The sequence below is a fragment of the Paenibacillus silviterrae genome (assembly GCF_030167925.1).
Classification (GTDB): domain Bacteria; phylum Bacillota; class Bacilli; order Paenibacillales; family NBRC-103111; genus Paenibacillus_G; species Paenibacillus_G silviterrae.
In genome coordinates this window covers 4,029,896-4,087,566 of the sequence record NZ_JASKUT010000001.1, presented here as the reverse complement: position 1 = coordinate 4,087,566, position 57,671 = coordinate 4,029,896, and the positions used below count along the sequence as shown (strand labels likewise).

At 45.2% G+C, this 57,671-nt stretch carries 52 protein-coding genes (2 of these 52 running past the window's edge); all 52 read right to left on the bottom strand.

What is annotated here, in order from left to right; genetic code table 11:
• Positions 1 to 703, bottom strand: the 5' portion of a protein-coding gene (locus tag QMO62_RS18865; RefSeq protein ID WP_284643285.1) for a DegT/DnrJ/EryC1/StrS family aminotransferase. The gene continues 404 nt to the left of window position 1, outside the view; 703 of the gene's 1,107 nt are visible here — the first part of the coding sequence; its start codon is at positions 701 to 703; the stop codon falls past the left edge of the window.
• 14 nt (positions 704 to 717) lie between these two features.
• The gene (locus QMO62_RS18860) at positions 718 to 1,299 is read right to left on the bottom strand and encodes an acyltransferase (RefSeq protein WP_284643284.1); all 582 of its coding nucleotides are present in this window, start codon (positions 1,297 to 1,299) and stop codon (positions 718 to 720) included.
• A gap of 10 nt (positions 1,300 to 1,309) precedes the next feature.
• Positions 1,310 to 2,245, bottom strand: a complete 936-nt coding sequence (locus QMO62_RS18855) for a Gfo/Idh/MocA family protein (RefSeq protein WP_284643283.1) — start codon at positions 2,243 to 2,245, stop codon at positions 1,310 to 1,312.
• Positions 2,246 to 2,257: 12 nt separating this feature from the next.
• Positions 2,258 to 3,559, bottom strand: a complete 1,302-nt coding sequence (locus QMO62_RS18850) for a nucleotide sugar dehydrogenase (RefSeq protein ID WP_284643282.1) — start codon at positions 3,557 to 3,559, stop codon at positions 2,258 to 2,260.
• A gap of 39 nt (positions 3,560 to 3,598) precedes the next feature.
• Positions 3,599 to 4,363 (bottom strand): AglZ/HisF2 family acetamidino modification protein, encoded by a 765-nt coding sequence (locus QMO62_RS18845; protein WP_284643281.1) that lies wholly within the window; start codon positions 4,361 to 4,363, stop codon positions 3,599 to 3,601.
• Between the two features lie 24 nt (positions 4,364 to 4,387).
• Positions 4,388 to 4,999 (bottom strand): imidazole glycerol phosphate synthase subunit HisH, encoded by a 612-nt coding sequence (gene hisH, locus QMO62_RS18840; RefSeq protein WP_284643280.1) that lies wholly within the window; start codon positions 4,997 to 4,999, stop codon positions 4,388 to 4,390.
• Complete coding sequence (locus tag QMO62_RS18835) at positions 4,999 to 6,189, bottom strand: N-acetyl sugar amidotransferase (RefSeq protein WP_284643278.1); 1,191 nt, start codon at positions 6,187 to 6,189, stop codon at positions 4,999 to 5,001. The genes hisH and QMO62_RS18835 overlap by 1 nt, the downstream gene beginning before the upstream one ends.
• Positions 6,173 to 7,117: a methionyl-tRNA formyltransferase gene (locus tag QMO62_RS18830; protein ID WP_284643238.1), complete on the bottom strand. Its 945-nt coding sequence runs from the start codon at positions 7,115 to 7,117 to the stop codon at positions 6,173 to 6,175. Before QMO62_RS18830 ends, QMO62_RS18835 begins: the two co-directional genes overlap by 17 nt.
• A gap of 19 nt (positions 7,118 to 7,136) precedes the next feature.
• Entirely contained in the window at positions 7,137 to 8,111 is a 975-nt protein-coding gene (locus QMO62_RS18825; RefSeq protein WP_284643236.1) for a dTDP-glucose 4,6-dehydratase, read from the bottom strand.
• Between the two features lie 28 nt (positions 8,112 to 8,139).
• Positions 8,140 to 9,369: a DegT/DnrJ/EryC1/StrS family aminotransferase gene (locus QMO62_RS18820; RefSeq protein ID WP_284643233.1), complete on the bottom strand. Its 1,230-nt coding sequence runs from the start codon at positions 9,367 to 9,369 to the stop codon at positions 8,140 to 8,142.
• The gene (locus QMO62_RS18815; protein WP_284643231.1) at positions 9,369 to 10,355 is read right to left on the bottom strand and encodes a Gfo/Idh/MocA family protein; all 987 of its coding nucleotides are present in this window, start codon (positions 10,353 to 10,355) and stop codon (positions 9,369 to 9,371) included. The genes QMO62_RS18820 and QMO62_RS18815 overlap by 1 nt, the downstream gene beginning before the upstream one ends.
• Before the next feature lies 1 nt (position 10,356).
• Positions 10,357 to 10,890 (bottom strand): acyltransferase, encoded by a 534-nt coding sequence (locus QMO62_RS18810; RefSeq protein ID WP_284643229.1) that lies wholly within the window; start codon positions 10,888 to 10,890, stop codon positions 10,357 to 10,359.
• Positions 10,891 to 10,912: 22 nt separating this feature from the next.
• Positions 10,913 to 11,995 carry a DegT/DnrJ/EryC1/StrS family aminotransferase gene (locus QMO62_RS18805; protein ID WP_284643227.1) on the bottom strand — a complete coding sequence of 361 codons (1,083 nt, stop codon included), beginning with the start codon at positions 11,993 to 11,995 and terminating at the stop codon, positions 10,913 to 10,915.
• Positions 11,996 to 12,217: 222 nt separating this feature from the next.
• Positions 12,218 to 14,935 carry a glycosyltransferase gene (locus QMO62_RS18800; protein WP_284643226.1) on the bottom strand — a complete coding sequence of 906 codons (2,718 nt, stop codon included), beginning with the start codon at positions 14,933 to 14,935 and terminating at the stop codon, positions 12,218 to 12,220.
• A 28-nt stretch (positions 14,936 to 14,963) separates the two neighbouring features.
• Positions 14,964 to 16,904: a TPR domain-containing glycosyltransferase gene (locus tag QMO62_RS18795; RefSeq protein WP_284643225.1), complete on the bottom strand. Its 1,941-nt coding sequence runs from the start codon at positions 16,902 to 16,904 to the stop codon at positions 14,964 to 14,966.
• A complete protein-coding gene (locus tag QMO62_RS18790; RefSeq protein WP_284643224.1) occupies positions 16,897 to 17,226 on the bottom strand; it encodes a DUF8042 domain-containing protein in 330 nt (109 codons plus the stop codon). The genes QMO62_RS18795 and QMO62_RS18790 overlap by 8 nt, the downstream gene beginning before the upstream one ends.
• Before the next feature lie 76 nt (positions 17,227 to 17,302).
• Positions 17,303 to 18,436, bottom strand: coding sequence for a flagellin N-terminal helical domain-containing protein (locus QMO62_RS18785; protein WP_284643221.1), 1,134 nt, complete (start codon positions 18,434 to 18,436; stop codon positions 17,303 to 17,305).
• A 161-nt stretch (positions 18,437 to 18,597) separates the two neighbouring features.
• Positions 18,598 to 18,831: a carbon storage regulator CsrA gene (gene csrA / locus QMO62_RS18780; RefSeq protein ID WP_284643219.1), complete on the bottom strand. Its 234-nt coding sequence runs from the start codon at positions 18,829 to 18,831 to the stop codon at positions 18,598 to 18,600.
• Between the two features lie 7 nt (positions 18,832 to 18,838).
• Entirely contained in the window at positions 18,839 to 19,297 is a 459-nt protein-coding gene (gene fliW / locus QMO62_RS18775) for a flagellar assembly protein FliW (protein ID WP_284643217.1), read from the bottom strand.
• A gap of 83 nt (positions 19,298 to 19,380) precedes the next feature.
• Positions 19,381 to 19,953: a DUF6470 family protein gene (locus QMO62_RS18770; RefSeq protein ID WP_284643216.1), complete on the bottom strand. Its 573-nt coding sequence runs from the start codon at positions 19,951 to 19,953 to the stop codon at positions 19,381 to 19,383.
• A 17-nt stretch (positions 19,954 to 19,970) separates the two neighbouring features.
• Complete coding sequence (gene flgL, locus QMO62_RS18765; protein WP_284644981.1) at positions 19,971 to 20,879, bottom strand: flagellar hook-associated protein FlgL; 909 nt, start codon at positions 20,877 to 20,879, stop codon at positions 19,971 to 19,973.
• Positions 20,880 to 20,921: 42 nt separating this feature from the next.
• Positions 20,922 to 22,526, bottom strand: coding sequence for a flagellar hook-associated protein FlgK (gene flgK, locus QMO62_RS18760; protein ID WP_284643214.1), 1,605 nt, complete (start codon positions 22,524 to 22,526; stop codon positions 20,922 to 20,924).
• A gap of 35 nt (positions 22,527 to 22,561) precedes the next feature.
• Positions 22,562 to 23,062 carry a flagellar protein FlgN gene (locus QMO62_RS18755; protein WP_284643212.1) on the bottom strand — a complete coding sequence of 167 codons (501 nt, stop codon included), beginning with the start codon at positions 23,060 to 23,062 and terminating at the stop codon, positions 22,562 to 22,564.
• Between the two features lie 22 nt (positions 23,063 to 23,084).
• Positions 23,085 to 23,345, bottom strand: a complete 261-nt coding sequence (gene flgM / locus QMO62_RS18750; protein WP_284643210.1) for a flagellar biosynthesis anti-sigma factor FlgM — start codon at positions 23,343 to 23,345, stop codon at positions 23,085 to 23,087.
• A gap of 103 nt (positions 23,346 to 23,448) precedes the next feature.
• Positions 23,449 to 23,865 carry a TIGR03826 family flagellar region protein gene (locus QMO62_RS18745; RefSeq protein ID WP_284643209.1) on the bottom strand — a complete coding sequence of 139 codons (417 nt, stop codon included), beginning with the start codon at positions 23,863 to 23,865 and terminating at the stop codon, positions 23,449 to 23,451.
• Positions 23,866 to 23,985: 120 nt separating this feature from the next.
• Positions 23,986 to 24,477, bottom strand: coding sequence for a ComF family protein (locus QMO62_RS18740; protein ID WP_284643207.1), 492 nt, complete (start codon positions 24,475 to 24,477; stop codon positions 23,986 to 23,988).
• Positions 24,478 to 24,768: 291 nt separating this feature from the next.
• Positions 24,769 to 26,421: an ATP-dependent helicase ComFA gene (locus tag QMO62_RS18735; RefSeq protein ID WP_284643205.1), complete on the bottom strand. Its 1,653-nt coding sequence runs from the start codon at positions 26,419 to 26,421 to the stop codon at positions 24,769 to 24,771.
• A 210-nt stretch (positions 26,422 to 26,631) separates the two neighbouring features.
• A complete protein-coding gene (locus QMO62_RS18730) occupies positions 26,632 to 27,030 on the bottom strand; it encodes a glycosyltransferase family protein (protein WP_284643202.1) in 399 nt (132 codons plus the stop codon).
• Between the two features lie 91 nt (positions 27,031 to 27,121).
• On the bottom strand, positions 27,122 to 27,847 hold the full coding sequence (locus QMO62_RS18725; protein WP_284643200.1) for a response regulator: 726 nt from the start codon (positions 27,845 to 27,847) through the stop codon (positions 27,122 to 27,124).
• A gap of 5 nt (positions 27,848 to 27,852) precedes the next feature.
• Entirely contained in the window at positions 27,853 to 29,010 is a 1,158-nt protein-coding gene (locus QMO62_RS18720; protein ID WP_284643198.1) for a sensor histidine kinase, read from the bottom strand.
• An 88-nt stretch (positions 29,011 to 29,098) separates the two neighbouring features.
• Positions 29,099 to 31,720, bottom strand: coding sequence for a stalk domain-containing protein (locus QMO62_RS18715; protein ID WP_284643196.1), 2,622 nt, complete (start codon positions 31,718 to 31,720; stop codon positions 29,099 to 29,101).
• 148 nt (positions 31,721 to 31,868) lie between these two features.
• Positions 31,869 to 33,080 carry a methionine adenosyltransferase gene (metK, locus tag QMO62_RS18710; protein ID WP_284643194.1) on the bottom strand — a complete coding sequence of 404 codons (1,212 nt, stop codon included), beginning with the start codon at positions 33,078 to 33,080 and terminating at the stop codon, positions 31,869 to 31,871.
• Positions 33,081 to 33,245: 165 nt separating this feature from the next.
• A complete protein-coding gene (locus QMO62_RS18705; protein ID WP_284643193.1) occupies positions 33,246 to 33,533 on the bottom strand; it encodes an alpha/beta-type small acid-soluble spore protein in 288 nt (95 codons plus the stop codon).
• 89 nt (positions 33,534 to 33,622) lie between these two features.
• Positions 33,623 to 34,171, bottom strand: coding sequence for a hypothetical protein (locus QMO62_RS18700; RefSeq protein ID WP_372516687.1), 549 nt, complete (start codon positions 34,169 to 34,171; stop codon positions 33,623 to 33,625).
• 70 nt (positions 34,172 to 34,241) lie between these two features.
• Positions 34,242 to 37,478 (bottom strand): S-layer homology domain-containing protein, encoded by a 3,237-nt coding sequence (locus tag QMO62_RS18695; protein WP_284643190.1) that lies wholly within the window; start codon positions 37,476 to 37,478, stop codon positions 34,242 to 34,244.
• A gap of 437 nt (positions 37,479 to 37,915) precedes the next feature.
• A complete protein-coding gene (locus QMO62_RS18690) occupies positions 37,916 to 41,836 on the bottom strand; it encodes an S-layer homology domain-containing protein (protein WP_284643188.1) in 3,921 nt (1,306 codons plus the stop codon).
• A gap of 249 nt (positions 41,837 to 42,085) precedes the next feature.
• Positions 42,086 to 43,192 (bottom strand): MraY family glycosyltransferase, encoded by a 1,107-nt coding sequence (locus tag QMO62_RS18685; RefSeq protein ID WP_284643187.1) that lies wholly within the window; start codon positions 43,190 to 43,192, stop codon positions 42,086 to 42,088.
• A 127-nt stretch (positions 43,193 to 43,319) separates the two neighbouring features.
• Positions 43,320 to 44,063, bottom strand: a complete 744-nt coding sequence (locus QMO62_RS18680; RefSeq protein WP_284643185.1) for a WecB/TagA/CpsF family glycosyltransferase — start codon at positions 44,061 to 44,063, stop codon at positions 43,320 to 43,322.
• Complete coding sequence (csaB, locus tag QMO62_RS18675; RefSeq protein WP_284643183.1) at positions 44,060 to 45,184, bottom strand: polysaccharide pyruvyl transferase CsaB; 1,125 nt, start codon at positions 45,182 to 45,184, stop codon at positions 44,060 to 44,062. Before csaB ends, QMO62_RS18680 begins: the two co-directional genes overlap by 4 nt.
• On the bottom strand, positions 45,160 to 47,223 hold the full coding sequence (locus QMO62_RS18670) for a DUF5693 family protein (protein WP_284643181.1): 2,064 nt from the start codon (positions 47,221 to 47,223) through the stop codon (positions 45,160 to 45,162). Before QMO62_RS18670 ends, csaB begins: the two co-directional genes overlap by 25 nt.
• An 18-nt stretch (positions 47,224 to 47,241) precedes the next feature.
• A complete protein-coding gene (locus QMO62_RS18665) occupies positions 47,242 to 48,948 on the bottom strand; it encodes a phospho-sugar mutase (RefSeq protein WP_284643179.1) in 1,707 nt (568 codons plus the stop codon).
• Positions 48,949 to 49,002: 54 nt separating this feature from the next.
• Positions 49,003 to 49,443 carry a 3-hydroxyacyl-ACP dehydratase FabZ gene (gene fabZ, locus QMO62_RS18660; RefSeq protein ID WP_284643177.1) on the bottom strand — a complete coding sequence of 147 codons (441 nt, stop codon included), beginning with the start codon at positions 49,441 to 49,443 and terminating at the stop codon, positions 49,003 to 49,005.
• A gap of 162 nt (positions 49,444 to 49,605) precedes the next feature.
• Complete coding sequence (locus QMO62_RS18655; protein ID WP_284643175.1) at positions 49,606 to 50,127, bottom strand: CDP-alcohol phosphatidyltransferase family protein; 522 nt, start codon at positions 50,125 to 50,127, stop codon at positions 49,606 to 49,608.
• Positions 50,128 to 50,244: 117 nt separating this feature from the next.
• Positions 50,245 to 50,466: a DNA-directed RNA polymerase subunit beta gene (locus QMO62_RS18650; protein ID WP_284643173.1), complete on the bottom strand. Its 222-nt coding sequence runs from the start codon at positions 50,464 to 50,466 to the stop codon at positions 50,245 to 50,247.
• Between the two features lie 30 nt (positions 50,467 to 50,496).
• A complete protein-coding gene (locus QMO62_RS18645; protein WP_284643171.1) occupies positions 50,497 to 51,372 on the bottom strand; it encodes a flagellar hook-basal body protein in 876 nt (291 codons plus the stop codon).
• 11 nt (positions 51,373 to 51,383) lie between these two features.
• Positions 51,384 to 52,292 carry a flagellar hook-basal body protein gene (locus QMO62_RS18640; protein WP_284643169.1) on the bottom strand — a complete coding sequence of 303 codons (909 nt, stop codon included), beginning with the start codon at positions 52,290 to 52,292 and terminating at the stop codon, positions 51,384 to 51,386.
• A 17-nt stretch (positions 52,293 to 52,309) separates the two neighbouring features.
• A complete protein-coding gene (locus QMO62_RS18635) occupies positions 52,310 to 53,308 on the bottom strand; it encodes a rod shape-determining protein (protein WP_284643167.1) in 999 nt (332 codons plus the stop codon).
• Between the two features lie 217 nt (positions 53,309 to 53,525).
• Complete coding sequence (spoIIID, locus tag QMO62_RS18630) at positions 53,526 to 53,813, bottom strand: sporulation transcriptional regulator SpoIIID (RefSeq protein WP_284643165.1); 288 nt, start codon at positions 53,811 to 53,813, stop codon at positions 53,526 to 53,528.
• A 184-nt stretch (positions 53,814 to 53,997) separates the two neighbouring features.
• On the bottom strand, positions 53,998 to 54,729 hold the full coding sequence (locus QMO62_RS18625; protein ID WP_284643163.1) for a M23 family metallopeptidase: 732 nt from the start codon (positions 54,727 to 54,729) through the stop codon (positions 53,998 to 54,000).
• A gap of 67 nt (positions 54,730 to 54,796) precedes the next feature.
• Entirely contained in the window at positions 54,797 to 55,870 is a 1,074-nt protein-coding gene (gene spoIID, locus QMO62_RS18620) for a stage II sporulation protein D (RefSeq protein ID WP_284643161.1), read from the bottom strand.
• 161 nt (positions 55,871 to 56,031) lie between these two features.
• Complete coding sequence (gene murA / locus QMO62_RS18615) at positions 56,032 to 57,351, bottom strand: UDP-N-acetylglucosamine 1-carboxyvinyltransferase (protein WP_284644980.1); 1,320 nt, start codon at positions 57,349 to 57,351, stop codon at positions 56,032 to 56,034.
• A gap of 126 nt (positions 57,352 to 57,477) precedes the next feature.
• Positions 57,478 to 57,671: the 3' portion of a DUF1146 family protein gene (locus QMO62_RS18610; RefSeq protein ID WP_284643159.1), read on the bottom strand. It continues 58 nt past the right edge of the window; only the last 194 of its 252 coding nucleotides appear in the window; the start codon falls outside the window, past its right edge; it ends in the stop codon at positions 57,478 to 57,480.

The following is a 57,671-nucleotide window of genomic DNA, read 5'->3' as shown; positions in this document are numbered from 1 at the left end:
GTTCATCCAACCGCGAATTATAACCGAACATTTCATTGTGATATTTTTTCTCAGAGCCGTGTGCCCGCAGCATGCCGATAAGCCTTGCAATCTCTGCATCATTCGTTGTAACTAAACCACCATCTCCATAAGTGCCCAGGTTTTTTGTAGGGAAAAAGGAAAAGCAACCCACATCACCCATGCTTCCTAATTTCCGCCCTTTATATTCTCCTCCGAAGCCTTGGGCTACGTCCTCAATAATCTTCAAATCATGCGTTGCCGCTATGGCTTGAATCTCTTCCATGTCACAAGCATGACCGAATAAATGAACCGGAATGATCGCTTTAGTCCTAGGTGTGATAACCTTCTGCAGTTCTTTGATGTTGATATTTAATGTTATAGGGTCAATATCTACAAATATTGGATCAGCGCCCACCTGCTGTATAGCCTCCGATGTGGCGAAGAAAGTAAAGGGGGTGGTAATAACTTGATCTCCGTTGCCAATTCCAGCTGCGCGCAATCCGATGACCAGTGCATCAGTTCCAGAGTTGACGCCAAATGCATATTTTACTCCTAGATATTCTGCCGCTTCTTTTTCAAAAGCTTTTACGTTGGGACCTAAAATAAATTGGCCGGAAAATAAAACGTCTTTCACGGAAGCCAGAACTTCCTCGTGAATACTTGCCACTTCTGCGCTGGAATCAAAAATCGGAATTCTTATCATTCTCGTATACTCCTTTACACTCGGTCTTGCAGCAGCCCGTCGATGAGCTGATACTCCTGTTTACATTGGGGGCAGGATGCCTGATTTTTCAATAACTCCAACCGCTCACCACATGCACAAACCCATCCCATTTGACGAGCAGGCAATCCGGCGACTAAAGCATATGCAGGCACATCCTTGGTAACAACGGCTCCCGCAGCCACCATTGCACACTGTCCGATCGTCACTCCGCAAACAACCGTTGCGTTTGCTCCGATGGAAGCCCCTTTCTTCACCCGGGTGATGTTATAGTCATCACTTGTATTTCTAGGAAAGGCGGATCGCGGAGTTTTCACATTCGTAAACACCATACTTGGGCCGCAAAACACGTCATCTTCTAATATTACGCCCTCATACACGGACACATTGTTTTGGATTTTTACATTATTCCCAACGACAACCCCGTTGGCTATAAATACGTTCTGCCCGAAATTACAACGCTCCCCAATACGAGCACCCGGCATTACATGAGAGAAATGCCATATCTTCGTACCCTTGCCAAGCTGAGCACCTTCATCTACATATGCCGATTCATGAATAAATACGTTGTCTGACATAGAAGCCTCCTTATTTCACAGAAGCACGTTCTAGTATTTTCACTACCACCACACCGTTTCGCCCATCGGAGATCGGAATTCGTCTGGTTTCCATGCACTCAAGGAAGTGACTGCACTCGATATGGAGCGGTTGGTTCTCCCCTTCAAAAATAATCTCGCTTCCAGCATCCCTGTTAGATAGATCTGAATGGATACCTTTGTTATGAAGGGTAACCGACTGTGCCACTTCATCATAGACCAGCATGCCTTCAGTACCAATCACCGTCAGCTTTCGAACTACTTCGGGATAAAGCCATGACGTATGCAGGTGCGCCTTTACCCCATTAGCCAACGTCAAGTGTAAATAGACGTCATCCTCTATCGATGGTTGGATTACATTCTGGCCTACAGTGATCAGTTCTGTTGGCTCTTCACCTGTCAGGTAATGGAACACAGCTAGGTCATGAACACCGAAGCTCCAAAGAACATTCTCAATGGATCGTACCCTTCCCAGTTTCAAACGTTGTTGATGAAGAGTCATAACCCTTCCGATTCGTCCCGAGTCCATAACCTTTTTCATTTCCTGAATGGCTGGTTGGTATAGCAGCAGGTGTCCTACCATAATAATACGATTATGGGCTTCAGCTATACGTATGAGTTGCTCGCCGTCCTCGCTTGACAACGTCATCGGTTTTTCGATGAAAACATCCTTACCTGATAATAGACAAGCCTTAGCTAATTCATAATGAGTGAACGCTGGTGTTGCAATAACCACACCGTAAATGGTTTGATCCCCAAGAACAGCCTCAATAGCATCATAGACAGGAATAGTCGGGTATTGACGCTTTACTTCTTCACGAAGCGCTTCGCTTGCATCTACAACTGCATGTAGTGCCTCTAATTCAAAGAAAGTGCGAACCAAGTTCTTTCCCCATTGACCGGCCCCCACCACAGCTACTTTTTTCATACTTTACACCTTCTATAATCGATAAAGTTTGTTTGCTACAGGCACGTTTTTCATTGCATTTCTTGTATCGAAGATCAATCGAGCTTGCTGACCAATCATATGATAATCAAAGCTTGTATGATCCGTTGTAATGACGACAATATCAGCGGATGCCACAGCCTCTTCGGTTAATTCAATTCCTTCGTACCCTCTGCCGCGATAAGTAAATCCAGGAATATGAGGGTCACTAAACTGGACTTGGGCGCCCTTTTTCTCTAGCAGTTCCATTATGTCCAGAATCGGAGATTCCCGATAATCATCAATATCTTTTTTGTATGCTACCCCAAGTAGGAGCACCCTCGAATGCTTAATTGGCTTCGCCTCTTCATTTAAGAGGTGTCCAATACGTTCCACCACGAACTCCGGCATGCTGTTATTGATCTCACCGGCAATCTCAATCAATCTTGTATGATAGTTGTATTCCCGAGCTTTCCAAGTTAGATACCATGGATCGACTGGTATACAGTGACCACCTAAGCCAGGGCCTGGATAGAAGGCCATGAAGCCGTAAGGCTTGGTTTTCGCTGCGTCAATGACTTCCCAAACGTCGATTCCCATTCGGTCGCAAAGAATCGCCATTTCGTTGGCTAATGCAATATTAATGTTCCGGAATGTATTTTCGAGGATTTTCTCCATTTCAGCTACGGCGGGGCTCGATACCTGATGAACTTTTCCTTCGAGAACTTGTTCGTACAGCGCAGCGGCTACTGCAGTGCATTCTGGCGTAGTGCCACCGACCACTTTAGGTGTATTCTTCGTATTAAAGTGTTTATTTCCCGGGTCCACGCGCTCCGGTGAATACGCTAGGTGGAAGTCTACGCCGCATGTAAGTCCCGTACTTTCCAATATCGGCTTTACAACCTCCTCCGTTGTTCCCGGATAGGTTGTGCTTTCTAAGACTACTAACATACCCGGTCGTAAATGCTGTGCGATTGACTCCGCAGAGGATCTTACGTAGCTAATATCAGGCTGTTGGTAGTCATCGAGTGGTGTAGGCACACAAATTGTTACGACATCTACTTCATTCATCAAACTATAATCTGTAGTAGCCTGTATACGGCCATTCTTGACCAAGACCCTTAGCTCATCTTCAACCACATCACCTATATAATTAATTCCCTGGTTGACAAAGTCGACCCGCTTTTGCTGAACATCGAAACCGAAGACTTGAAAGCCCACCTTTGCCTTCTCAACAGCTAGCGGAAGGCCAACATACCCAAGACCAATAACCCCGATTCTTGCGGATTTAGACTGAATCTTTTCAGTTAAGTTCATTGGTATCAGATCGCTTTCATAAAATATTTAGTATGGTCATTAATGTAATGCTTGCTCCAGTTTCTGCTTGTCCGGAAAGTTAACAAGAACACCCGTGCCCTTATTTTGAAATACAACCATACTTCCAAGACCTACAGCCGATGCCTTCCCATTCTTTACAGCTTCGCCGATGTGCTGAATTGTTCCCGCTCCTCCATGAGCAATTACAGGAATGTTTACAGCATCTGCGACCATTTTCACGAGAGTGCAATCTAAACCGCTCCATGTGCCTTCTCTATCGATGCTTGTTACTAAGATTTCACCAGCACCTAAACCTTCAACATGAGTTACCCAATCCAGAAGGCGTATCTTCTGTCTGTGATGACCGCTGTGAGAGTAGAGTTCATAACCTTTAAAAAAGCTCTTACGAACATCAATCGAAACTACGATACTTTGCGAACCGAATACTTTAGCTATTTCTGTAACAAGCTCCGGTTTGGCATACAGCGAGCTATTGATGATGATTTTTTCGAAGCCGGTTGTAAATAATTTTTCTGCGTCTAGTAGCGAGGTAATACCACCTCCGTAAGAAAGTGGCATGAAGCACTCACTAACCAACGAAGTTAGAAGCTTGTAATTAGGCTCTCGTTTTTCTTGGCTCGCCGTAATATCAAGAATCGCCATCTCGTCAACTTCAAGCTCATTGAAGATGCGGCAAGTATTAAGAGGATCGCCCACATATTGAAACTTGTTAAACCTCTCGGTCTTAACGAGCGCAGTATCTCGCAGCAATAAACATGGGATTACACGGGTTCGCAACATCATAGATGATCCCCTTTACCTATTTGTCTACATAGCAGCGAAATTAGCTAATAGCTTCATTCCGAATTTATGGCTTTTTTCTGGATGGAATTGAACACCATATATATTGTCTCTATGAATACCTGATTCATATGTTGTACCGTATTCGGTTTTTAGCATAGAATACTCTGGGTTGTTAACCTGTACGTGATAAGAATGAACAAAATAAAAGCGGAATCCCCCAGCAAATCCATCCGTAAGTGCACATGGCTTAGCTACTTGCACCGTATTCCAGCCCATATGAGGTACTTTTAATTCCGTCTTACCGGGAAAATTGAACTTTGTCGTTTCAGCATCAATCCAACCGAACCCTTTGGAAGTCCCTTCTTCACTGCCATTTGTCAAAAGCTGCATACCCAAGCATATACCCAATAGAGGTCTCCTTTCCTCCAAGGCTTTAAAGTTTAAGATTCCCCTTAGCTTGAGTTGTTCTATATTTTCCATTGCTTTGTCGAAATGACCAACCCCGGGCAGCACCAACTTTGAAGCTTGCTCAATGATTGCGGGGTCTGATGTTGTTACTGTTTCAACACCAATCCGTTTGAACATATTAGCCACGGAACCGAGATTACCAAGACCATAGTTGACGATAGTAATCATCATGAGCTCCTCTTTTGCTGGGCAGGGTCTTTCGATGTATATTTGATGTAAAAGCTCATTGGCACTAAGCTCGCCTTCGCTAATAAGTAGAATAGCGGTCTTAGAGCTTCGAATATGGGCTTATAAGTTTCATACTCTCTATACGTTTTATTAGGAATATTCATAAGCTTTTCAAATTCAGGCTCGGATAGTCCCATCCGCTCTTTGAAATACGCTACTAAACCTTCTTCGGCATAGGGAGGCTGAAAAAAAAATGTTTCAATTGCCTCATCCCTTGGCATTAGGCCTGACCTTACTGAGGCAGCTAAGCTTAAATTGCGATTATCAATACCAAATTTTTGATAATTGTAGTATGTGTGTTGCATTGCTGTAATCCGGTTTTCTAAATGATGCCCTCCATAATACTCCCAGTCAAATTCCTTTTGAAGATACTCTCGTGCCTGTTCCTTAGAGTAATCAATATACCAGAAAGGTCTTATTTTTCTTATTCGCTTAATTAACGTCCATTTCATGAAGGAGACAAAATCCATCAAAGGATAAGTCTTCATGGGGACTTTCCCAAATTTTTCATGAATCGTTTTTATATATTTTCCATCGAAATACATGCTACCAATTGGTGCAATACCCTCTGTAACGAATGAGTGTCCCTCAATTACGTATTTTACCCCAAACTTTGAGGCAGCTCGGTACATAACCTCTGCCAATGCCAAGTCAGTGGCGGCATCCAGCTCAGGAACACCCGCTTTAATAAAAGAAAGAAAGATATCATCGGCTTCCTTGTTATCTATTACATATGTGAATAAATCAACATTTAGCTTTGTGAGAACTTTTCGAATATTCTCAGTTGCAATAGCAGTATTCCAAGTATTATCATAATGAACAGCGAGCGGTCTTAAACCCCATTCCACTACTTTAGCCAATAAGAATGAGGAGTCCGTACCACCAGAAACACCTATTACGCAATCATACTTCTTTCCTTTTCCATCCTTCTTTATTTGCTCAATGATACTTTCGAGTGTCTTTCGCCCTTCCGGCTTCCCCGTTTTATATTGCTCTGATAATTCATCCATGGTATGACAATAACTGCAAACCCCTTGTTCATCAAAGGAAATACCGTAAAGAGTCTCGTCATAAATGCATCTGCTGCAGATCTGCAGTAGCTTCCCATCTTTATTAATAGTAGACGGCATTTGCTAAATCCCCCCCAAATTTTCCTCGGACACTTTTTATCACCGTGTCAGCCGTACACCTTTCTTCATTTTCAAATTGAACATCCTTTACTAGCAATGCTCCATCACTTACTAAGACAATAACGCCTTTGTCGGGTAAAATCTTCACGATTTTTCCTGTGATAACTCCTACATACTTTGGTAACTGTATGATTTCCGCTGACCAAATAAACAACTTCTTTTGATTGTAAAATGTAAAAGCACCCGGAAAAGGATACGTAACTCCCCTTATAAGGTTATATATGGATTCTACATTTTCCCTCCAATCAATTTGGCCATCTTCTGGAGATCTGGCACATGTATACGTTGCATCATCATGATTTTGTGGAATCCTGTCCACTGTACCATTATTAAATTTCACTAGTATTTCCGCAAACATCTCGCGAAATAAGCTATAGCATTTCTCCAGCACTTCATTAATATCCTCATGAAGACCGATATAGAATTTACGTTGATTCACGATATCCCCGCTATCCATTTCTCCTTCCAAATGGAAGAAAGTAATGCCAGATTCCCTCTCACCATTGATGACTGCCCAATTAACAGGGGCAAAGCCACGATATTGAGGTAAATATGAAAAATGACAAGCTACACTAGCTTTTTGGGCAAGTTTGAGAATATTTTCGCTAATTAGTCTTCTATAACCAAAAACAAAAAAGTAATCTACTTGAATTTTTGATAATTTCGAATAATATTCCGTACTTTGATTACTATAAGAACAGGAAATATTATGCGACATACACAACTCGGTTATTAGATCATAATACTTCTCGATTTCATGACGATGTTCCTTTTCAATAAAAACATGACTAATTGTTGCGTCGCTTTCAAGCAATGTTTTAAGTGCAATGTATCCTATTTTAAATCCAACGAAGAGTACGCAGTTCACTATAATCCACCTCGCTCATCTAACCGAATGACCTCAAAACAGTGGAGTACCAATCCAAAGTTATTCTTAATCCAGTATCGAAATCAAACTCCGGTGTAAAGCCTAGAATATCCCTTGCCAACTCCGAGGAGGCACATAAATTTCTAACGTCTGATTTTCGCTCAGTTCTACGCTCAATCTCCCCAGTATATCCGAAATAATTGCAGATCCTGTCGATCAGATTATTAATAGATATATCGGTGCCGGAGCCGAGATTAATAATCTTCCCTCTTGAAGAGGGATTGTTATACGCCAGAAGGAGCGCTCTTACTGTATCCTTAACAAAAATGAAGTCTCTCGTCTGTTCCCCGTCTCCCTCAATGATCGGCGGCAATCCATTAGCGATACGCTTGGCGGTTAATGGAATGATTGCAGCCAATGCCCCTTCCGTATTTTGTCTTGGCCCGTAGTTATTAAAGGGTCTAATGATGGTACAATCAATATTTTCTGTATTGTAAAATGACTGAACCATGAGGTCAGCCGCGGCTTTCCCAGCTGCGTACGGAGTAGTTGGGTGAAGCGGATGGTTCTCATCCATAGGGGAGTATTGAGCAGTACCATAAGCCTCAGAGGACGAAACATGGATCAACGTTTGGTAGCATCCAGATTTAATCAGCTCAAGCAATACATTTGCTATTTCAACATTAACCATATAAGCATCAAATGGGTTAAAAAAAGAATAGTTTAACGCGATTGTAGCGAGATTAAATACAACATCAATTCTTTCTTTTTCTATAATGGATCGAACCACTCCAAAATGCCTTGCATCATCTCGATAAACTACAAACCTTTCATCTCGGGAAGCATCTTGAATATTCTCCGGTTTACCCAGAAAAAAATTGTCAAGCACGACTACCCTTCCCGCCCCTTGTTCCAATAGAAGGTCACATAGATGGCTTCCGATAAACCCGGATCCACCTGTGACCAAAACGTGTTTTCCATATACTTTTACCATCGCAGGTACCTCCGCATCATTCATTTTATCAAAGCAGCTCTTCTTTCATCCTTGAAATCATATCAATAACGTGATATTGATCCTCATCAGACATTTGAACGTAGAGGGGTAATGTGATAGATAACTTATCACATGCATAGGAGACAGGAAAATCTTCTGGCTTGTATTGATATGCTTCGCGGTAATAGCCTAGCAAATGGACCGCATGCGTGCCTTGCCTTGTAGAAACACCTTGCTCCTCAAGTCGAGTTAACAATGCGTTTCTAAATTCGCCAGCTGCTTCAATTGTATCCATCTCTAGTTTCTCACGATCCAACATACAAACGTAGGATTGATACGTATGATAGTAGTTCTGAGGAGCCCTCGGTGCAATGAGGAAGGAAGCACTCTTGGCTACCAATTGATTATAAAGCAAAGCTCTGCGGTTTCTTTCTTCTAACAACCAATCAAGCTTCTTTACTTGTACCAGTCCTAAAGCGGCCTGCATGTCATTCATGCGATAATTATACCCGACTTCATTGAACTCGGGTAATAGAAAGCCTTTTCCATTATGACGCTGATCGGCAGACACAGATGCACCATGACTCCTAAGAATCCTCATTCTTTCTGCAATCTCATCATTATTGGTTAAAACCATTCCACCTTCCCCCGTTGTAATAGATTTACGGGGATGAAAGCTCAAGCATGAAACGTTACCAAAGCTTCCTTGATGTGTATTACCAATTTTCGCCCCTACTGCACAAGCTGAATCTTCTAATATACTAATCCCGAATTCATTAGCAATGTTATTGAATGCCTCCATATCGGCACATAGCCCAAACTGATGGACAACAACAATTCCCCAAAGAATATTTCCATTCAATTTATTTTGTAGTTTACCGTCTATTAAAAAGTATTGATTATGAATCAATTGACGAACGTTTGCAGAATTTATATTGTACGTATCCTCACACACATCCACCAGGACAGGTTCCGCACCAGTCATTTTGATTGAGTTGACTGTTGCTACGAATGTGAAAGAGGGCGCTATCACATCCATTCCGGCCTGAACACCCAGAGCAACCATCGCAAGATGGAGGGCCGTTGTACAAGAAGTGGTTGCGATACCATGACGAACACCCTCATGAGCAGCTATTGCCTTCTCAAATTCTGTAACTTTGGGGCCCTGCGCAACCCAACCGCTTTCTATCACTGCACTTACCGCATCCTTCTCTTCCTGTGTAAAGTGCGGAATTATTACGGGGACTTTTCTCATCATTAGCACTTCCTCATGTTATTCATTGCGTTCTCAAGTAAATTCATTACCCTAAGAGAATGATCTGGTCCAGTTAACGAGGGTATTTTTTTTTGCGCACATTCTATAAAGTGCAATATACTATTTCTTAAAGAATCTTCATACTTAATATTCGGTATGAAGATATCCCCAGTCCTGGTTTCTACCTCATAATTACCGTATTCCTCGTAGCTCGTTACATCGAAGCCATGGTCATATATCGTTAGTTTTTCCGTCACTTTGACGTCATCAAAAATTACCATTTTCTTGGAACCAGCGATCATTGTACGTCGTTCCTTTAATGGTGAAACCCAACTCGATTTAATATGTGCAATAAAGTCAGGATACTTCAAAGTCAGGTACGTTATCGACTCCTGTTTGCCATACAGCGCCTGCCCTAGTGCTGATAGCTCATTTGGCTTAGTACCATCAGTTAAATAATCAATAACTGCAATATCATGAACTGCAAGGTCTAACATCGCATTGACATCTTTACGTATTGGACCTAAATTAATTCTTGAAATATCAATATACATGAGCTGACCAATTTCTGCATTATCAATCATTTTTTTGATATACCGAATAATGGGATTAAAAACCATAATATGGTCACAATGTACGATCAAACGTTTTTGCTCCGCTAATATTTTAATATTTTCGGCTCTCTCTACAGAGGAAGCGATAGGCTTTTCTATAAAGCAATGCTTTCCTGCCTGAAGTGCATCTTTGACTACTTGGTAGCTAGGTTCTGTTTGGATAGCAATAACAACAGCGTCAACTTGAGGATTCGAGATAAGCGTTTTATAATTATCCGTGTATAACGGTACCCTGTCGCCATACAAGGATTTCGCCCGTTCGAGTCGCGAGTGATTCATTTCACAAATGCCAACTAACCGGACAGCATTGATCTCCATAATATTTCTGGCAAGATTTGGTCCCCAGTAGCCATAACCGATAAGTGCAATATTCATGTCACTCGCTCCTCTCAAGCTTACATTGTGAGCAGACCCCATACTCTAACTTATGGCCACATTTGCACACATAACCCACGATTCTAGCAGGATTGCCGACAACCAAGGCATATGGAGGGACAGTTCTTGTCACGACACTTCCCGCTCCGACCATACAATATTCCCCTAACTCCACACCACATACGATGGTTGCATTCGCACCGACCGAGGCACCCTTTTTTATTACGGTGTTATGAACCTTCCACTCTTTATTAAAGGATCTCGGATAGAAGTCATTGGTAAAGGTTGCGTTGGGGCCGACAAAAACATCATCTTCAATAGTGACTCCATGATATACAGACACACCATTTTGTATTTTTACTCCATTACCTATGGTAACCTCATAATCGATATATGTGTCTTTACTGATAATGCAGTTGGAACCGATAATCGCATTTTCACGTATTTGACTATTGATCCACACCTTTGTCCCCGAACCGATGCGAGCTTGCTGGGATACATAAGCAGACTGATGAATATATATATTCTTTTCCATAAAACTCGTACCCCCTTATCCGTTATACAGTAAAGTCATTTATTACACCCGTCACTCTAGCAAGCTCTTCCTCGGAAAGGAATGGATGGACAGGTATGGAAACCACCTCATTTTTGATCCGGTCCGTAACAGTGAAATTAGATTGGAAATGGAATTTTTTATAACACTCTTGCTCAGGTATGGATAGTGGATAAAAAATTCCTGACCCAATTTGATGTCGATTCATATGGTCAATGAAACGATCCCTACTATAATTTCTAATTCTTAGGGTAAATTGATGGTATACATGTCCTTCAATTAGTCCCGGCTTAATAATTTGATCATTTGTTATGTTCTCCATGTAATATGCAGCATTCTTATAGCGATTATTATTCATCGTTGGCAGTTTTGCTAATTGACACAAACCTATTGCAGCAGCGATGTTTGTCATGCGGTAATTAAAACCAATCGATTCATGATAATATCGAACTTTCATTCCATGACTAATTAATAAACGCGCGTTCTCAGCTACGTAAGAATGATTTGTTAACACCATGCCACCTTCACCCGTCGTCATGTTCTTGGTTGGGTAAAAGCTAAAGGCTGCAGCATCTCCAAATGAACCGATTCTTTTGTTATTCCATGTAGCCCCATGAGCTTGGGCGCAATCCTCAATAAGCATAATATTATACTTCTTAACTATTGCTTGTATCCTATCCATGTCACAAGGTCGCCCAAACAGATGCACAATTAATAGTGCTTTAATCCCGCTTTGTTCATTGAGACACTTCTCTACTTGCTCAAAATCAAGTGTAAAGGTATTCTCATCTATATCAGCAAAAACTGGGGTAGCCCCCACGTATAGGATGGCATTCGTTGAAGCTATAAAGGAATAGGGTGTAGTAAGCACCTTATCCCCAGGACCAATGCCAAGTGATCTGAGAGCTACTTCAAGAGCTGTCGTTCCCGAGGTAGTCGCAATCCCGTAATCAGCCCCGATGTATTTAGAAAACTCCTCCTCAAAATGCTTTACTACATCCCCGCAAGCAATCATTCCAGAGTCCATAACTGCGTTCACTGCTGCCTTTTCTTCTTCTCCAAGCGACACTTTTGCTATATAAATCATGACGAATGGTCCTTCCTGTCGAAAAATATCATTTTGTAACTATATTTTTATATCGGTTCTTAAAGCAGCTTTTTTTATCACTATAAGAGTTAAAAGCCTAACTTCCGTTTTACGGATAATTAGGCTATCGTTGTCTCTAAAAATAATAAACATTCCCAATCTTTACAAGAATCCCAAGGAGCACTCACTATATATAACCATGCTCCTTGGTAGGATATACTATTAAATTCTTGCAAGTATATCTGCTAGAAATTTCTCAGCTTCTTCAACGAAAACGTGAGGTTCTAACAATTGAGGATTTAGTCTTCGTTTATCTTGAATTGTACTTGGATCAATAATTACCTGCTGTGTTAAAATGTACAGATTGCGGAAATCCCCAATTGCAGGAAAAATAATACTGCAATCTTTGTAGAACACTCCTGGAATCAGATATCCAATTTCCTCTGGAGACATAGGATATTCGTTTCTTTCATAGAAGGATATCAATGGAACGTTTGCATAATATGCTTCCGCGATAGTTAACCCGCCGCCTGTCGGAAATGAATTTAAAAATAAATCGCAACTTTTCAAGTATCCTGTAGCATCTGGATCAAAATCAATTAGAAATATCTTTTTATCTTTAATTAATTGTTCAGGAATCCAGTCCTTATATCTCTCATAAGTGCAGCCAAAAACGACATAAGTGACAGGGTTTTCAGTAATAACCCGTATCACAAAATCCCAAAAGGATTTGTTATTAAATAACACTTCACGACCAATGGAAATCATTATTTTATCTTGAACTCTAATATCTAGCTTTTCACGAATATTGAAATTCTTGTTGATTTTTTGAGTATCTATTGGCCACGGTGTAGTAAATATACTTTTACCGGTTACTGTTTTATCATCCGTTATATAATAGAATAAAAAGTCTAATTTTTCGTCTAAGAAAGGTTCACTTTGTTGTAGTACTACTCTACCTAGTGTTTTACTAAATTTTTTGATCATAGGATATAGTAAGATATTTATAGGAGCAAAATAGAATGTTTGAAAAAAAGAAACGTCAGGTCTAATTCCATCAAAATAAAAAGTGATTTCTTCAAGACGTTCTTCATATAATGCTTTTTCAGGAATGAAATATTCTATTTCGTGTTCATCAAAAAATTGAATGGTCTTTTCGTAATGATTAAACTCAGCTTTGGTTAGTACTGAACAGACATAATATTTAAACTGTTTACTTCTACTATTTTCTAGGAATTTTATGAAAAACTGAGTAACACTTTGTTCAAAATCTAATCCATGGAGTATAATCATAACTTTTGTAAATTCTCTATTGCTTGTATCTTCATATGAATTAATACTTTGTTTATTTTGAAACAACTCTTCGCTTATTTGTAGCATTTTCTCATATGGACGAGGAGTTAAATACTTAAACCTATTATAATTCGAAAATTTTCGGTATAAATTATTATAAAAAAATCTAAACCGCGGGGTGATTGGTAAATTGCTACTCATGAACCAGCTTTCTAGATTATTGACAAATTCTTCTTCTTCCTTGTTTCTTAACAAATGATTAAAGTAATTTTCTGTGTTTAGCAAGTTGTCCGGGTTAGTCATAAATATACGCTTTGCAATATCTAGTGTATTAATTTGCGATATATTTCGAAAAAGATCTTTTATTCTGTCCAACTGTTTTTCTAGTGAATAATTGTTCTCGATAAACTTTCTATACTTTGTTGAGTTGTACTCGTGTTTAGTAATTAAGCTAACGCAATCCCCCGGTGTATTCCAAATATATTCAGCAGTGTAAATCTTCCTGGCACCAACAAAATTATGAATCAAAGGTTGAATACCTTTAGCCATTGCTTCCATAATGCCTACGGGCATCCCCTCTAATACGCTGCTAGATAGGATATATTGTTTATCTTCTAACCAACCATTAACATCAGCCTGCCAACCATCAAAAATGACATTATGCTTTAACCCAAGTTCATCAATCATTTGCCTAAAATAAAGTACATATCTCGGATCTTGAAATTGACCTGCAATATAAAGTTTATATCTCGAATCCTGATCATATATGGCCTTAAAGGCCTGCAATAACATCATCGGTCCCTTTTTATAATTGATGTATCCGACATATGCTATATTGTATCCCTTTTTTCTGTCAGTAAATGAAAACTTTGAAATATCAATTCCGTTTGGTATTACAGCGGTTTGAAGTTTACTTAATGAGGATTCTTGCTCAAGAACGTAATCCCTAATATGCTCAGCAACAAAAATTACTTTATCAATATTAGGCCAATTAACCTTTTTTATATATTCAGTAAATGCCTCATAGCTATGCAAACGGCATAATATTTTCTTATTAAAGTCCTTTTCCTTTTTACTTGCATAAATTACTAACTCATCACACCATTCAAACCAACATATATCAGCCCAGTCCATCCCTTGATCTATTTGCTCGGTAGAATTAACCAAAATTTTCTTCACTCTATATTCACTTTCAAGCCCAGAAACAATAGCATCAATAAAATTATCTAAGCCAGGTTTGCAAAATATCGCCACCCTCTGCTTTTCTATTATATTATCAACTGTTTTTTTTAGATTTAATATAGCACTTTGGGCAGCATCTTTCTCGAGTTCGTTTAAAACATAATTAGCATCTAGGTAAAAATCATATGCTTCTTGGTAATTTTGTAATAGCTCATTAATATACGCTAAGTTAAACAAAATATTCGCATTAAATGGGTACTTAACCAAGGCATTTTGCAATAAAACCTTTGCATTCAACAAATCGCCTTTATAAACATGTATTACTGATTTCGTGGTTATTAACCATTGGTCCTCCTCAAACCTAGAACTATATTTATCTAAAATGTCTTCAGCTTCCTTTACAAAACCTTTGTTTATCAGGTTTTCAACCTTATGTTTTAATTGCTCGTTAGGATTAGCTGTCATAGTTTTCTCCTTACTAAAAGAAACAAATTTAATCATTTTTTAGCATATTCAATACATAACTTTTCAACAATGTTGAAAAATGTGGATATTCATTGGTGGCTTCTAATATATATTTGTGGAAATTTCGTGTATCTCCCTTAAGAAAACAGTTATTCGCCAGATACATTATACAAAAAAATTTATCATCATTATTCGTTAACGTTTCATACGTAATCCTAATCCGCTCTAAATTATACAAACAAGTAATATATTCAATACCTTTATTAACGTAAATTAAAAATTTATTAAATAAATCAGCATCTATAAAATCGATATTATTGTTCTTTTCAATGGAGCGAAGCAGCATTATATTTGCAATAGATATATATAATCTTAAATTTTGATAATCTGGAATGTTCAGTTCATTACTAAGTATATTAACGAATAGTTCTTCCTTATTTTCATGTTCAACTAAGTGAATTACTATATTTTTTACAGTTTGGTTGTCATATTGTTTTAATAACTTCTTAATATCCCCAAAGTTAATAAAGAATATCATTAACTCAATAACTTGCTCTCGGGGCAAATCATTTAAGCTAAATTTATTCAAAAATAACGATAACCATCGTTGTTTTTCTTTAATTTCACTAGCAGTCCGAAGTTTATTTAATAGAGCATAATTATTGTCAGCATTAGAGAACACTTCTTCAATTTTTGTTCTTTCTACCATTGTTATATCTTTTTTGAGAATTTCTAATTGGGTTATAAATAAAAGCTTTTCTTCATTGGATAAAGCCATATATGTCTCATACAAACTATTGTAATCGAGAATATAGAATGCTACCTTAATTAATAAATTGTATTTAAGGCTATTATTACTAACATGTCTTATATACTCAAAGAACTGTTTATTTATTGAACTTGAACTATCAGCCTTTTCAAGATTTTTTCTTTGATAAATAATCGTGATTACTCTATCCAAAGAAGTATTATAAGAAGGCTCGTCTAACGAGTATAGTTCGACAGAATCCTTTGACGTTTGCTTTATTTCTTTATTCCAATATTTCACTGCAATGTTTAAGTATTGAATTAAGGTTTGAATACCTTCTTGCGTTCTATTCAGTAAGAGCTGCGCGTGACCCTTAAAGAAGCATAAATCTAAACTGTTCTTTTTATAATTCATGCCTTCATCACAGATTTGAATGGTTTCATTATATCTATTAACATTAAAGCTCATACGTGCAAATTCACCAAACACATAGTAATGTTGGACAATTAGATTTTTATTTTTTTTCATTAGAGTATGATATGCATGCTTCACCTCTTTATAGGCTGATAAAAAATCTTGCGTCATAGCATACGATCTGCTTAGTTGAAAGCGATAGTATATATTATCTGGATCCTTTTGCAATTCCTTTTTTAAAATGGCCGCAGTGCGTTCAAACTTTTTGTTCATTAATTGTTTATCTTCATTTACATAACCATAATGCATTAGCCATATTTCCGTTTGTAGAATAGGTTCTCTAAATAAGGGTTGATTATGAACTGACCCTTCGTATTTGAAGGAACCGTCATTTTTAAATAACCTTTCCTGAACATGATTAATAAATTTTTGATTATTTACAGAAACTAAATTTCTCTCTTTGACTTGGACAGTATTATATTTATTTAACACATCACTTTCGAATAAATCAGATACAATCTCGGGTGTCTCTAATTCTTCGTCCGCATCTATAATGAAAATCCATTCCCCGACAGCATAAGAAATTGAAATATTTCTCATTGAGGAGAAATTTCCATTCCATTCATGGTAATAGACCCGATCTGTATAACATTTGGCAATATCAACAGTCTTATCTTTAGAACCGGTGTCAACAATTATTAGTTCAGTATATGGTTTGTCTAGTAGCAAGGAGAGACTATCTAGGCATCTGGGTAGATTCTTTTCTTCATCCTTTACTATCATACAAATACTTAATTTCTTAGTCATGTATTATACATCCATCCCAATATGTTAATAAAGGTTTAATTTCAAACTTTAAGATATCTGCTACATAAATATAATCCTGATCCTCAAACTTGTTTAATAACATTTCCACCTTCTCATTAAATAATGCAACGTCAATTTCTACTTCTTTATTTTGAGATAAAATAACCATACTCTCTGTTAATACAGATAAGTCCTCAATCCAGAAAATAAGTCTATCAACATCATCACTCTCAAGGTCATTACAAATTTCATCTATTCTTGTAATCAGATTTTGAATTAAAAATTTAAAACTAGATTTAAGTTCAGCCAACTCACTTCTCATAATCATATCCCCGTTCTTAAAAAAGGCCGACTAATTAAATTAGCCGGCCCTTTTTATTTTATTTACTAACCTTCGATTAACGAAGTAGTTGCAGTACGCCTTGTGGCTGTTGATTAGCTTGTGCAAGCATTGCCTGAGCAGCTTGAGAAAGAATTCCGTTCTTCGTGGACTCCATCATTTCCTTCGCCATGTCTACATCACGCACACGAGACTCTGCAGCTGTCAAGTTCTCGGAAGAAGCACCCAAGTTATTAATTGTGTGTTCCAAGCGATTCTGGAATGCCCCCAGCTTAGAACGTTGTGCAGAAACATCCTCAATTGCCTTGTTAATTGCAGAAATAGAAGCTTCTGCAGCACCCGCGGATGTTACCTTCACAGAACTCACTTTCAGAGCACTAGAACTCATGTTCTCAATGGATACATTCATAGTCTGAGAGGAGTTTGCCCCGATCTGATAAGTCAAGGAAGTATCAGTGTTATCTTCTACCGCCACCCGCTGTGTAAGCGTAGCTTCCTTGCCGATGTCTTCAGTTCCCAACGCACCGATTGTAACAGAAGATTGACCAACTGTTATAGCGCCTCCAGTAGCAGCAACACTCGCTGTAGTTGTTGCTCCTGTTTGATCAGTAATAGTTACTGTGTAAGTAACTGCACCAGTATTTGCACCGGTAATCTTAACGTTGTACGACGAGTCAGCAGAGATTGTTGTACCAACAGCAACTGCTGTAAATACAGTTTTATCAGAAACTTCATTAAAGGTTGTGGATTGAGCTGCGTTATTAACACCGCTCAGGTTGCCATTGAGAAGTTTCTTCGTATTGAACTCGGTTGTATTAGCGATACGATCGATCTCTTGAATCAATTGGTCAACTTCTTTTTGAAGTTCTGCACGGTCTGTATCGGTATTCGTATCATTTGCCGATTGTACTGCCAGCTCACGCATACGCTGCAGGATGGAGTGAGTCTCGTTCAATGCACCCTCAGCTGTTTGGATCAAAGAGATTCCGTCTTGAGCGTTCTTGGAAGCCATGTCCAAACCACGAATCTGGCCACGCATTTTCTCGGAAATTGCCAAACCTGCTGCATCGTCGCCGGCGCGGTTGATACGAAGGCCGGAAGACAGTTTTTCCATGGATTTGGATTGTGCTCCTGCTGCAGTGTTCAGTTGACGGTGAGTGTTAAGAGCTGCGATATTGTGGTTAATTCTCATTGTTATACTTCCTCCCTGAAGTTAGATAAAACCCACATCCATGTGGATTTGATATAGTGAGGTACTTAAGGACCTTTAGGTCGGCCGCCCTAGGTCCCGTTCCCCTATGATACATATATCGTCGAACCTTGGGAGAAAGTTTATAGCTTCTCAAAAATATTTTATGTTCCTTTTTTCTTCAATAGATGTTTCAACTGATCCGGCTTTAAGGCAGTTTTAGATGCTTCTTCATTCGACTGCTTCACCATCTCGTAGAGCTCTTTCCGATAGACCTGCATATGCTTCGGAGCTTTGATGCCAAGACGAACGACATCCTTCTCTACGCTTACAACGATTAATTCCACTTGATCACCAATCATAATGGATTCTCCTACTTTTCTTGCTAGGACCAGCATATGAGGTTCACCCCTTCGTTTCCGTGTTGGTGGAATGTATCAAATCCGAAAGCATATGACGAGTCGTGTAATTGGACTGGTGCAGCACAATTTGTTTGCCCGAGCGCTTCTTTGAATTGATAATCACTGGTGCCATTAGATTAACTGTAGCTGTGTCAAAAGAGTCACGAATGGTTAGGATACTCCATACCTCCACATCCTCGGGAGCTTCGATTTCAAGCTCCTCCTGTATCTCATGGTCGAGGTGAATATCATATAATGGATAGATGTGAAAAGGATTTACTACAATGAAATGAATCATCTCTTCATCCACAGACTGCAAGTAGGCAAACGGCAACTCAGGGTCAATAGGTAGTAGCGTAAACCGATGTAATTCAACGAACCCTGGAATTCCTTCCGGGAAATTAATGATTTGTTCTTCCGTAATCGTCATTTCACCTAAGCTTGAAGTATTTATTGTGATCATGAGTAACACTCCTTATTTACATATGGCAATTAAAAAAATCGAAGCTATAGATTTTAAGATCTATAGCTTCATGATAGCACATATTAAATTTTTATATCCATATTCGGAGGGATGATTTCCACTTTAGGGTATTGAGCCATATAGATGTCCCTTTTCCCCAGATGATATTGTATATCCGCGGGATTCATCTCGATGTTCTTTTGGACTCTTGCTTCTTCTACCTGAATGTTCACTTCCGTCGGCTCATAGCGAATATCGATATTATCAAAGGATGCAGGACCCATATACATGAACTGATAGTTATCGACATCCTTCGTACTTTCTCTTGCTAAACTTGCTATCACATTCTCACCTGTGTGAATGGCAGCCATTCTGTTGCCTTGAGCTACCCTATTCGCTATTCCTTCCAGTGCAATTTGTTTACAGGTGGAATAAATACGGCTCATTGATTCTAAATGATTCCCGACCCCTAGTGCATCATGCCAAGCACTGTTATCAATGATAAGCTGTCCAGGACCTGATTCAATTTGAAGTCTCCCTGGAATCGTCTTAAGCTCGAATGTTGCTTTAGGTTGCTTCATTTCTAGACGCCCAGGGTCAGCATCAATACTTAATCTTGCTGGTGTCTGCCGTATTTGTATCTGGGGAATAGTCATATAATGATCCCTCTAACTCATCTTAGAAAGTCAACTAAGGTTGCACTGATAATCTTAGATCCAACCGATAATGACGATTGATACACATTCTCATCCATCTTGAGGTTCGTGATTACCTCGGCTACATCTGCGTCCTCTGTTTTTGTCTGTAGTGTTTTTAAATTCACATTAACGTCACTCAAACGGGATTGCGCCAACTCCATACGGTTCATCTTAGCGCCAACGTCAGCTCTGGCCTCAAGAAATTGATCATTAGCCTTATCGATTCGAGCAAGCAACGCACTAACCTCATTAGTCAGACCTGCTCCCAAGGCAGCAGATAAGTCCTTCATCACACGAAAAATATTATCGTTCGTACCAGGTGCATTAATGTCGTCAGGTGTACCAAAAACGGATTCCCCTGTCTTATTCGCTGCAATTTGAACACCAACACCGATGTTAAACTTAAGTTCGTTTCCGTCAGGTTTATCTGTGGCAGCATTCGCTTCGGTGTAAGGAGCTTTATCAGTCATCTGTCCATTAAAGATATAACGGCCATTGAACTGACTGTTACCAATACTCACCATCTGGGAGTACAGTTGTTCCACTTCGCTCTTAATGGAGTCTAGAGCTTGTTGCGGGTTTGTACCGTTAGCACCAGCAACAGCCAATTCACGAACACGTTGAATAACACTATTAGCTTGTCCCATCATGGTATCCGTATAATCTAGTAAAGACATCGCGGCATCCAAATTACTTTCGTATTGTTCATTGGCTGATTGTTCGCTTCGGTAACGAAGGGAAAACGCCATACCCACAGGATCATCAGATGGTCTATTTATTTTTCTGCCTGTTGATAATTGTTCCTGATTGTTCTGCATACGTGTCAAATTAGTATTTATATTTCGAAGGAGCTGGCTATTCAGCATACCTTGAGTTACACGCATCGACATCAGAACACCTCCCACCTAAACTTCGTTACTTATTGATTATCTTCCTACAAGCCCCATACTATTAATAACCTTATCGAGCATTTCATCAAAAGTGGTTAACGCACGTGCCGCTGCATTGTATGCATGCTGGAATTTAATCATATTGGCCATCTCTTCATCCAATGATACTCCACTGACCGCCTGTCTTTGTGAATCAACCTGGTTCACAAGAATTTGTTGGTTCGTCGCTTGGCGGTCTGCCTCCTGCGATTGCACCCCCAATTGTCCTACGATGGAGCGGAAGAACTCATCAAACGTTCCATCCGTTAATACAGGTCTCCCGGTTGAATCCGGGTCAAAACTCACACGCTTATTCCGTACGTCAGCAAGCAGAAGTGCCATATCATTGTTCCCCTTAACAACTTTAGGGGTTGTGCCATCCATATACACGCGAGTTGAAGTGGAGATATTAGCAACATTAGCTACGATATCAGGGTTCACCGTTACGCTGGCAGCAGTGAATTCACTGGTACCTTCTTTTAGAGAGAAGAATGAAACCCCCGATTTCAATGGTTCTGAGGAGGAATATCCGAGCTGATGCAGGCCATTAAAGCCCTTAACGATAACATCGGTACTATCCCCTAACGTTCGATCCTCAATGGAACCAGCGAAATTCTTTGTTTCCGTAGTACCATCTGCTTTCACTAGCGTCATCGTAGTGCCTGCCGGAATGACCATTCCTTTCGGAAGCGTTACCTTCATGTCACCGGTTACCATCGTTTTCAGCATGTTATCTAACTGGTATTGATAATTAGCAACGTTATAGTCACGAGAGTGAATCATTCCGTAGATCTCGCCACTGTTTAATGTCCCCGCCTCCGCGGCAGACTGTACCAAATCGGATGTAAGAACCGTTGTTACCGTATTACCCGAGACTAACTGCGTGGTACCCATATTTACGGTATAGCCTCGGTCATTCTCCGTATACGTGATATTCGCGATCTTGGAGAGCTCGTCCATCAATAAATCTCGCTGATCGCGTAGATCATTCGCATCGTTACCAAGACCCTCGATACGGAATATTGCTTCGTTTAACTTGGCTATTTGAGATACCTTCTGATTCGCATCTGTTACTTTCACTTCGATGTTTTCTGTCAAGTCTCTCGACAAATCTGACAGTTGACGCGAGGTTTGATTGAATGCATCCGTCATAGCTAAAGCTCGCTCTTTAACCAAAACACGGGCCGTTGTGTTTTCAGGGGATTTACTAAGCTCTTCCCATGCGTTCCAGAACCCTTCGATCGTTTGACGAATTCCTGTATCCGAAGGCTCATTAATGATCGCTTCCAGCTTATCCAAAGTATCTTTTCGGACACTCCATTCACCTAGACTTTTATTTTCGTTGTGCATTTGGTTATCGAGAAATCTCTCACGTATCCTCGTAATCTGATCAAACTCCACACCCTGCCCCATCTGGCCAGGGACGTTACTTCGCATAAGCCCAGGGTATTCAATTGGACGAGAGGCCACCATATTGACCACTTGACGGGAGTAACCCTTGGTATTAGCATTCGCAATATTATGACCTGTCGTCGTTAATGCAGCCTGTTGAGTAAACAAGCTTCGCTTCGATATTTCAATTCCGCCGAATGTGGAACGCATGAATGTGCTCCCCTTCCTACCGTATCACTAGAATCTTATGCCCTTGTATCAAAGAGCCCCTGCCGTTTTGGAGCGTTACTTTGCAGCTGAGGATTTTGGTAAAGCACGTCGTCCTCCGGTGGACCTACAATTAAATCCAATGAATAATTAACAAAGGCGAGCGAATGCTGAATTAACTCTTGATTTAACTGATTCAAATCTCTCAACTTCCGTATCGTACCCATAAGTTGCTTCTGTGCGTCCGTCAGCTGCTTCTTCTCTTCCACGTTAAAAATGATCTTCGTCAGGTCCCCAACCGTTACCCGAGGATTCGGCTTATAGCCCTTCTCCATTAGGAATTCCCCGATCACCTCGACGCGACGCTCATCCAACTCTCCGATTTGTTTAAGCAGCTTATTCTCCTTTGTCACGATCTGGGTTAACTGTTCCACCTGATTGTTAATGAGCACATGCTTCTTCTGCTCAGCCAGTTCTAGTAGCGTGTTGTGAATTTCGTTCAAGGCCGACATGGTCTCTAACAGAGCTTGAAAAGACAAGGCTCATTCACCTCTTCGTTTGTTATTTCAAAAACGGGAACAGCTTCTCCACGAGCTTCTTCGTATCCACATGATATGTACCTTCAGCAACCGACTTCTTCAGCGACTCGATCTTCTCCGAGGAAGCCGCTCCTTGCGTCTCCAGCAGCTCCTTGGCTTCATTCGAAATATGCACTTGATCCAGCTTGCCCTTCTTGCCGTTAACATGCTGCTGCTGAGCGTCCTGCGTCTTCTTATATTGATTGACGGCTCCGATGTGATTCGGTCCATTAATCTTCATCATTCCCACCTCATCCGACACAAATAGTAAACCCACCGTAAAAGCGTTACTACTTTTATCGGTGGGCTCTATTCAAAAGTTTATATGTAATTATGATAACAATTTCTTACTTGTCATGCAAACGATCCTTGATCTGGAAGCTCGGGCCGCGATTAGCCTGGTTCGCCTGTCTTTTCTGCTGATCCTCCTGCAGGTTCGATACATCCTTCGCGAGACGAGAACGGCACGGCTCACAGATCGTTCCCTCACGAATGGACGTTCCGCACACCTCGCAACCAAAAGACATGTTCGGGTTGTGTTTAATGGAAATGCGCCCTTCGCGGATAAACTTCGTGATCTGAGTGACAGAAACCTCTGTGGCTTCGCTGAGCTCTTGTAGAGAGCACTGTTTATTCTCCCGCAAATACTTTAGACACTTTTCGTATTGCTGCTCGATGTCCTTTATACAGTTAGGGCAAACCCCGTAATGATTCTTCATAAACACCTTGCCGCAGCGATAGCAGTTGGCGACATTCAAACTCATTTCCGTAACCCCTTTCTATATTTCCTGCGCCTGGACTAGATGTATAATTCTAGTTTACTGTATCTATCGGCATTTTGCATGTGATTTTTTTGTGGTATCCTTCACAGTCTCGATTGCCAATTACCGAGCCCAGTTCAATCCATATACATCAATCGCCGGAAAATGCTCCTTCACCACCCGCGCACATTCATTTAGCGTGCTTCCCGTTGTGTAAACGTCATCCACGATATAAAGCTTTATTCTAGAATGCTGCCGCAATAATCGTTGTATCCCTTCCATGCCCGCCGGTTTAAGCCTAAAAACACCGCGCATATCCTCCACCCGCTCCGCACGTGCCTTCAGACTTTGCTTATTCGTATGACGGTTCCGTTTGAATAGCGGCAGCACCGGGATTTGGGCCCGCTTACCTAGTTCTATGGCCAGCTGCTCCGCCTGATTGAAGCCCCGTTCGTCAAATCTTTCCCTGCTCAGAGGGACAAAGGTTATATACTCCGTGGACTCCCGCTTCCCGTCGGCTCTATGAAGCTGAAGCGCATGCATCAGCATCGGACCAAGCACTCCGCTTAGCCTCTCTTGTCCCCGATACTTATACAAAGCCAGCCACGACTTCATTTGTTCGTCATACCGCACCGCGCTTCGATTCCTTGTAAAATAAGTCACCGGTCTCCGCTTGCAATCCATGCAAGCTTCGTATCTGCCACAGCATTCACACTGTACTTCATGAATCCACGGTATGGATTGCCAACAGCTTTGGCATACACGCAAGGCTCTAGTCCCTCGATACGCTCCCCCGCAACTGAGGCATGCTTTAGACGTTGCTGCCAAACCAGACTCCAGTGTGGCCAGCAGAGCAGAAGCCCACCTGCGCCACGAATGAAGTAAGCTTACCAATCAATTCCCCCCTTAGCTTTTGGGCAGTAGCAAACCTTTCTTGCGAGCCAGACGATTCATGCTTTTAATTTGCTGGATGGCCTCTGCCTGCGATCTTGTTTTTTCCTTAGAGTAAAAATAAACAAAGCCGTTCGGGTCCTGTGCCGATCTTCCGGCTCTGCCTGCCATCTGTACCATCGCGGCCGAATCAAACACAGGAGAGTCCGCGTCCAGAATAAACACATCGGATTGCGGAATCGTCACTCCCCGCTCTAGAATCGTTGTCGTAATCAGCAGTCGGATCTCCCGGGCACGAAACGCAAGAACCTTCTCCCCACGGTCGGCATCCTTTGAGGATGTCCCCTCGACCCGTATATCAGGCAGTGCCTTTCGCAGCAGCTTCAGCAAAGGCTCCACCATCGAAATGTTCGGAACGAATACGAATAACTGAGCCCCACGATCCAGGGATTTTTTTAATTTGCCAATGAGCGCGGCGGGAGCATTCCCCTGTTGGATGATGGTCCGCAAGGCGAGTGACCTCTCCACCGTAGGCTCAGGCAAGGGCTGCCGATGATACCGCGCAGCTACCTTAACGTGAGGAAGCTTTCCTCGAGCGGCAAGTTTTCTCAAAGGGGCAGGTGGCGTAGCGGACAAAAGAAGGTTTACTCCCCACGGCTTACACACCTTGGCAGCAGCATATAAGAGCATTGGATTATTATGATAAGGAAACGCATCAATTTCGTCGATGATCACCAAATCGAAGGCATGTCGAAACCGCATCAATTGATGCGTCGTAGCGATCGTAATCTCCCCCTGCTCCCAGCGCTGCTCACTCCCACCGTACAACGTAACTACCGCCGCATCAGGAAATGCCTTGCGTATACGGGGCATCAGCTCCAGCACAACATCTCTTCTCGGTGTTGCCACAGCCACCTTGCCGCCCCGCGCCAGTGCATACGAGATCATGGGAAAAATCATTTCCGTCTTCCCAGCACCGGTTACAGCCCATATCAGAAATTTGCGAGGCTCTTCCTCCTTTGCCGGTGAAAGGAATATATTTGCTTTCAAAAAACGAAGCGCTTCGCCCGCTGCTTCCTCTTGAATCGAGCTAAGTCCCCACGGGCTTGTATAGTCGGACAACTCCTGTGTATCCTCTTTGACTTCAGGGCTTCTGCTAACCCCGCTAACTACAATGGAACAGAATCTGGCTCTTCCCATAGTGAGGCATGCTTCACAATAAGCACAGTCCTGTTGGCAGTGCGGACATGCAGACCAGCGAATGGAGTTAACTCCACCATCGTTCCGTTTCTTCTTAGCGTTAGTGCCGCAACGGGAGCATTGGTATCGCTGTTCCCGAAAGAGGAATCCCTGCTTACTTACCGAAACGCCTTGGTCAATTTCCACGAATCCGGCAAGCCACGCGCGTTGAAGATCGTATAGAAGCGTCGTATCGGTTTTTGATTCCTCGCTCCCATTCTCCAGTAACGCAACCACCTCATCAATGAGGAGCTGCCGCCCTCGAAGCATCATCGCCATGTAGCGAATCCTTTTCCCATCATCTACTTCATTTGCATAGGCTTCATGCTCGGCACCCGGCTTCCACTCACGAATGACCCATTCTTGCGTACTACCGGGTCCTACTCCAAGCACACCCGGACCTAACGCCCGAATCCGCTTTGAAGTCACTACAGTGTTCCCTTCACGTGAAAAACGCTTCTGCAATTCCATAGCTTGTCCGAACGAAAGAGCCGGTTCCAGTACACGCAGCTTGAAGCACGGGCCATACAAAGACAGATAATGCTGCCGGTCTGCCCGCAAATCCAAGGATACATGCCAGGAACACGCTGACTCTCGAATTACAGCATAAAGATAGGCCTTCATGCGACTCCTTTATGGTTACATAAATTTGTAAGCGGTTTCTAAACCTTCGTTTTGGCTAAGCCGAACGACAACCACTTGCTCATTCTCATGCTCCTGGACCCAATCGTCCCAGTTCCATGCTTCTGCTGAGCAGATGTGCAATTGATGTTCTTCGCTTAACCTTGCCACAATAGAGAGCGTCTCGTCCGTCGAGCCTTCATCCACTAGAGTTACGGTAATCGCACGGCCCTTGAGCCATGAGAAAAAACCAAGCGACCGAATGTACCACTCCACCTGCAGCTGGTTGTTCCTCGTCACGAGCACATAGTGCATCATGCGTTCCAGACCGCGGCGCTGAAATCGCCAGTGGAGCCAGTGGACCAGCAGGATCCCGACGGCATAGGTACCCATAATTCCAACCAAGCCTAACATCATAGCGGCTCCCTCCCTTAAGAACAGTATATGCCGCTAGGAGTAGGTTGGTTCCATGCCCTTTGCAAAATCTTTACAGATCATTCTAGCCGATCTACAGTGTAACCCAGCCATTCTTAATCGCGATAATAACCGCTTGTGTTCGATCGTCTACTTCCATCTTCTGTAAAATGCTGCTGACGTGGTTTTTGACCGTTTTCTCACTGATATATAAGAATTCCCCGATCATCTTGTTACTCTTGCCCTCAGCCATCAAACGTAATACCTCCGCCTCACGACGCGTAAGCGGACTGTTATCGGAATGAACGTATTTCACGCCCGCTTCCTTCGAAACCGTACCTCCGCCTGCTACGCCTACCTCGTCCAAATAGGTCATTCGACGAAGCTGGTTGATCAGCTTGCCCGTCACCTTCGGGTGAATATAAGCGTGCCCTGCCACAACGGAGCGAATAGCGTTGATCAGCGACTCCGCTTCCATATCCTTCAGCAGATAGCCGGATGCGCCCTTGCGGAGCGTCTCAAAAACATAGCTCTCATCATCATGAATCGAAAGAATGATCACTTTTATATCCGGGAAAATATCCTTCAGCTTCTCCGTTGCCACAACGCCGTTCTCAATCGGCATGTTGATGTCCATGAGGACGATGTCCGGGTGCAGCGTATTGCACAGCTCAATGACTTGAATGCCGTCGCCGCATTCGCCTACTACCTCCAGGTCGTTCTCCATGTTCAGGATGCGTTTGACGCCTTCCCGAAACAATTGGTGATCATCCGCCAAAACCAGCTTAATCGAACGTTTCGCCGTACCAATAATGTCCATCGGCTTTACTCCTCCTTAGATTCGGATGTAATCGGAATAACCATAGAAACCTTTGTGCCTCCGCCGACAGTCGATTGAATTTCGAGTCGCCCTTCCAAGAGCTCCACTCGCTCACGCATACCGATTAAACCGAAATGTCCGCTGCGCTTATCCAGCTTTCGGTCTATCGTATCTGTCGAGAAGCCCACACCGTTGTCGGAAACGGTAATTTTTACCATCTGCTGTTGAAAGGCAACCTCCAAGCTCACAAAGCTAGCTTGTGCATGCTTCATTACATTAGAAAAGGCTTCCTGTACCAATCGATAAATCGCCACTTCCATACCGGAAGGTAACCGAAAATCTTTACCCACGACTTCAAACTTCGTGCGAATTTTTGCTTTTTCCTCATAATCCTGTACGAATTTGCGAAGTGTCGGCACCAAACCAAGATCATCAAGAGCCATTGGCCGCAGGTTGAAAATAATTCTTCGAACCTCTTCAATCCCGCCGCGAACCTGCCCCTTGAGGTCAACCAACTCATCCTTCACCGCGCTATATGCTTCCTTGCCGAGCATCCGTTCAGCAATCTCCGTTCGAAGCACTACATTGGCCATATTCTGGGCTAGTCCGTCATGGATTTCCCTGGCAATCCGCTTCCGTTCTTCTTCCTGCGCAAGAATGATCTTCAGCCCCAGCAGCTGGCGGTTTTTCGCCGATTCCAGCAAGCGTGTCACTTGGCCCAGATCGCCGGAGAGGTACTCAAGCACCACATTCACCTGAGAGACGAGAGTTTCCGCGCGCTCCATCTGGCGATCGAGATTCTTAAGCCGCTTCTGAAGATCGTCCCGACGAGCCTTGAGGTAAATCTCCTTCTCACGGTACGTTGCAAGCTGAGTCTGCAGCCCTGTTGCAGCCTCATAGGCAGCACGGATGTCCTCTTCATTGAACCGCTTGAAATCCCGGCTGACCTCTGTCAGCCGGACACGGGAGCGGCGATATTCCAGCTCGAATCGATCGACCATCTCGATGGTCTTTGAGGCTTCCTCAATCACCTGCTGAAGCTCTTTGTTCAAGGCTTCCCTCTCGGCGCGGACGCTTTCGCAAATCTCAAAAATCTGATACTTGCTGCTTTCCATAACATCAATAGCATTTTTGAGTACACGATCTAACGCATCCACCTGCATCCGGAACAAAGCCCCTTCTACATTTTTCTTGTAGTTCTAGCAATATAGTACCATATTTGAATTACAATGTGAGAGCATATAGTACTAATTATTGGAGAGTAATTTGCTGGGTATTCCCGTCCCAGGTTACTTTCCAGCCTAAATTTTCCGACAAAATCCTTAAAGGCACCATAGTGAGATTGTTCATGATCACTGGAGGAACCTCCGCTGTGACTCTTTGCCCATTCACGATTAGGTCTACATTATCGACCCATAGATCAATCATCTTATCGCCCCGGATGACAGTGACCTTTCTTTCCTGTTCATCCCACCGAACCGTTCCACCTAAGGCTTCACTCACAAAACGGATCGGCACCAGCGTATTGCCCTTTGTAATGAAAGGCGCTTGCTCCAGCGTCATGCCCTTGCCATTCAGGGATACGGCTGTCTTATTTACGGTGAGCTGAACGTTGTTTTTGGTTGGTTGGGGAACGGAGCCTTTATAGGTGAAGCTGATGTCATCGATCTCGATTTTCCCTTTGGCGGCTCTCTCGTCTTGTCCGATTTCCTCGTTAACCACATAAATGCTCTTCATGCGGATCGGATACTCGATCTTATACTCCGAGAGGTCGGCCGTAAGCAGCTTCCAGCCCTTCCAGTTGATGCTCCGGGCCAGGTCCACACGATGGATCTCGTTTTTATTGTCCAAAATCTCTGCACGCAGCCAATTCAAGCTTTCATCGCCATTGACCTTCAGCTTCAAGTATTGCGGACTTCCTTCAATCCATACTCTTGTATCTAATGTAGCGAACGCCCACTTGTTCCCTGTACCTTTGGTAAAATCGTAGCCAAGCTCAAGATATTTATTGCCGGAAGGTTCTTGCTTTACATTAACCGAGGCGGTTACCTCCTGCGGCTTCACATCCGACAAAGTCATGACGGCATTCTTATCTAGATCATACCACACCTTATCGACCCCTACCGGTATGGTCACCATCGTGCTGTAGCCATCATATCTGGCAATCAACTGAGCCGCTGTGCTGCCCTCCAGGCTTTTCACTGTAAGTACGCCATTCTTCACTTCCCCTTGAATTCCCGCAACCTCCCAGCTGATAAGCTCCGCAGGAACCTCTCGTGTTTTACCGGACTTAGTTGTGGCAAGGACCGGAAGCTTGTATGTTTCGCCTTGTGATAGCGCCATGTTGTCTGCTTGAATCTTCAGACTGGAGATATCATTGCGTCCTGCAACCTCAATATTAGCTGTTTGACTTCCCTGCCCGGATTTTGCCGTGATTTTCGCTGTTCCCGCCTTCTGCGGCTTAAATACATTGTCTACAAAAACCCCAGCATTATCTGCTGCCGACCACTCTGCTTTGACTTTATCCGTTTGTACCGGGTTGTAGTAAATATCGTAGGCTTTAAAACTAAGCGGTGCTTGTTCATTGATAAAAAGCACGTTCGGAGCCTGAATGTACAATCCCTTGACCTCTCCCTGCGGTGCCAGCGAGTACACACCTACACCGTTAACCACCTTACGCTGCAGACCGGTTTCGGTTTTGTTCGTTAACACTGGGGTAACCTCTCCCAGAGGACGGGTCACCATCTGAGTTGATCCGCCCCCATCCAGGTTGATTCCTTTCCACACGCCAACCTTAATCATGAATTGCTGAAGCTCCGTCATGCTCAGCCCTTTACTATCTCCTGCATTATCTACCGTGATAAGATAGGCCGTTTTGAGATCCTTCGAATACCCGATTGCTGTTCGCGAACGATAACAGCACAAGCTCGCTACTTCTCTTGAGAATTCGGCCGGCATGCCCTCATCCACCATTATCGTATGGCCGCCGATCATCATCCGGAAGCTTTTCGCATCATACGTCTTGGACGGGTCTTGAGGAAGAACCTTATAATCCGCGATGAGCGGGTCCCCGATCTTCATATTCGCTTTCACAAATTCGGCGGCTTTTCCCGCGGCTCTTAGAATATAGCCATCCTTGGGTGCCACCATTTGGAGAATCGTACCCTCGGCAATCTGAGTAATGATGTTATTCTGTACGAGTACTTCTGTAGGAGTGGTGACACCATCATTTGAACGGTCGATCTGTCCCCAAGCATTCGTATACATGAACATCGCATCAATATGGCTGTGCTCACCGCCCGGCTCGAACCAATAATACGTTTTATTGATCCCTCCTAACGGATAACTGGAGCCATTCTTGGTCTTAATCGAACCTTCAAACGTAAATAAGTCCACAATCGGTTTATTATCCTTATCCAGCGCAAAGCTATAGAAGCCAGGAAGATAGGGCGGTGTCGCCATGAGCTGACTATTGCTCACTTGAGGGCCTATGGGTACCCCCTCGGCTTGCGTATTATAGAAGTCCCCGTTAATACCGGCAACTGCTTTTGTTTCCGTGGCCATACCGAGTACGGTCTGTTTGCGGGTAAACTGATTCTCCGTCCCCGTCATGACATCCAGCTTTACATTTGGGTTCGTCAGATCCACCTCGACGACATTCCCATTTACTTTGATATCCTTGCTGCTTCGTTTCCCCTGCCATACATATTTCTTCAAAACCGCGCCAGAGGTCAGTATCTCCTGGCTCGTCATAGTTACGGTCGGTTCGGGCTCTGCGGCCTCGACTCTATTTGTATACCAACCTTGCGTCATTAGAATGGTAGCTGATAGAACCATTGCAGACATTTTTCGCCATGCTTTTTGCTTTACCACGATGTTAGCACTCCTCTCCTTGTTCCACTCTCCTTTGTATTAGACTCCTAGATTAATAGAAAAGTTACTGTCTAAATGTGACAAAAAAAATGGAGCAAAGACCCATTGGGTCTTCACTCCATTTGTTCTTCAAATGGTTTCCCTGGTATTAAACTGTAACCTGAGCGTCCTTCTTAAGAAGCTCAGCCTTATCTGTGCGCTCCCAAGGAACATCCAGATCCGTACGGCCAAAGTGACCGTAAGCAGCTGTTTGCTTGTAAATCGGACGACGCAAATCAAGCTGCTTGATGATACCGGCTGGACGAAGATCAAAGTGCTTGCGAACGAGCTCGACAAGCTTTTCTTCTTCTACTTTACCTGTACCGAACGTGTCAACAGCGATCGACACCGGCTTCGCTACACCGATAGCGTAAGCAAGCTGAACCTCGCATTTATCTGCAAGGCCGGCAGCAACAATGTTCTTAGCCACGTAACGTGCTGCATAGGCACCGGAACGGTCAACCTTCGTCGGATCCTTACCGGAGAACGCACCGCCGCCGTGACGAGCGTAACCGCCGTACGTATCAACGATAATTTTACGGCCTGTTAAGCCGGCATCCCCTTGAGGTCCGCCAATAACGAAACGGCCTGTTGGGTTGATGAAATAGTTGGTGTTCTCATCCAAAAATTTGGCAGGAACGATTGGCTTAATGACATGCTCTTTAATGTCCGCTTGGATTTGTTCCAAAGTGATCGCTTCATCGTGTTGAGTCGAAACCACGATAGCATCGATACGAACAGGTGTATCTCCATCGTACTCAACGGTTACTTGCGTCTTGCCGTCCGGACGGAGGTAAGCGAGCGTACCGTTCTTACGAACTTCAGTCAAACGACGAGCCAACTGATGAGCGATCGAGATCGGCAACGGCATCAGTTCAGGTGTTTCGTTGGTAGCAAAACCAAACATCAAGCCCTGATCACCGGCGCCGATTGCTTCGATTTCCGAATCCGTCATTTGCCCTTCGCGAGCTTCCAGTGCCTTGTTAACGCCCTGAGCGATGTCAGGAGACTGTTCGTTCAAGGAAACGAGTACTGCGCAAGTTTGGGAGTCAAAGCCAAACTTAGCACGAGTATAGCCGATCTCTTTAATGGTTTGACGAGCAATGGATTGGATATCAACAAACTCGGATTGGCTTGTGATTTCACCGATAACAAGTACAAGACCTGTAGCAACGGAAACCTCACAAGCTACACGAGCGTTAGGATCATTCTTAAGGAATGCATCCAGGACAGCATCCGAGATTTGGTCACAAATCTTATCCGGATGTCCCTCTGTCACGGATTCCGACGTAAACAAACGACGGCCTTTAAGGTTAGACATAGTGAATTACCTCCTACAACTAGTATTGATAAACGAATATGTACCCATACAAAAAATCAACCTTTTCCATAGTGGAAAAGGTTTCTTTTGTCGATTACCTTCTTTTGTTTATGTTACTGGAAATGTCGATGACTGTCAATAAATTCGCATAAGTTCAAAGAAATTTTATAGTCCCGACAGGTTAAACATCATCTCTTCGGCCTTACCGATAAGCCGCTTGGTAATGTGCCCACCAACTGCACCGGCATCTCTTGCTGCAATATGACCCCAGTAATCCTCTTTAATTGAAGCTGAAGGAATAGAACCTAACTCCGTTGCAAATTCAACGTTCATGTTAGCCAGCTGTTTTCCAACAGGTAAGCCTAATTCAGCTGCAATTTCGTACTTCATGATATCAAGAGCTTGTTTACTCTCGGGTACGACCTTGTTGTTGCTGCCACCGTTTTTAGCCATTATGGATATCCTCCTTGTTGGAATGTACCCTTAGTATGGTGGTTATGTAGAATGCCGAAACGTATAAACTATTGGTTCCATGGGTAAAATTATGGAGAAACCTTCGAACCATCAGCATTTGTCAAAAGGTAGCTGCCGCGTACCATCACGTAGATCTCTTGGTTGTTCTTAGGATCAGGCTTAATGCCTCGCCCTTCACGCGGAACGATGAGCATATGGTTGAGCTCGACGGCTTGTCCAGCAATGATATCTTTGCCGATGGTAACGTCGGCTATGCCGCTTTCGTCATTGCTGAAGACGATGGTTTTCCCGGTACGGACGATGAACTCCGTGCCTGAGCCACCGTAAAGGGATTGGCCGTGCTCGAGTTTGATGATAGATAATCTACTTGATTCAGCCAGATTTTCAACTTCTGATTGGTTAACAGGAATATTTGGCACGTTTTGCTTTGCTACTTCATCAGAAATTAGTTTTTTTACATTTAGTTCAAAGTAACTTTTTGTTATTATGGGGTCATTTACTGTACCAGGTTCTATTGGGCTTGTTGCCTCTGCACCTAGACCTGTTGAGTAGTTGCTTACCAATAAAATTATCGAAATAAGGCATGTTATAAGAAATAATCTTTTCAACAATATCACCTCTCATATTACGTAATTTGTTAATTATAAAAAAAGAAGGCCACAAGGGCCTTCCTTTTATTAAATACAATTAGTTCTTGACAGAACGCCCAGCATTAGCAGAGTTAGCATAGATAGTAACTACAGCAGACTTACCAGTTGCAGATGTTGCTGTCAGGTCAAATGTTACAGGCTGAGTAGATGTAACTCTTACGTTACCGTACGCGTCTACAACAACTTTAGCTGCTGTATCAGCGCTCTTAACGTTAGATACAGAGAAGTTTACACCAAGGATGTAGTTATACTTCTGAGCATCACCGTTTTCGTAGTTAACACCGTAGTTATCATATACATTAATCTTGTCGAAAGCAAGGAAGCTGAAGTCTTCATTGTACTCTCTGTCGTCAAAAGTAATTCTATCAACTTTGAGTGCATCAGCTTTAACTGTAACTTGCTGTTCTACAGTTTTGTAAGAACCGTCAGCTGCTCTGAAGCTTACGCTAACAGTAGCTGTACCAGCCTTGTTACCGATAACCCATGCTTTTCCTGCCCCATCAACATAAGTGTTAGCAACGTTTGTATCGGAAGAGAACGCGCTTGTAATTGTCTTAGGAATACCCACAGTTTCGCCTGCAGCATTCTTCGCACTAACTACAAGTTCACGACCAAACTTGCTGTTTGCTTGCAATTGAGCTTCATTAGTCAGGGAATAGGTGTTTTCAACGACTGTTTGATTACCGTCGCTTCCCCACTCGCGAACTGTATAATCATATTTACGAGTAAGTTCACTGTCTTTAGCATTCCAAAGTGTAGCTACCGAGTTCAAGGAGTAAGTCAATTCCTTTTGACCAACTTCTTTACCTGCTTGAATTACAGTAACAGTTTTGGTCAACTTAGAAGTTTCCTGGAACCCTTTAGTATCTCTGTTATCTTTCTCAATGAGAATTGTCAGATCTAACTTAGTTCCAGGAGCTGCGCTGTTAGAAGCTCCTACACGGAAAGTTGTATTGTTCAGCCAGTCTTTCAGTGCATTCTTACCGTCAGCAGCTGTTTTAGCTTCACCATCAGTGTCAAACTTAGCAACTAGAGCGTCTGCAGCATCCTTATCTTCGGTAGCCAAGAGTCCTGCAGTACCAAGAGTTGTAGTGCCTGTAACAACTGATTGACCATAAGTGTTAGCAGTTACTGTTACGCGGTAAGCTGCGCCACCTGCGTTAACATTACCTTGGGAGTCAACATTCTTCAACGTTTGAAGAGGCTTGCCGTACTGATCAATAACTTGATACTTAAACTTAGTGGAACCACCTGGTACTACCTCTTGTGCAATTGCAGTTACTTCTTTAACACGATCAGGCGTACGAGCAGCAGACACATTGAAGTTCTTTGTAGCATTGCTCGTTACGTTTGCTTCAGCAATGAATGCTGTCACAGAAATTACGCCAGTTTTTTCGTTAGGAATTCTATCCAGACGAATTTTACCTTTGTTCTCTCCGTATTGGTACAGTTGAGCTGTGGAGCTGCTAAATCCGTTGCCAGACAGCTTAATACGAGCAAGGTTTTCAGAACTTACGAGGTCCTCAGCGGACAACAAATTGCCTTGTGCATCATATGCAATTACAGGTACGAATGCTTCTTCGTCACCAGCTGCAATTACATCATCCAGTGCACCGATTTGAATCTTTGTAGCAACTTTGCTGGACTTAACAGTAATTTTGCCAGTAGCTGAAGCAGCAGAGTTAATTACTGTAAAGTTATAGTCGCCGGACTTATCAAGGTTCTTAGAAAGGGAAAGCTTCAGAACAGGGTTTCCGTTATCATCTTCTACAGCATCAACGATTGTACCTGTTTGTACGAAGTCATTCCAAATTACAGTTGTCTTGTTAGTCCCGGAAATTGCATCTGTGTAATCCATCATGCTTCCGTATTGGTCGAAGAAGTTAAGTGCAAACTTCACGTTTTCACCCTGGCCGGAAAGGCTAGTTCCTACGGAATACTTAGGAGTACCCAGTTCCAACTTCGAGAGAATTGGAGGAGTACCTACTTTATAGGTCTTAGTTGCAGTAACAGGATTGTTGTTTTCGTTGCTGATGATTGTGATAGTCACCATACCAACGCCCATAGGGATGTTGTCGTCTTTAGTATCAACTTCAACAATCAGGTAGCCGTCAGCGTCTTTAGTGATTTTGTTAACTTGAGAAGAACCTGGAGTACTGTAGCTGCCTGCAGAGAAGGAAGCAAATTCGCCGTATTGGTTTGTTGCTTTAACTCTGACTTTAACCTTATCTGCTTGTGCAATTGTATCGCCGGCAGTTACAAAATCGATTTTAGCGATTTTCTCGTCTTCAGCAGTAAACTCTTTCTCGATAGCTTTGTCAGACAAGCCACTTACTGTAACTTTATAAGTTCCAGCAGTAATTTTACCCTCTGTAGTCAGGTTAACGGATTTCTTGTCGTCAGCAAACTTTGCAGTGTGAGCAACTTTAACTCCATCTTTAGTCAGCTCGATAACAGCTTTGGCAGTATCGATTTCTTTGCTGAAATTGATAGTCACGCGGTTAGCGTTAGTTGCTTTAGCCTCAACGGAAAGACCTTGTTGAGCGTTGTATGCTTCTTGACCGCCGTAAGCACCAACAACCAGGTCAGCACGAGTAGCTGTCTTAGCGCCGTCTACGCCTTCAGGAAGAACCTTCAGTTCAACAGCTTGCTTGATAGCATCGGAGTACCAAGGAGTACCTGTTGTGCTAACAGTTTTGCCAAGACCTTTAACCAATGCAGTAGCGAATTGGCCAAGTGTCACGTTTTCGCCAGGAGCGAAAGTGCTGTCAGTCATACCATCGATCAGGCCTTTTTTCTTAGCAGCTTCGATGAAAGGAATCGCCCATGCGTTAGCATTGTCGTCAGCTTTAACATCGGAGAAGCTGGAAGCCTTCACGTTCATATCAACTTCTACACCGTAGATCAGTGTAAGAACTTTTGCGAATTGAGCGCGAGTCATGTTCTCTTTGATACCGAAGGAATCTTCGGAAGTACCTTCGAACACGCCTTTAGCCAGCAAAGCTTCGATCTTAGCTTTCAGACCAGCGTCGATGTCAGCGAGATCTTTGAAATCTGCAACAGTTTTCTTAGCAGCTGTAGCTGTAGCTGTTGTAGTAGTGCTTGTAGTTGTAGTTGCTTCTGCACCAAATGCTACGGACGAAAACATGGAGAACGCCATAGCCAGGGACACGATTGCGGATAAACTTTTCTTCATAACCTTTTTTTCTCCTCCTCGAATATCTTTCGGTTGTTGAGAGTTTTGTTTAGATAAATTTGAGCTCGATTCCCTCATTAGCCGATTCACCCCCTTCCCAGAGTTAGAGCGGATTTATTAGTTAGGTCTGCAACGTATAAGATTGCAGAAACTAGTAAACAATAATAATGGGTAGTAGAGACTCGCATGCCATTTAACATTATACAACGGCATTCTAGTCAGGTAAAGAGTAAATTGTGAAAAATATTCCAAAACCTAACTCTTCTCTACTGTTCCTTTTGAGTTACACCTATTTAAACGCTGTGTTTCTCAAAAAGTTGCGCTCTTAGAAAAAAACTTTTAAATGTTTTTTTCGAGGAGTCTTGGTCTTGGGGGCGTGTATCAACTCGTCTATCAACTTGTTGTATCGCTCGCTTACGAAACTTAGTATATAACGATCTATCAACTTCGTCATCACTAAGTATTTTCCATTTGGTCTACATAAAAAGGGCCGCCATAATGGCGGCATTTTTCATTTATTTCGGTACTTTCTTCAGTTGTTGAAGCACACGCATAGCTACTGCTGATGCCTCGGCTCGAGTAAAGTTGTCAGTCGGGTCAAAACGGATTGTTTGCTGTTTTTGTCCCGGCAGCATTTCATTTGGTTTCCCTTGAATGAATCCAGCCTTATTGACCGCTTCAACTGCTCCACGAGCATAGTAATCGATTGTACTGCCATCAGTGAATGTTTTATTTAAGGAATCAAGCAGCTTCTTATCATCTGTTCCTATCTTCAAATCAGCCGCTCGCGCAATCATAACAGCAGCATCTTGACGAGTAATGACATTACCAGGCAAGAATAAGCCTTGAGATGTTCCTCTTACAATACCGGCACGTGCAGCAGCCTCGATATGCATGAAATCATACAATCCATTACTATTCGGGATTGTATAACCTCTCTGCACGTCCGCGAATGTACCACGGTAATTAGGATCATTCGGATTATTCACGCGGGAGATCGTATCGGAATTCTTCAATGGAATATCGAAAATTTTCACCAACATGGTGACAAACTCACCGCGGCTGATCGCGTCATTTGGTAAGAATCGTCCACCCGGGTCTTTATTTTTCATCATCCCTTTTGAGTACAAAGTATCGAGCTCATTACGAGCCCAAGGATGATTGGTTACATCTTCAAAGCTGTCGTTCATATACATTACCTGGAAGTAACCAAATGATTCGACTTCTACCGTAATCGTATTTTTCTTAGTATCTACAATACCTCCAATATTTCTCCAACCTTGTTCCGGGAAGCCGCCTCCGGTCATATCCTCGAATCGGTTGAACTGGAACACCGTAACATACTTCCAAGCATCATCTCTTATATACGGGTCATACTTAAGTGTAAGAGTTACTCGCTTTGTTGGAACTACCAGATTGCTTAAATCACGCGAATAGAACGCAGGCTGCATATCTTCAGGTAAAGTAACACCTGCATTTGTAGGCACAGGAATTGTCCCGCTTCCTTCTAATGCATCCTTAAGCTTCTCCTGGTATCTATTTGCTGGAATGGTTGAAAGATCACGGATGGTTCCCGCATCAATCCAATAAAGCTTACTTGCAGCTTTAAATCGATTTCTCTCGACCGAGCCATTGAGATGGAATTGCCCACTTGGGCTTTCGCCATTGAGCTTATCTACTTGCCCTGTATCAATGTCCGCTATACCAAAAAGTAACTTCCGATTCGTACTGACATACTGCTTCGTAGCATTGCGATCATTACGCATTAGTTTTGTATCTTTAGGGAACTTAAGCTCAATATCACCGTCAAAAATTTTCATATTGCTCGACAAAACACTCTTATACATCGCACCTTCTAGAGGTGTATTCACATGGAACAGAATGATGCTGCCACTTGTTTTAGCAGTACCACGATTTACGGTAAATTTAATCTCATTTTTACCTGGTTTCAGGTCCTTAGCTTCATAAGTAAAGATACTGCCGTTTTTAACGGCTTCCTCTTTGCCAAAAATCACACTATCCGCCTTGATTGCCTCAATCACAATCGTTTGGAAGTTTGCATTAATGTTGGCCTGATCTTTACCTTCTGCATTTTTGATCAGTTGAGGAGTTTTAATAACATAAGGCTGAACTTCTTTCGTTATTTTAATAGTTCTCGTTGAAATAACACCGCTGCTATTGGAAACAGTAAGTTCAAAATAATAATCCCCGTCTTTTTCCAGAGCAATCCCAGAGCCAGCGGTCATATTCGGTACTACAGCTTTAAAAGATTCATTAAAGTTCGGCGTTGAGCTTAGATCACCGGGATCAATGACCTTGACCACATTCGAAATGGGCACTGTGCGTTTCGTTGTTTCACCCGGCACTGTGTATTTAATGGAGTATTGTGGCCCAGAGCTATGCGTTTGACTAGAATTCCTTACCTGTCCGTCAAATGTTACATTAGAGGCCAAAGTTACATAAGTATCGTCAGCTGTTTTCTTAAATTGCTGAGCACCAATAGTGTCCTCCAAAGGCTCAAATTTTAGAACGGTTGGAATGTGATCACTAAGTATAAAGATATCATAGCTTGTTTCGGTTACAGGTTTCCCATTCAGCTCAATGGAGAATTTGAGAGTCTTCTTGCCATTCTTGTCCATTTCCGCTGCAGCTACACCAGAACCAATAAAATTGGTGCTAGGAATTACAAAGGTACCATCAGCATTAATTGTCGGAGTAAGAGCAATACCGTTTAATTGTATCAGTACATTAGAATACTCACTAGCCGGTAAGTTTACAAAACGTCCCGAAAAACATGGTGCTGGATAGTTACCCTTCGGTGTAGCCGAAGAATTCGGATCTATTCCACAGCCGATATTCTCTTTCTTCGCGAAAACTTGTCCGGAGTAGATTTGATTCACGATGACGTATGGCGCAGCAGATACGCTAATCGTATAGTTTTTAATCCCTTCATTGGACGGGACTGTAAAATCAGCATTCTTATACGGGATGACACGCATCGATTTGATGCCATCGCTTATCCCTTGTAGTGTAATGGTTGCTTTATTACCTGTGACTACCCCGTCAGCGGCCGGATCACTGGCTAGCGGGAAGACTTTCCCATCAATCTCTATTTCCACCGATTTTGCCTGATCGTTTGTATTGACCACAAAGGTTGCTGGGAAGCTGTTGATTTGGGTTGTCCCAGCTTCGTTTAACTTAAGATTAGACGAATTGTTAAGAACATAATCCACCGAGTTAACATATGCGGTATTGGGGTCTACCGTATAAAATGCAAAGTTGCTAGAATCAACAAGGTTACCTGTTCGGTAGAACTCGACACGGAATTCTTGTGCTTTAGATCCTCCGTTAATGGCAAAGTTGTGGCTAAAGGAATAGACCGTTTGTTTGCCAGATATGGAGTTTGTACCGTCAGGAGTAATGTTTCCTATCTCCGTCTCGGTTGAGTTGCCTACATCTACAGTATAATTTTTCCCTTGGTTGAAATCATATTTAATTTTATTTGCCCCGCTATTCACATAAAGAAGGGCATAATCGTAATAAACAGCGTTCCCTACCGTCGCAGGCATTTTTAATAAGCCGGTGACATTCACTTGGCTTATACCAGCTTCTGAAATCGTTGGTGTAGAGATCAGCTTCAGAGGGGCTACCAAATCCGGCGTTACGTTATCAATGAACAAATTGTAAGGGAACGCCCGTCCGTTGTCGTAAACAAAAGATCGATCTAACACATAACTGTTCGTGTTGTTCTGGGCAATCATCTTAATTTCATTATCGCCCGGTGCAAAGGTAAGATCAGTAGTTCTGTTGGTGTTTGTAAGGTATGTAAATTCCCCGCGGTTAAATACGGTTGGTCCGTACAACTTTCCGTTATAATACGTCTGGATTTGATTTGAGTTATTCGCAACACCGGTAACGCTTAATCCTGTATAAGGAGGAGCCTTGGGGTACATGCCACCGTCCTCAAAATCCTCTCCGTTGAATTTCAGACTCGTAATATTTGTGACCGGAGTAAAGTATGCCCATCCTGCTCTTGAGGACACGACACTAGTATCTCCGTATTTAATTACAATTTTATTTAAGCCTTCAGGCAAAGTTACGTTATTAAATGAAATTTCATTTGCATTTAATGCTATTGCCTTGTTTGTCTTATTGACTGAAGTGATGTTTGTGTTCACATTCGTGATCTCATAATAGATGGAATTGACATTTTCACTTGCGATCCCATCAATGGTTACAGCCACACTAATCGGATTCGCCGTTACCCGAATAACACTGGCATCGTCATCAGGAGCAGCATCGCTAGTGCTCGAGTTCACTGTTAAATTCGTAATGTTTAATTGCACAGCAGCAAAAGCCGTCATCGGTGGCAATAAGCTCACGAGCAAGGCCATAACAAGCCAAGCGCTTGTCCATGTGCGCAAGATTCGTTTCAAGTGGATTTCCTCCTTATGTACTATAAATGTATGGTGACAAATAGCGTACTTCCCTAGCTTCGAGCCGATTCGTGCAAATCCTACCTCCCTTGATATGGTTAATTACAAAATTAGACAACCAAAATAAGCAAAAAGTTGCGTGTACCTTTTTATCGGTTATCAAAGATGAAAAATTTAGGTATTTGGGCAGAAAAGTACAATAGCAAAAAAACCCACACCAATGCGGTATGGGTTTTATCCTATACACTCTTATTTCGTCATACGGGAACCAAGGGTCTTGAGCCTGATTTTATTCAAAAATTGCAGTACCGGCTTCTTCGTCTTGCTGATGATCCCGATCGCCTCCGCGCCAAGAACGAGAACACATAAGAGTACAGCGATTAGTACAATGGCCCCCCAAAGCGCTTGCTGCTCCGACATGTAAGACAGCAGCACAGCCGACGTTCCAAAAAGCGAAGCAATACCGTAAATGATTAACACGGTTGTACGATGACTAAAGCCTAACTGGAGCAAGCAGTGGTGCAAATGGCTCTTGTCCGCTACGGAAATCGGAAGGTTGTTCACCCAGCGGCGCATGATGGCGAAGAAGGTATCCGACAACGGTACGCCCAGGATCATAATCGGCACGAGCAGGGATACGACCGTAGCTTGCTTGAAGCCGAGTACGGACAAGGTGGCCAGGCAAAAGCCTAGGAACAACGCCCCGGAATCACCCATGAAAATCTTGGCCGGGTGGAAGTTGTAAAACAAGAAACCCCCGATGCTGCCCAGCAAAATTACACAAAGCAGTACAACGGTTACGTTGCCCATCATCAGGGCAAGCACTAATATTGTTAACGTGGCAATCGCGGAGACGCCAGCAGATAGTCCGTCCAAACCGTCAATCAAGTTAATCGCGTTCGTCACACCGACAATCCAGAAGATGGTCAACGGTACAGCGAGCCATGACAACGAAATCGTCGTATCGCCAAAAGGCGTATTCACAAGATCAATCACAACGCCGTTGTATACAACGACACTTGCTGCGAGGATTTGCCCAAGCAGCTTCACCTTTGGGGACAAATCGAATCGGTCGTCCAGAGCACCGATGATAACCACAATCGTACCGCCGATCAGCAATCCCTTGATCACATCGGCTTGAAGTGTATCGATAGCGGGCGAGACAATAAAATAAGCTCCGATAAAAGCAAGGAATATAGCTAATCCGCCAAGCCTTGGCATGATGCGGCTATGTACTTTGCGCTGGTTAGGCGCATCCACAGCCCCTACCCAGAAGGCAAAGCGCTTGACTAGCGGCGTTAACAGCAATGCAATAAATAATGCAGCTACAAAGCCGATTCCGAATAACAAGTTCATCTGTTTACTCACAGCCCCTTTTTCTATGAAAACCCCAAACACTTCAAATTATACTCCGAAGGTTTCGGAAACACCATCGTTATTTTTGAGTAATTTGGGGGTTTTCAGGTTGTTTTCACAGTTCTAGTTAAGGTTTCTGTACGTTTTCTTTCTCACGGATGACTTTCAATGCGAATTTCGGAAGATCAAGCATTCTTTTGTATCTCCATGGCTCCTGCAGCAGACGATAAAACCATTCCAACCGCAGCCTAATGAACAGCTCCGGTGCCCTTTTTAGCTTGCCCGACAATACGTCAAAGCTTCCTCCAACGCCCATCATAATAGGTATGCCCAACTGCCGCTTATACTTACAGATCCATGGCTCTTGTGTTGCAGCCGAGCGGCCGACCAGCAAGATGTCAGGATTTGCAGCTCGGATGGTCTCAATGACGGAGTCGTCTTCTTTTTCACCAAAATAACCGTCTCTGAAACCGACTAACGAAAGCTTAGGGTAGAGCTCCTTCAATCGATCGGCTGCCGCCTGAATGTTCTCAGGAGAAGAGCCCACCAGAAAAACTCTCCAGCCGCGTTCCTGCCCTCGCTTCATCAGCTCATGCATCAGGTCAAAGCCCGCTACCCGCTCCGCCACGGGGTTCCCAACGTAGCCTGCTGCCCACACCACCCCGGCTCCATCCGGAACGATAAGCTCCGCTTCCTTCATCAACCTCATGTAGGAGGGATCATTCAGCGCGGCCGTAACCATAATCGGATTGGCCGTTATGACCTGATGGGGCTCCCGCGACGCGATCGCTTCCGTTATATAGTCCACCGTTTGCTGCATATTCATCTTGGAAATGGGAACGCCGAATATGTTCACCCGTGGATAACTCATTGCACATCACGTCCTTCGGTATAAAATGAAGCGATGAGCTCGGCCGGACGAGCCGCCTCATTCTTCAGACGTTCGATCACGGACTGCTTCTCTTCTCTCCATTGCTCGGCTCCTTGCAGCATTCGCAGTACCTCTGCCGCCAATGCCTCGGCATCAGGGCGTTTCGTACTGCAAGCCGACTGCATATCCAGTCGATTCAGGAACTGATCGATCTTCGGGTCGTAGGAGATCCCGACCATCGGTACCTGCTGCCCCGCCGCATAGATCAGAGAGTGCAACCGCATTCCGATGAGGAGATCACAGTCCTGTACCTCTGCCAGCATATCCTGCGGATGGGTTACATTCTCAGCGGTTGTGATTCGGTGAGAGTAGGTTTCCCCTAGCTTTTCCCTTACATACAAGGAAGCTGCTGCATCCGATGGAAGATGGAAGGGAAGGAAGCGGATGCCTGCATCGGTTTGCTCCAACACGTTCCGCAAAGCCTCAGCCACTGCATTCAGTTCGGACCGGTCCTCATTCCAGAAGCGAACGGATACACCAATCATACGGTTCGCAGACGGACGGTTTGTTTCTGTCCGTTCCTTGCGAAGAGGCATACCCATAACCGGGTCGGGTACGACATGCACCCGATTCGCCTCTATTCCCATACGCTGCAACAGAGCACGGGATTCCTCGTCCCGAACGGAAACCACTGCGCACTTGCGGAATACGGAGTGAATCCAGCCGTAGAACATGGGCCGGTGAACCGGTCCGATGCCTTGCGAGTAGATGAAGGTCGGCTTACCGAGCCATTGGGCCAATTTCAGGATGGCTAGGTAATAAGGGATCGTTTTCCATCCTGTCTCGTCCTGAAGCAGGCTGCCGCCACCGCTGATTAAGCCGTCGGCCCCCTTGATGGCTCGCCACACCTCTGCCATGCGGTAGCGATGAACGGATTCTACTCCGTAGGTAGCTGCCGTAGATTCCGGCTGGATGGACAAAACGACAGGGACGATGTGGACGCCCTGTCGCTCTCCTTGCTCCCGCAGTGCGAGCAGAATGGATTGCAGCACCGCTTCGTCACCGCTATTTTGAAAACCGTAATATCCGGAAATTACTATTCGTTTAGTCGGGGTACCCAACGCTGCCAACTCCTTGAAACAATCTCCCAAACGATAATGAAAGCAATACCGATCACCATACCGAACGCTAATCCGTAAACCACACGAATCGAAGAGATCATTAGCGGGGTATGCAGATGGGCGAACGTATCGACAATCGAGGCTTGTCCGATGACACCTGCCAGAATGAACAGCACGGCGCTTCGGTACTTATAGCTCAAATAGGCACCTAGCAGGAACAACGGATGGGCGATCAAGAACTCCTTCGTTCTTGGGCGAACTCCCAGTGTGTTCTCCAGGAATGATCGGAACAAACGTTCGAAAGTCGAGGCTTGTCCTTCATTCCCTGTGCGGGATAAATAATAGAAGCCAACAGCTGCCAGAACGGCCGCGGTGATGACCCATAAGACACTGATATGAGCCGAAAGCAACTGTCTCGCTTTACCTATTCTCTCTCGATAGCTCAGCTTCTGACTAAACAGCAGCCAGTACACGGCTACCAATGCTATCGGTGCAAGGTGTAACACACTTACTCCCCGAAATTGCTCCAAGACTAACATGTACGTAATCTGATTAAGCAAACCGACGATGAACAAAATCCCAATCGCCGAAATCGCTGATGTTCGCAGCAGCAAGCCCAGTGCGAAACCAAGCTTCAAGCCTGTCGGGTTCTCACGCTTGCGATTAGCGGCTTGGATGGCGTACATGATCGCGACGGTCGGCGCACTCGTTCCCGCCCCTAAAGCAAGGGCTTGTCCGAACAGACTGGAACTCATGACCATAAGTCCCGCCGTACCGACCATTCCCAGGACAAATGCAGCTAAAGCCAATTCAGGGAAGAAATAAGCTATCAATAGAGCAATCAGCGCAACGGCACCCATCCAAAGCAAGCCCTTTGCAAGGCTTTGCCAGCCGGAATGGACTAAGGTGAACTCACCTGCAGGGCCAAGCACGTAGCCTGCATCCAGGATGCGAGGTAATGCCCCCTCGGTAACCGGACTCCCTTTCACAGCCTCATAGATGGAGTTCAACGGATGAAGAATCATCCCTTTATCCAAGTTGCGAACCGCTCTGGCATTCAGGAATACCATCCGAATGTTCCGGTCCTTCACAGCTAAGACGAAACGGTCCGAAACTCCCTGAATACGATCTCTCAGCTCCGCTTCCGTCAAGTTCTGAGTCAGCTTCTCTCCGTCACTTTCCGTGAAGGAGTGCAAACGGACCACGTTATGATGGATCGTTTTGGCCAGACGGTTAAAGCCTCTTTGCTGGGCCTTCTGAAGCTCGATATTGGCTAGTCCAATATCGTATTTGAGCATCAATTCGCCCATCTTATCCAGGTTCTCCATGTCCTTGTCGTTGACAAAGCCGGGAACCGTCTCCCCATCCACGATAAACCGCTTCACACCATACTGCTGCAGAGAAGCAAGAAGCTTGTCCATCGCATCGGCATCGAACGGCCTACGGTTCGACATCCGAACCACGATTTGGTAGCCCTGCTCCTTTAACGACTGCAGTACAAACGGATCGGGATCCATCGTTTTCAGCAGCGCCTCTTCTCTCGCCATCTCAATGATCATGCCCGGCTGATTCTTATAGGACCACGGACGCGTTCTTACCTTGAGCGAAGAAAAGGTTTGCGTAATGAGCGGCTCCAGCCGCTGCTGCGCTTCTTTATCGGCAAAAATCAGATAGGAGAAATTCTCATTCGGCGATATCGGCGCCTGTGTCAAGGCCATCGCCTCGTGAGAGGTGAACATTTCAATTCTCCGGCTTAGGCGCAGCTCGTTCAGGGTAGACTCATAGACGGCAACGGAACGAATGCCGTTCTGCTTCAACAGACGAAGCTGATCCTCCATGAACTTGCGGGGATCCGCCTGGGTATCGGATATCTCCAGCAAATCCCGGTAATCCATGACGAACTCCACTTTGCGTCCCGAGCCTTGCTCGGTTTGATGACGCTCATAAGCAACAGGAATGGCGGCCAGCATCCCTACGATGACCAGCCACCAAACCACACGCAAAAACTGTTTATTTAAGCTCAAATACCTGGCTCGCAAAAGACGGTCACTCCTAGTTTAGTTTTGGTCGACCCGAGCCATAACGGTTGTGACAAGGCCATGTATGGATTCAGCTGCAGCTTCAGACGAGGTCCCGCGGACAGCAAAGTACACCTTGATCTTCGGCTCCGTCCCGGACGGACGAAGGCAGAACCACGAGTCGTCTTCCAGTGTGTATTTCAAAACATTCTCAGCCGGCAGTCCGTACAGCCCCTGCGAGAAATCCTCCACCTTCGTCACCTTCAACCCGTTCCATTCGGTCGGAGGGGTCGAGCGCCAGTCACGCATAATGCCCTGGATTTGCTCGACGCCGTCCTTCCCCTTCATCGTACGGGATTCAAGCTTCTCCAGGAAGTAGCCGTGCCGCTCGTACAGCTCCTGCAGCACGTCATACAGCGTCTTGCCCTGGCTCTTATAATAAGCGGCCGCTTCGGCAATCAGCATCGAGGCGATGACCGCATCCTTATCACGCGCATAGGTCCCTGCCAGATAACCGTAGCTCTCTTCATATCCGAACAGGAAGGAAGCTTCGCCGGTCTTCTCAAATTGCGTCATTTTCTCACCGATGTACTTAAAGCCGGTTAGCGTGTTGAGCGTCTGTACGCCATAATGCTTAGCCACTTCGGCTCCCATCTCACTGGTCACGATGGTTTTAATGACAACGCCGTTCTGCGGGAGCTCGCCCCGGTCCTTCAAGCTGCTGAGTAAGTAGTCCACCATCAGCGCACCCGACTGGTTGCCCGTCAGCACGAAGTATTCCCCGTCCGCATCTTTCACCACAGCGCCCATCCGGTCACAGTCCGGATCCGTACCAATGATAATATCGGCATTCAGCTTCTTCGCTTGGGCAATGGCTAAGGTAAATGCTTCCCGCTCCTCCGGATTCGGCGACTTCACCGTCGAAAAATTCGCATCCGGCAGCTCTTGCTCCGGCACGACGTGTACTTGCGTGAAGCCCACACCGGCCAGGGCAGCGCGAACGGACAAATTGCCGGCCCCATGCAGCGGAGTATACACGATGTGGAAGTCATCGCTAATACGGCTGATGATTTCACGATTGCGGCTTACCGCCGTCACTTCGGCAATATAAGCCTTATCTACCGCATCCCCGATCCACTCCAGGAGGCCTTGCGCTTCCGCATCTGCCCGCGAGAGGCGTTTCACGTCGGAGAATGACCCGATGTCGCGAATCTCTGCGATAACACGCTCTGCCTGATCCGGAACCAGCTGACCGCCATCGGCTCCATAGACCTTGTACCCGTTGTACTCCGGCGGATTATGGCTTGCCGTAATGACAACCCCTGCATTCGCCTTCAGATACCGAACGGCAAAGGACAGCTCCGGCGTCGTCCGAAGCGATTCGAAAACGTACGCTTTAATCCCGTTGCCTGCGAGCACCTTCGCTGTCTCCAAGGCAAACTCCGGTGACTGATTTCGGGAATCATATGCAATCACTACGGCCAAGTCCGATTGGCCCGTTTGAAGCAAGAATTGAGCCAGACCCTGCGTTGCCCGAGCGATGGTGTAAGCATTCATCCGGTTCGTTCCGGCGCCAATGACTCCCCGAAGCCCTCCAGTCCCGAATTCCAGGTCACGGTAAAAGCGATCCTCAATCTCCTTCGGCTGATCGCCGATAGCCCGAAGCTCCGCTTTGGTGTTTTCGTCAATGGCTGCATCCTGCAACCAAAGCTCGTATTGCTCCTGAACGCGAATTTGAGTACTCATCATCTAGCTCCTTTATCTTCAAAATTGATAATGTTATCAATGATGACTGATACGTTATTTCTCTTGCTTTTCCGCAGACAGGGCAAACATCAATTCCCCTTCAGCTACGACCCGGTCTCCTACCTTGGCGGTAGCCTGTCCTTTACCTACCGTACCCTTCAAGCGAGTAATCACGACCTCAAGCGTGAGGCTGTCTCCCGGCACCACTTGGCCCCGGAAACGGAAGTTATCAATGCCCGCGAAGAAGGCCAGCTTGCCTTGGTTCGCCTCCAGCTGAAGCATGGCTACGGCGCCTACCTGCGCCAGCGCTTCTACGATCAGAACGCCCGGCATTACCGGATAACCGGGGAAATGCCCGGCAAAAAACGGTTCATTGATGGTGACATTTTTAAGGCCAATTGCTTTGACTCCCGCTTCTACCTCAAGTATGCGGTCTACGAGCAGAAAAGGGTATCGATGAGGGATGATTTGTTGGATTTGAACGGCGTCTAACAAAGGATGTTGCTCCTTCCGGTATGGTATAAAATTTGACGTTTCAACTTAGACTAGAAATGTCCCTTCATGAGCTGCAGTAATGAAGGTTGATATAAGGGAGCTTATGTCCTTACCGTTCATTGTATGACGGTGAAGACATGGGCTCTTTTTATCATGGGAAACTTATGCGTTCGCTTTCTTCTTGTTCAGCAGGTTAAATTGCAAAATGTAAATGACGGAGGCCACGAAGGACACGCCGATGACAAACCATAGATACACATGGGCGTAGGGCAATTCAAAGACGATCAGCAAGATGGCCACATAATAAAGCACCGTAGTGAGCTTGCCTAAGGCATTGGCCGGCACTGTTTTTTTTCCTCGGAAATGAAAGAATGCCGAACCGGCGATCATCCCTGCGTCCCTAATAAACATAGCCACCGCCGCCTGCCATGAGATCATTTGCGAGAATACAAGCGATAAAATGACCGTGATCATCATCGACTTGTCAGCTAGCGGATCCAGCATGCTTCCTAGCTGGGTAACCAGCTTCCTTGATCTTGCAATGTACCCATCCAATACATCCGTCAGCCCGGCAAGCAGCAGAACGAAGAACGCCGTCTTCACATAACCGGCCTCAAATACCACTAAATAGACGGGGATGAGCATAAAGCGGCACAGGGTCAACAGATTGGGTACATTCCACATGGTTTCTTTCCCCCTCCATTATGGGCTTACGCCGGCATCCGGTCCCATCCATACATTATACCTTTATCAGGAAAAAAATAAAACTCCCTTACGGGAGTTCGGGAGAATCCTCCGGATTCAATTGTCCGCAAAAATCAGATCGAATAAATGCCGCCAGGTACCCATGTCCAGCATTTCCCCTGGCTCCTGCTTGCCGAGATAAACGTACCCTACGACCATACCGATGATGACAGCCGCTACACAGGCGAGCGGAAGCCAGGTCCATCGGATGACCCCAAGAAGCGCCCTCTGCCAAGGCTTCCTCTCTGCAACAGTTTTCTTCGAAGCGGTTTCACTCATCTATCGTTACCTCACTTTACCCGTTGCCGGTTAACCGCGAAGGTTATTAGCAAGATTCATCAATTGGTCGGCGGACGATATTGCTCTCGAGCTCAGCTGGAACGCCCTCTGCACCTGCATCAGCTCCGTCATCTCGTCAGCCATTACCACGTTCGATTGCTCAATAAAGCCCTGTCGCACCGTGATCGGATCCACCGCATTGTTCGCTGCGGTAACCGTCTGGAGAATTTCCTCACGCACTTGCGGCGTTACGCTCGCAGGCAAGCCATACAAATTATCCCCGAGCTGCTCGAGCAGCTGAGGGCGAACCACGCGGACCAGCTTCAGCTGGCCGAGGTTAATGGGCGGTGCCATCTTGTCGGCGTCATTATAAGCCATGATCGTACCGTCGGTGCCGATTTGCAGCGAATGGCCTTCCGGCACACGAATCGGATTATTATCGGCCCCCATCACAAAACGCCCGTCCTTCGTAGTCAGGAACAAATTCCGATCGGGATCGTTAACATCCGGCGGAGAGTAGTTGAAGGAGCCATTACGTGTCCATACCGTCTGAGGCACCAAATTATTGTTCTCATCCCGCGTATACGTATTGATCTCGAACAAACCCTGACCTTCAATAGCCATGTCGAGAGGGTTCTCGGAGGCGACCAGCGAGCCTTGAGCCATATTGACCTGCGCGCTTACCAGCTTGGCGCCCCAGCCCTGATTATAACCGAGCGGTGTCAGACGCCCGTTCTTCTCGAAGCTCTGCGGCTGCTGCTTCAAGCTGGTTAGCACGTCCTGAAAGGACGCTTCCTTCCGCTTGTAGCCGTTCGTGTTGAGATTCGCCATATTGTTCGCAACCAAATCGAGCTTCTGCTGCAGCGCGTGCATCGACACGAAGGAATTAATCATCGAATGGTTCATTGTCTACCCTCCTACACTCTGCCGATGTCATTGACGGCCTTTTCCATGCTCTTGTCGTAATATTGGACCATCTTTTGATTGGCCTCATACGCCCGCAAAGCCGCCATCATATCTACCATGGATTGGCTCGGGTCTACATTGGAACGCTCGATGAAGCCTTGCCGCACCTCTACCTCGTCCGTAGCAATCACCTGTCTGGCGATGCCGGCATCGTTTTCATTCAAACGATACAAACCGTTCCCTTCACGCACCAGCTTATTGGGGTCCTCCACACGCGTGACAAGCAGGTTCAACGGTTGTCCGCCAGGCCCGTTCAAGGGTTGTCCATCGATATCCGTAAACATGCCTCCCTTGGTGATGCGGAAATTCGTTATCGGCGTCCGTTCCCCGTTCGGTCCGGTCTGCAGCAGGACGATAGGTTGTCCGTCTTGACCTACAACCCGATGGCCTTCGGAATCGATAAGCTCCCCGTTCACATCAACGGAGAATTTGCCGTTTCCGGAGTAGCGCAGCTCGCCTTCCGCGTTCATGATCGTGAAGAAGGCCTGCGGCTGAATGATGCGCTCCCCGTCAGGGCCCACATACTTACCGGATGCGTCAAAGAACGCTCCCGGCACTTGAATGTTCGAGATCAGTGCGAAGTCGAACGGATTGTTCGTCTCCTGCACGTCCCCTTCCGCATGGAGAGATACGTTCTCCTCGGCTAATACGCCGGTATTGATCCGGCCCATAGGCACAGAGGCCGGCTCTCCTTGACCGTTGCGAATCCGTGCTACCAGCATCTCCGGGAACGAACGGTTGATGGCGTTGCCCTGCTTGAAGCCGGGCGTGTTAATATTCGCAATATTGTTCGTTACGATGTCGTGTCTGCGCTGCTGTGCAATCATACCGGAAGCTGCCGTATAGAGGCCTCTTAACATCGGATGGTCAGTCCCTTCTAAAATTTACGCTTGGATACTCTATCTAAATTATCGAGCATAATGCCCGTTCCTTTAACAACACAGCCCATGGGATCTTCTGCCACTAGCACCGGCACCTTAAGCTCGTCCGCCAGCAGCTGGTCGATGCCATGCAGCAGAGCACCGCCGCCGGTCAGAATCACACCTCGGTCAATGATGTCGGCCGACAGCTCCGGAGGCGTCTTCTCCAACACCGTTTTCGCTGCAGTAACGATCGAAGAAACCGGATCCCACAGCGCCTCTTGGATCTCATTCGAGCTGACGGAGATCGTTTGCGGCAGCCCGCTCACCATATCCCTGCCGCGGATATCCATCTTTTCCTTCCGTCCGTCCGGATACACCGTGCCGATCTTCACCTTAATATCCTCGCTCGTCCGTTCGCCGATCAAGAGCTTGTACTTCGTTTTGATATATTTCATGATGGCCGAGTCGAACTTGTCCCCCGCAATTTTAATAGAAGAGGAGGTGACGATATCGCCCATGGAAAGCACGGCAACATCCGTCGTCCCTCCGCCGATGTCTACAACCATGTTGCCGCTTGGCTGATAAATGTCCATACCGGCGCCAATCGCTGCAGCTTTAGGCTCTTCTTCCATAAACACCTCACGCGCCCCGCTCCGCTCGGCAGCTTCCCGAATGGCCTTCTGCTCCACGGAGGTAATGTTCGTCGGGGCACAAATAAGGATGCGCGGGTGGCTGTACCACTTGCGGCCTCCAACCTTCTCGATAAAATACTTCAGCATCATTTCGGTTACTTCAAAATCGGCAATGACCCCGTCACGCAGCGGTCTAATGGCGATAATATTACCGGGCGTACGCCCTACCATCCGGCGAGCTTCCTCACCAACGGCGAGCACTCGCTTAGTATCGCTTTCGATCGCGACTACGGAAGGTTCATTCAATACGACACCGCGTCCCTTAACATGAATCAGGACGTTCGCGGTCCCTAAGTCAATGCCAATATCCTTGCTCAACATTCGAATATCCTCCCTAAACCATTCCGTCCATCCTCACATATGTAGAAGCGGCACTTTCCCTATTATAAGCCTTACTTAGAACATTTCGCTATAAAAATGCAAAATCCTTTTTCCAAATCTTTTTTTCGACAAGAAAAGCTGGCATTTGGGAGGGGCGGCAGGAGGGGAACGTACCGCCAGCAGACGAGCGGCTCACGGTACGGCCAGTAAGGCAAGTTTATTTAACGGAAACGAGCTTTTCTTGCGATTTCGGACTGCGTGTCTTCCGGTACTTGATCTTCGTCGCTTCTCCTCCGCGCAGGTGACGAATCGACTTGTGATACTCTAGAATGTGCTTTACCTGATTCGCAAGCTCCGGATTGATTTCCGGAAGCCGCTCCGTTAAATCTTTATGCACCGTGCTCTTGGAAACACCGAATTCCTTGGCTATGGTGCGAACCGTGTGCTTGGTCTCAACCAGACAGCGGCCGATTTTGATGGTTCGCTCCTTAATGTAATCGTGCACTCCCCTCGCCTCCCTACTCGAGTTAGTTTGGTACATTATATGAGGGGCGTTTACTTATATTCTTTGTTTCCAAGCCTGACAAGCTTGACAAGTCACATTTATTTTCGGGACAAGTAGGCAAACCGCTCTCTGAACAAAGAAAAAAGCAGGAAGCTCCCGCCTCCTGCCCTTTCTTATGTATGCCTTAGTTGGTTCCCAGATGCTGCTCCGGATTGACGGCCGGACCGCCTTGCCCTTGTCTCAGCTCGAAGTGCAGGTGAACGCCTTGCTCCTTCTCCAGCTCGTTACGGCCGGCCTTCGCGATCACGTCGCCCTTTTTCACGTCAGCATCCTTCGTAACCGTTACCTCGGATAAGCTTTGGTACACAGATACAAGCCCATTGCTGTGCGTGATCTCGACCAAATTGCCGACCACAGGGTTTTTCTCCACGGCCGTTACTTTCCCGCTAGCTACAGCCAGCACCTCGAAAGGCTGATTGTCTTTCTTCGCGAAGTCCATACCCATGTGCGGGGTGAACGTTTCGCCGTACTCTACCATCGCAGCTTGACGAACATCATTAGAAGCATTCTTGTCGAAGAAGTGAAGCACCAATTCAAGCTCGTTTCTGTCCTTGAACGGCCACTGCATGGTTTCCGTCTTGGCGTTGGTTGCCAAGGCATCCGGGCTGGATACGCTGTCGGTGACCGTTTTGGCGGAATCGATACTGACTTGCTTGTCAGTGATGCCCGAACCCTGGTACACCCACATTAACGTTAAAATAATTGCCGCAGCTGCCATGTACGTTGCTGGAAATACCCATTTCTTGGCGAGCAGTCGTTTCCATGCATTACCGCCTTGCGCTTGTGTTACTGGGGCTCCTTCGTAGGATTTAGGAGCTTCTTCTTGGTTTGGCAAATCTCTGTTTTTATCATTCATTTTATATCACCTCGCTAACCAGTCTTGCCGGATTCGCGAGATTTATACAGCGTGATCTACTATTTTTTTAGAATGATTTTCCTTTTAGTAGTGGCGTGTCGGAACTGACCTGAATCCCTGTATAAAAGTACTTTACGATTTCCTCCGCTTTCTTCCCTTCCTTTGCCATTCCGTTCGCGCCCCACTGGCTCATCCCGACTCCATGCCCATAACCGAAGGTGGTAATCTGCAGCTCCGAACCCTTCCATGACCATTGAAAATGAGTCGAGTTCAGTCCCAGCTTCTCCCGGAATTCGCGGCCGGAGAACGTTTTGCCTCCGACGGTTAAGGTTTTGATCCGATTGCCTTCTGTCTTCCCTATCACCCGTAAGCTATTGCTCTGGTTGGCCGATACCGGTGTCGCCGTCCGAAGACCGAGCTTCTGCCCGAGCTCCTTGCTTGAGATCGAAATCGTCTCCTTATAACGAGGAGACAGCTTCACATCCCACGGGCTGGGCACGCTGCGCAAATAAGGAATGCGGTCGCCCCAATAATCCTCCGAATTCTCGGTGTAGCCATTACTAGTGGAGAAGAAGGTCGCTTGAATCGGCTTTCCCTCATACGTGAGAATCATGTCCTTCGTTTCCTCAACGGCCCGGTTCAACTTGTCCATATTGGCCACATACTGAGCCCCGCTCCAGCGCTGCTTCAGCTCCTGCTCGCTGACATACGCCTGATGCGTGATCGTATCCGTCACCACCGCGCCCTCCACCGGCACACCCGACAAGTCCTTCTCCAGCAGGCGCCGAACAATGTATGTCCTGGCTGCCATCGCCTGTGCCTTCAAGGCTTCCAGCTCGAAGTCTATCGGCATTTCGGCAGCGACCACGCCCCGGACGTATTGCTCCAAATCTAGCTGCTGCACCTTCTTGTCCTTACTCAGATAGACAGGAATCGTTAAACCCGGCTCTCCTCCGGCAGGAAGCCCTTTGGTGTTATAAGGCTCGGCAGCACCGGGTACCTCCGTGCTTTTACTAGAGGGCAGACCCTTCGTCGTCAGAACCGGCACAAGCACAACAATTGCTAGAAAGCTGGCCAGTCCGATCAACACCAGCTGCAGCCAGTGACGCTTTTTGTGCATTACCTTGTATTTCGCTGTCATAAAATCCTCCATCTTTTGTCGATTCCGCTGGTTTTCGTAACGAGATGCTGTGGCTGCAGGTAACATCATCATATGAAATCGAAAGATAGATTAGACCTGTGAAAAAAGAAAGAGAACCCGTCTCTCCTTTCTCAGGAAAGTCGGGTTCTCTTCAGCAAGCTCTAGGCCAAGCTAGGCTGTATGGTGAAGATCGGAAGCGTCGCTTCCTCTTCGTTGTATTTCTCCGGGGTAATTCGCTCAATATCCGCACCCAGAAGCCTCAGCTTCTCCTCGATACCGACGTAGCCTCGGTCGATATGGTGCAGTCCGGTAATTTCTGTTTCGCCCTCGGCCGCAAGCGCTGCAAGAATTAAGGCCGCACCCGCTCTCAAGTCCGTGGCGCATACTTTCCCGCCCTGAAGCCGATTCCCACCGGTCACAATAGCCGTACGTCCCTCTACTTTAATCTGAGCATCCATGTTGAGCAGCTGCTCTACGTGCATGAACCGGTTCTCGAAGACAGTCTCCGTCACGAGGCTAGTGCCCTCCGCCTGAAGCAAGAGCGCCATCATCTGTGCCTGCATATCCGTAGGAAAGCCCGGATACGGCAGTGTTTTCACATCCACCGCGCGCAGCGGCCCTTCCCGGTATACGCGAATGCCATTCTCATCCTCGGCGATCTTGACGCCCATCTCCTGCATTTTCGAAATGACCGGCCGAAGATGATCGGCGATAGCATTTTCTATGTAGAGATTACTGCCTGTAATGGCAGCCGCGATCATATAAGTACCCGCTTCAATGCGATCCGGGATTACCGTATGTACCGCTCCGCGCAGCTGCTCCACGCCATCGATCCGAATCAGACCGGTACCCGCGCCGCGAATCTTCGCCCCCATCGCATTCAAATAGTTCGCGAGATCGACGATTTCCGGTTCTTTCGCGGCGTTCTCGATCAAGGTGGTACCTTCGGCAAGAGCCGCGGCCATCATGATGTTCTCCGTAGCACCGACACTGGCCACATCAAGATAAATCTTCGCTCCCTGCAGACGGCCTTTCACCCGGGCTTCAATGTAGCCCTGCCCCAGCTCGATCTCCGCACCCATAGCTTCAAAGCCCTTGAGGTGCTGATCGATCGGTCGCGTGCCGATAGCACAGCCGCCTGGTAAAGAAATGCGCGCCTGTCCCATCCGGGCCAATAAAGGTCCCATCACGAGAAAAGAAGCCCTCATTTTGCGAACCAGCTCGTAGGAAGCTTCGCAAGTGTTGATGCGTTCCGCATTGACGCGGATGGTTTCATTATAATATTCAACCTTAATTCCTAAGCTTCCGAGCACTTGGTTAATGACCAGGACATCGTCTAATGGAGGCGCATCATGTATGATGCTCTCTCCCTCCGTTCCTAGGATGGATGCTGCAATAATCGGCAGTACGGCATTTTTGGCACCGTGGATCTTCACTCTGCCAGTTAGTGGTTTGCCGCCGCGGACGATAATTTTGTTCATCATGGTCCCCCTCCGCGTATTTCTTTTTGTAACATAATGATAAGATTCGAATCATGTTCAGCTTTTAAAGCGGTTGTACTATCCATTGTTGACAATATTGTCCTTGGTTATTCGGATGGAATGCATTTAGAACATTCCCCCGAGCCAGGTCGACCACTGCAGGTAGTCGATGATAAAGCGTGCCAGTTGATAGCCTAGCGCCACCGATAAAAAGATTTGCAGCAGCTTCGCTTGCGGACCCTTCGGATGCTTAAAAATGGCCTCGAGCTTGATCCCCTGCAATGCCCACCAGGAGAACCCGATACACATTAGTGCAATAA

Bases quoted from the DNA above. Each gene is read 5' to 3' on its own strand.
- QMO62_RS18850 (WP_284643282.1), bottom strand. From the start codon at position 3,559: ATGAACTTAACTGAAAAGATTCAGTCTAAATCCGCAAGAATCGGGGTT.
- QMO62_RS18720 (WP_284643198.1), bottom strand. From the start codon at position 29,010: ATGCAGGTGGATGCGTTAGATCGTGTACTCAAAAATGCTATTGATGTT.
- fliW (WP_284643217.1), bottom strand. From the start codon at position 19,297: ATGATCACAATAAATACTTCAAGCTTAGGTGAAATGACGATTACGGAA.
- QMO62_RS18730 (WP_284643202.1), bottom strand. From the start codon at position 27,030: ATGATGTTAGGCTTGGTTGGAATTATGGGTACCTATGCCGTCGGGATC.
- QMO62_RS18725 (WP_284643200.1), bottom strand. From the start codon at position 27,847: ATGGACATTATTGGTACGGCGAAACGTTCGATTAAGCTGGTTTTGGCG.
- QMO62_RS18785 (WP_284643221.1), bottom strand. From the start codon at position 18,436: ATGAGAATTAACCACAATATCGCAGCTCTTAACACTCACCGTCAACTG.
- metK (WP_284643194.1), bottom strand. From the start codon at position 33,080: ATGTCTAACCTTAAAGGCCGTCGTTTGTTTACGTCGGAATCCGTGACA.
- QMO62_RS18740 (WP_284643207.1), bottom strand. From the start codon at position 24,477: ATGAAGTCGTGGCTGGCTTTGTATAAGTATCGGGGACAAGAGAGGCTA.
- QMO62_RS18705 (WP_284643193.1), bottom strand. From the start codon at position 33,533: ATGGCTAAAAACGGTGGCAGCAACAACAAGGTCGTACCCGAGAGTAAA.
- QMO62_RS18820 (WP_284643233.1), bottom strand. From the start codon at position 9,369: ATGATGAGAAAAGTCCCCGTAATAATTCCGCACTTTACACAGGAAGAG.
- QMO62_RS18685 (WP_284643187.1), bottom strand. From the start codon at position 43,192: ATGAACTTGTTATTCGGAATCGGCTTTGTAGCTGCATTATTTATTGCA.
- QMO62_RS18845 (WP_284643281.1), bottom strand. From the start codon at position 4,363: ATGATGTTGCGAACCCGTGTAATCCCATGTTTATTGCTGCGAGATACT.
- QMO62_RS18860 (WP_284643284.1), bottom strand. From the start codon at position 1,299: ATGTCAGACAACGTATTTATTCATGAATCGGCATATGTAGATGAAGGT.
- QMO62_RS18790 (WP_284643224.1), bottom strand. From the start codon at position 17,226: ATGAGAAGTGAGTTGGCTGAACTTAAATCTAGTTTTAAATTTTTAATT.
- murA (WP_284644980.1), bottom strand. From the start codon at position 57,351: ATGAACAAAATTATCGTCCGCGGCGGCAAACCACTAACTGGCAGAGTG.
- flgM (WP_284643210.1), bottom strand. From the start codon at position 23,345: ATGATGAAGATTAATGGACCGAATCACATCGGAGCCGTCAATCAATAT.
- csrA (WP_284643219.1), bottom strand. From the start codon at position 18,831: ATGCTGGTCCTAGCAAGAAAAGTAGGAGAATCCATTATGATTGGTGAT.
- QMO62_RS18680 (WP_284643185.1), bottom strand. From the start codon at position 44,063: ATGAGTTATCCACGGGTGAACATATTCGGCGTTCCCATTTCCAAGATG.
- QMO62_RS18815 (WP_284643231.1), bottom strand. From the start codon at position 10,355: ATGAATATTGCACTTATCGGTTATGGCTACTGGGGACCAAATCTTGCC.
- QMO62_RS18805 (WP_284643227.1), bottom strand. From the start codon at position 11,995: ATGATTTATATAGCAAAAGTGTCGCTTGGAGAAGAAGAAAAGGCAGCA.
- QMO62_RS18770 (WP_284643216.1), bottom strand. From the start codon at position 19,953: ATGACTATTCCCCAGATACAAATACGGCAGACACCAGCAAGATTAAGT.
- QMO62_RS18835 (WP_284643278.1), bottom strand. From the start codon at position 6,189: ATGCCGTCTACTATTAATAAAGATGGGAAGCTACTGCAGATCTGCAGC.
- QMO62_RS18645 (WP_284643171.1), bottom strand. From the start codon at position 51,372: ATGAACCATTCGATGATTAATTCCTTCGTGTCGATGCACGCGCTGCAG.
- QMO62_RS18640 (WP_284643169.1), bottom strand. From the start codon at position 52,292: ATGTTAAGAGGCCTCTATACGGCAGCTTCCGGTATGATTGCACAGCAG.
- flgK (WP_284643214.1), bottom strand. From the start codon at position 22,526: ATGCGTTCCACATTCGGCGGAATTGAAATATCGAAGCGAAGCTTGTTT.
- QMO62_RS18665 (WP_284643179.1), bottom strand. From the start codon at position 48,948: ATGAGTACTCAAATTCGCGTTCAGGAGCAATACGAGCTTTGGTTGCAG.
- QMO62_RS18795 (WP_284643225.1), bottom strand. From the start codon at position 16,904: ATGACTAAGAAATTAAGTATTTGTATGATAGTAAAGGATGAAGAAAAG.
- QMO62_RS18800 (WP_284643226.1), bottom strand. From the start codon at position 14,935: ATGACAGCTAATCCTAACGAGCAATTAAAACATAAGGTTGAAAACCTG.
- QMO62_RS18655 (WP_284643175.1), bottom strand. From the start codon at position 50,127: ATGTGGAATGTACCCAATCTGTTGACCCTGTGCCGCTTTATGCTCATC.
- QMO62_RS18635 (WP_284643167.1), bottom strand. From the start codon at position 53,308: ATGTTGAGCAAGGATATTGGCATTGACTTAGGGACCGCGAACGTCCTG.
- QMO62_RS18855 (WP_284643283.1), bottom strand. From the start codon at position 2,245: ATGAAAAAAGTAGCTGTGGTGGGGGCCGGTCAATGGGGAAAGAACTTG.
- QMO62_RS18695 (WP_284643190.1), bottom strand. From the start codon at position 37,478: ATGAGGGAATCGAGCTCAAATTTATCTAAACAAAACTCTCAACAACCG.
- QMO62_RS18745 (WP_284643209.1), bottom strand. From the start codon at position 23,865: ATGAGTTTGAATGTCGCCAACTGCTATCGCTGCGGCAAGGTGTTTATG.
- QMO62_RS18650 (WP_284643173.1), bottom strand. From the start codon at position 50,466: ATGAGTGAAACCGCTTCGAAGAAAACTGTTGCAGAGAGGAAGCCTTGG.
- spoIID (WP_284643161.1), bottom strand. From the start codon at position 55,870: ATGACAGCGAAATACAAGGTAATGCACAAAAAGCGTCACTGGCTGCAG.
- hisH (WP_284643280.1), bottom strand. From the start codon at position 4,999: ATGATTACTATCGTCAACTATGGTCTTGGTAATCTCGGTTCCGTGGCT.
- flgL (WP_284644981.1), bottom strand. From the start codon at position 20,879: ATGCGTGTAACTCAAGGTATGCTGAATAGCCAGCTCCTTCGAAATATA.
- QMO62_RS18625 (WP_284643163.1), bottom strand. From the start codon at position 54,729: ATGAATGATAAAAACAGAGATTTGCCAAACCAAGAAGAAGCTCCTAAA.
- QMO62_RS18810 (WP_284643229.1), bottom strand. From the start codon at position 10,890: ATGGAAAAGAATATATATATTCATCAGTCTGCTTATGTATCCCAGCAA.
- QMO62_RS18825 (WP_284643236.1), bottom strand. From the start codon at position 8,111: ATGGTAAAAGTATATGGAAAACACGTTTTGGTCACAGGTGGATCCGGG.